We start from the raw sequence: 57671 nt of genomic DNA on the forward strand, positions 1-57671 counted from the left end.
TCTGGAGTTGTAACGGATAAAGAATCAGGATTACCACTTTCTGGAGCACGAGTAACATTGTCAGATGCTAATTACAAAAAACTACAAGAAGTAATCTCAGATAAAGACGGTAAGTTCGACTTTGGAAAAGTTGATTGTGGAACAAAATACTACATCAAAACAGAAAAACCAGAGTACAATACTGTAGAGACAGCAACCATTACAAAAGACGAATCTGGAAAATCATTTGTTCCAGTAGAACTTGAGAAAGCTGTAAAACCAGTTAAAGTTGGAGACAACTTAGCAGAAGCTTTCAAAATCAAAATCATCTACTTCGATTTAGACAAGTCATTCATCAGACCAGATGCAGCAGTAGAATTGGCTAAAATCTTAGATGTAATGGAACAAAATCCAACGATGGAGATTGATGTACGTTCACACACAGACTGTCGTCAAACAGCCAAATACAATATGGCTTTGTCTGACAGAAGAGCTAAATCAACTATTGCATGGTTAGTAGAAAAAGGCATCGCAAAATCAAGGCTGACAGGAAAAGGATATGGTGAGTCGCAACTAGTAAACGATTGTGGTTGTGAACCAACAAATCAATCAAACTGTACTGAAGACCAACACCAAGCCAACAGAAGATCTGAATTTATTATTACTAAATTGTAGATTATTTAATATACAATTGTTTAAACCCTGGGAACCGTTCAAGTAATTGAGCGGTTCTTTTTTATTTCTTATTTGCTGAAATAGAATATACCATTGGAATCTTATTGCCAAAATGTTTTATCCTAAATTTATTTGGCTCAAATTCTTCAGTTTCATTGAAGCAATTGTATGGTGAATAATCATATTCATTGAAACAATTAATTTCCAAACCATTATCAATTAATGAATTTAATAACTCAGAAGTTGGGTGATTCCAAGTCATCGTTTGTGTTGAAAGTTCAGCTTCTTTATCAGCATAAGTTCCAGATTCGGCTTCAATAATTGGCTCGACATTGAAATAGTTATAAAAAACCTCCTTAAAATCATTGTCAAACATCCAAACGACAGGATGAAAATCAGCCATTATAAATTTTCCATCAGGTTTTAAAAAATGTGTAATAACTTTAGCCCATTTATCTAAATCAGGAAGCCATCCAATAGTTCCATAACTTGTGAAAACAATATCGAATTTTTCATCAATAAACTTTGGAGCATCATAAATATCACAACATACAAAAGTAGTATCTAAATTCAATTTTGCAGCAAATTCTTTAGCTCTTTCAATGGCTTTATCAGACAAATCAACACCAGTTGCTTTTGCACCCATTCTCGAAAATGTCATCGTATCTTGACCAAAATGACATTGTAAATGTAAAATACGTTTTCCTGTTATATCTCCAAGTAATTCTAATTCAATAGAATTTAAAGTAGATTTTCCATCCAAAAAACCTTGCATATCATAAAATTCAGACGCAATATGAACATCAGTTTTATTGTTCCAAGTTTGTTTGTTTATGTTTATGTAATCCAATTTATTTTCCATTTCAAAATATTTTAAAATCAAATGTACTATTTAAATCGAAACAATTAAAATTTTGTAATTTTGCACTTCAAATAAAAATACAATAGAATGGAAAACGGAATATATGCTAAATTCAATACCTCTAAAGGTTCAATTTTAGTAAAACTTACACACGATTTAACACCAGGAACAGTTGGTAATTTTGTAGGATTGGCAGAAGGTCAATTAGAAAACACTGCAAAACCAATGGGAAAACCATATTATGATGGATTAAAATTTCATAGAGTAATTCCTGATTTTATGATTCAAGGTGGTTGTCCACAAGGAATTGGTTCTGGTGGTCCTGGATATAGCTTTGAAGATGAATTTCATCCTTCATTAAAACATGACAAACCTGGAGTTTTATCTATGGCAAATTCGGGCCCTGCAAGTAATGGTTCTCAATTTTTTATCACGCATGTTCCAACAAATTGGTTAGACAACAAACATACAGTTTTTGGTCATGTTGTAGACGGTCAAGATGTAGTTGATGCTGTAGCTCAAGGTGATTTAATAGAATCTTTAGAAATAGTTAGAGTAGGAGAAGAGGCTGAAAAATGGAATGCTATTGAAGCTTTCAGAACATTTGAAGGTTCAAGATTAAGAAAATTAGAAGAAGCTAAAAAGCAAGCCGAAGAAGCAATGGAAAAGTTAGCGGCTGGTTTTGATAAAACGGAGAGTGGTTTGAGATATAAAATCATCCAAAAAGGAAATGGTAAAAAAGCGGAAGCAGGAAAAACTGTTTCTGTTCATTACACAGGTCAATTAGAAAATGGTAAAACATTTGATTCCTCTTACCCAAGAAAAAAACCAATTGAGTTTCCTTTAGGAAAAGGTCACGTTATTGAAGGTTGGGATGAAGGAATTCAATTGTTAGAAGTTGGAGATAAAGCACGTTTTGTAATTCCATCATATTTAGGATATGGAGCAAGTGGTGCTGGAGGTGTAATTCCACCAAATGCAACTTTAGTTTTTGATGTTGAACTAATGGACGTTAAATAAGATATTGTAAATTATTGTAAATAAAATGTAAAAATATAATCCCGATAGATATTCTGTTGGGATTTTTTTTATATTTACTTTATCTAAACCAATAATTATGAAAACAAAAATTTTAGCAGTTGCTCTTTTTGCAATTGTACTTTATTCTTGTGGAGGTTCAAAATCTGTTCCACCTCCACCACCACCAACAACAACTAATAAAACTCCAACAGTTGAAGCCAAGCAAGCAGATAGTGCATCTGACTTGGCTGAAGGAAAAAGTTTATACGAAAATAATTGTGCAAAATGTCATGATCTTTTTAAACCAAAAGATTTTAATGCAGAACAATGGAAGCCAATTCTTTTAGACATGCAGAAAAAAGCTAAAATTTCAGATGAGCAAAGAGAAAAAATATATAGTTATTTAACTGCTAACTAAAAATCAATCCGTCTTTTGGCGGATTTTTTATTGGAATAGTTTTTGAGTTACTATCTTTGAACTTTATTTAATTTCAATGCGTTATTTAATTGTTTTTTTATTGGCAACTTTTTCAATTCATGCACAAGATTTAGGTCAGACGCAACATTGTGGCTATGACTTTACCTCTTATTTAGTTTTGGACGTTCATGAAGAAGGAGTGAAGCAAAATATTAAAGGTTTGAAATTGTCCTTAGTAGATTCAAATGGAAATGAATTGATTAATTTCAACAATAAATACAGTTGGAAAAACGAAAATAAACCTTTAATTTTTTCATTCAATTATAAAATTGACGAAGAAGTAAAATCTGAAGTTCCAGCAGATAATAAAAAAGAACGTTGGTTTTTTCCTTATGCTAAAGACAACTATTTTCTGTCAATAATCAATTCTTTCCCAGCTGATGAAGTAAAAGTGAAAATTGAAGATATAGATGGTAATGAAAACGGTGGTTTATATGAAACTCAAATCGTTGATTTAGGATTTTTTGATATGTTTGTTTTATGCACTAATCAAGCACAAGAATATGTAACTCAATTTGGCAGAAAAGCAAATAAACCGCTAGAAGTGATTCTTAAGAAAATACATAAATAGATATTTTATATCGTAAATCCGTTAGGTAATGTAACACCTTTTTTAATTACAATAATTCCATCCTTTATTGTGTACAAATCAGTGTTAGCATCTTTTAAATGTTTACCACCGTTAAGTTTTACATCATTTCCAATTTTACAATTTTTATCTACAATAGTGTTGTTTATAAAACAACGTTCACCAATTCCTATATTTGTTATATTGTTATATGTATTATGGCTAATTTCATCTAAATTTTGATAATAATCATTACCCATCAAATAGGAATTTGTTATAATTGAATCGCGATTAATTCGAGTTCGAATTCCAATAACCGAATGTTCAATTTTAGTACCGTTAATGATACAGCCTTCAGCAATAATTGACTTGTCAACGGTTGTTCCACCTGTGATTTTTGATGGAGGCAAAACTCTTGCACGAGTATAAATTTTACCAGAATTATCAAATAAATTAAACTTCGGAATGTCGTCTGTCAATCCTAAATTAGCTTCAAAAAACGAATCAATATTTCCAATATCGGTCCAGTATCCTTCATATTGATAACTCAATATTTTTTGTTTTCCTATAGCTTGTGGAATGATTTCTTTTCCAAAATCTTTGGTTTCTTGATTCGACATTAATTCAATCAATAAATTTCTATTGAATATGTAAATTCCCATTGAAGCCAAATAATGTTTTCCTTCCGCTTTAGATTCTTCGCTAACTTCCGATGTCCATTCAGGTAACAAATCGGCCTTTGGTTTTTCTATAAATGACGTAATAAAATTCTCAGAATCGGTTTTCAAAATTCCAAATTCAGGAGCTTCTTTTGCTGTTACTGGTAAGGTTGCAATGGAAATATCGGCACCGCTTTCTTGATGCGCTTTTATCATTTCGTTAAAATTCATTTGATATAATTGATCACCTGATAATATTAATGCATAATCAAAATCGTGATTCAAAAAATGATTCATACATTGACGCACAGCATCAGCAGTTCCTTGAAACCACGTTGGATTGTCAGGCGTTTGTTCAGCTGCTAAAATATCAACAAAAGCCGTGCTAAAATGACTAAAGTGATACGTGTTTTTGATGTGTTGATTTAAAGAAGCCGAATTAAACTGCGTTAAAACAAACATTCGTTTAATATCAGAATTAATACAATTTGAAATTGGAATGTCAACCAATCGATATTTTCCTGCAATTGGCACTGCTGGTTTTGAACGACTTTCAGTTAACGGCGATAATCTTGATCCTTGTCCGCCACCCAAAATGATGGCTAATGTACTTTTTCTCATCTTTAGTTATTGTTATGCTTTTTCTTTTTCAAATTTTGAAATCACTTCTTCGTAATAGTTGTAAGTAGTTTTTGCAATAGATTCCCAACTAAATTTTTCTAAAACTCTTTTTCTTCCAGCTTGTCCCATTGTTGTCGCCAAAGTTTCATTTTCAAGTAATAAATTTATTTTAGTAGCAAAATTACGCTGAAAATCTTCTGGGTTTTTCGGATTAAAATCGGTTCTAGATACACTTTCTAGCGGAATTAAGTAACCAGTTTCACCTTCGGTAATAATTTCTGGAATTCCACCAACAGCACTTCCTACAACAGGAGTTTCGCAAGACAACGCTTCAAGATTTATGATTCCAAATGGTTCGTACAATGATGGACAAGCAAAAACTCTTGCATGACTGTACAATACTTTGATTTTTTCTCTCGGAAGCATTTCAGAAATTAAGATAACTCCGTCTCTTTGTGATTTCAATTCTGCAATTAAATCTTCTGTTTCTTTTGCAATTTCTTCGGTATCAGGTGCGCCTGCACACAAAACAATTTGACAATTTTTATTAAAATATTTAGCTGCCGAAATCAACTGCGAAATACCTTTTTGACGCGTAATTCTTCCCACAAAAAGTACAAATGGAATTTCAGGATTTATACCATATTCTAACAATAAATTGTTGTCAAATGTTGGTTTGTAAAATTCAGGATCAATTCCGTTATGGATTACAGTAACTTTTTCAGGATTAATTCCATAAGCTTCTACAACATCAGTTTTCATTTGTTCACTCACAGCAATTACGCCATCTGCGGTATTGTAAGCGTGATTTTCAATCCAACGAGAAAGAAAATAACCATTTCCTAATTGTTCTACTTTCCAAGGTCTATGTGTTTCAAGACTATGTGTGGTTAATATCAATGGAACTTGCAATAATTCTCTCGAAAAAATTCCTGCTAAATGTGTATACCAAGTATGACAATGAATTACATCTGCAAGTAAAGTGTGTTGTGACATTTCAACATTTTTACTCAAATTATGAAACATTTTGATGTGCGGATTCGTTGCATCTTCCATTTTAGTCAACGAAGATTGAATTCCAATAATGTTCATGGCATCTTTTTCTTCAAGTTGATTTCCAAAACATCGTACTTCAACTTGACCGAGTTTTGCTAATTCTTGACTTAAAAAATCGATATGTACACCTGCGCCACCATAGATATTAGGCGGAAATTCATTGGAAAAAAGTGCTATTCTCATGTAGGATGAAAGGTCATAATTTGTGAATTATAAAGTTAGGGAATTTATTTAATCAATTCGTTTTTTAATAACATAAAAACTATACAATTTGTATTTTTGTAAATAAATGCAATTTTATGGAACCAATTACTTGGAATGATTTTGAAAAAGTAGAAATGAGAGTAGGAACAATAATTGAAGCCAATGATTTTCCTGAAGCTAGAAAACCTGCGTATCAATTAACGATTGACTTTGGTGCTGAAATCGGAATAAAAAAATCGTCTGCACAAATCACAAAGCGATATGCTAAAGTAGATTTGGTTGGAAAACAAATCATAGCAGTTGTGAACTTCCCAAAGAAACAAATTGGAAAATTCATGAGTGAATGTTTAGTTTTAGGTTCTGTAAATGAGGATGAAGTAGTTCTTTTATCATCCGATTTAAAAGTAGAAAACGGCTTGCGAATTGCTTAGTTTTGCTTTCTACGTTTAGTAGCCATATACATATTAAAAAAAGAAAGTAAAATAAATAATATTGGAATAATATAAAATTTATTTCTTTCATCACCAAAGTTTTCAGCTTCTATTTGACGGTAGTTTGAATAAATTATGTATAACCAAAATATGATACTTATAGTATTAAAAACCAAAGCATATCTGTTTAAAAAAGCTAGAATTTTTTGCATAGTGTGATTATTTTATATTTTATTTCCTTGTTTGTCAATGATAAAAGTTTTTCCGTTTAAAGTTACTGTAGTGGTGCCATTTTTAAAATTTTCGGCCATTTCATAGATAAAAGGAATTGCAATTTTTCCAGATTTGTCAGCAAAGCCAATTTTCCCATTTAACATTAAAAGACATAATCCATCCCTAAAAAAGTTGGCTCTTTCATAAATACAAGGAATTATTTCTTTAAAATTGGTATCAACATAACCCCATTTTTTATCGCGATAAACTCTTGCCACACCATTATCAAATCCATCAATTGTGTCATAAATTAGAGGAAGTAAAACTTTTCCGTTGACATCAATTATGCCACATTTGCCTGATTTTCTTACAATAGCGATACCGTTTTTAAATTGGTCAGCAATATCATAAATTAACGGAATGGCTACTTTGCCATCTGCATTACAATAACCATATTTTCCTTTATTTACAACAACTGCTCTTTCATCTTTAAAGTTTCCAACATAATCATATATAAGAGGAATGATTTCTTGTCCAGTTTTTGAAATCGAACCCATTTTATCACCCAATTTCACCCATATTTTATCTTCTGAAAATGCACCAATTTGGTCATAAATTGATGGAATAGTTTCTACTCCTGTACTATCAACTACACCAAATTTAGTGTTGTTGGTTGTCGTTTTATAACCGTTGCTGTTGTATTTATTTGCAACAACATTGTTTTGAGCAAACGCATTAAAACAAACCAACATAAAAAGGATTAAGTACTTCATAACTTTAAAAATTGGTAGAAATTAAAAACTCCAAAAATCTTTCAACTTTTGGAGTCTGTTTTTATTTTAAATATCATCAAAATCAATATCGGTAAAGCTAGTTGTCTTTGGTTCTTCTTCGCCTTCTGTTTTTTCGGTGAAATATTCTTTTTTGAAATCTTTTTGGTGTCTTTCAGAAATTACTTCTTCACCTTTATTGTTTAATACAAACGATGTCATTTCGTCTAAAATTTCTTTGAAAGCTGTAAAATCTTCCTTGTACAAATAAATTTTATGCTTTTTAAAGTGAAATGATCCATCTTCTTCGGTAAATTTTTTACTTTCAGTAATGGTAATGTAGTAATCTTCAGCTTTTGTAGCTCTTACATCAAAGAAATAAGTTCTTCTTCCTGCTCTCAATACTTTAGAAAAAATTTCATCTTTTTCTAACATGTCGTGTTCTCTCATATTCGTTCTGTCAATTAGTGTAGTTTTTCTTTTACGAAAATGATAAAAAAAATGTTACGATGCAAGAATTATTCTACTTCTTTTTCAGAAAGTTGTTTGTAATAAAGTTCTTTATAATAGCCTTCTTGGTTTACTAATTGATTATGAGAACCTTGTTGGATGATTTTTCCTTCCTCTAAAATTATAATTATATCAGCATTTTTTGCTGACGAAACTCTGTGACTAACAATTATTGTAGTTTTATCTTTAGAAATTTCCAATAAATTATTCAAAATTTGTTCTTCGGTTTCTGTATCCACTGCTGAAAGGCAATCGTCAAAAAGTAGAATTTCTGGATTTTTTATAATCGCTCTTGCTATAGAAACACGTTGTTTTTGTCCGCCAGAAAGTGTAATTCCTCTTTCACCAAGAATAGTTTCATATTGTTGGTTGAACTGAATGATATTATCATGAACTACCGATTTTCTTGCGGCTTCAAATACTTCTTCGTCAGTAGCATTTTCTTTTCCAAACTTAATATTATTCTTTATAGAATCTGAAAACAAAAAGGCATCTTGTGGAACAATTCCGATGCTGTTTCTTAAATCATATAGATTTAGTTCTGCCAAAGGAGTTCCGTCCATTAAAATTGTACCAACTTTCACATCGTGCATTCTAGTAATTAAAGTTAGAATACTAGATTTTCCTGAACCTGTTTTGCCTAAGATAGCAAGAGTTTGACCTTTTGCAACTTTAAAAGAAACGTTTTTCAAAGCTTCAATATTGGTATCATCGTATGTGAAACTCACATTTTTAAATTCAATTTCTCCTTTGATTATGGAATGATTTGGATTGGTGTTTTTAATTTCAGGTTCCACTTTCAAGAACTCATTCAATCTTTTTTGAGATGCTTCAGCTTCTTGAACTAACGATGAAACCCAACCAATTGTGGCAACAGGCCAAGTTAGCATGTTTACATATAAAATGAATTCTGCAATTTTTCCGATGCTATCAATTTCGCCATTGATGTACATCATTCCTCCAAAATAAATCACCACCAAGTTACTCACTCCAATCAAAGTCACCATCAATGGTCCAAAAAATGATTGAACGTTTGCCAAACTCATACTCTTTGATTTGCTTTCTTTTGCTAAATCAATAATGTTGTTTTGATGTTGTTTTTCTAAACCATAAGCTTTTATAACTCTAATTCCTGAAAAAACTTCTTGTGTGTAACTTGAAATTTTAGATAAATATTGCTGAAAAATAGTACTTCGTTTGTTGATTTCAACACTCAATTTGAAAATAATAAACGATAAAATAGGCAAGGGTAGAAGAGTGTATAATGTTAATCTTGGTGAAACATTATACATATAGATAATCACAATTGTAAAAGTAATCAAAGTATTTATGGTGTACATAACAGCAGGTCCAACATACATTCTTACTTTTCCAACATCTTCACTAATTCTACTCATTAAATCTCCAGTGCGATTTTGTTTGTAAAAATTCTGATCTAAAACTTCGTAATGCTTGAAGACTTCATTTTTCAAATCAAATTCTATATGACGCGACATTACAATTAAAGTTTGACGCATCAAGAAAGTTAAAACTCCAGCAATTATTGTAGTTCCAATTATAAGTAAAACATTTTCAATAAGTTGACTTTTAATGATGTCGTTACTTACATTAGTTTTATGGAAATCTTCAATAGCTTTGAATGATTTACTAATTAATTTTGGAGTAAACAATCTAAAGATTTGTGCTACAATAGTTATGACGATACCTAGTAAAAATCGGTATTTATATTTGACAAAATATTTATTTAAATATTGTAATTCTTTCATTTTAATTCTTTAATTATTTGCGGAAATACTTCTATAATTGTTAAAATGATAGAAATAATTCATTTTTAAAATATTCAGTAAAAATTAATTTTATTAACAATATGCTAATTAAAACTAAATTTCATGAATTATTTTGAATAAAAAGTTAAATTTGCGATGACTTATTGATAAAGTCGCAACCCAAATATATTTTTATGACTACAGAAATCACAACTCCAAAAGAGCTTCAAAAAATGGATCCAGTCTTCGGACAGCTATCATTTGATAATCATGAGCAAATTGTTTTTTGCAACGACAAAGATACAGGATTAAAAGCAATAATTGGTATTCACAATTCAGTTTTAGGGCCAGCTTTGGGTGGAACTAGAATGTGGAATTATGCAAACGAATGGGAAGCATTAAACGATGTTTTACGTCTTTCTCGTGGCATGACTTATAAATCTGCAATTACAGGTTTAGATCTTGGTGGAGGAAAAGCAGTTATTATAGGTGACGCTAAAACTCAAAAAACGCCAGAAATGATGCGTAAATTTGGTGAGTTTGTTCATTCCTTATCTGGAAGATATATTACTGCTGAAGATGTTGGTATGGTAACTGCCGATATGGATACGGTTCGTGATGTAACTCCATACGTAACAGGAATTTCAGAATCACGTGGTGGTTCGGGTAATCCTTCTCCAGTAACCGCTTATGGTGTTTACATGGGAATGAAAGCTGCTGCTAAATACCAATTTGGTTCAGATAATTTAGACGGTAAAAAAATATTAGTTCAAGGAATCGGTCACGTTGGTGAAACTTTAGTTGAGTATTTAACTAAAGAAGGAGCTTTGGTTCAAATTGCAGATATCAACGAAGGACGTCTTGAAGAAGTAAGTAAAAAATATGGTGCTTCAATTTATACAGGAAGCGATTTATATACTGCAGATGTTGATATTTATGCACCTTGCGCACTTGGAGCAACTATTAATGACGATACAGTTTACAAGATAAATGCTAAAGTTATTGCTGGAGCAGCTAACAATCAGTTGGCAAATGAAAACGTTCACGGACCAATTTTGCAAGAAAGAGGTATTGTTTATGCACCAGATTTCTTAATCAACGCAGGTGGAATTATCAATGTTTATGCAGAAATTGCTCATTATGACAAAGCTGAATCAATGCGTAGAACAGAAAACATCTATAATACAACTTTAGAAATTTTTGATTATGCTAAAGCAAACAATTTGACGCCTCAAAAAGCGGCAATGGCAATTGCAGAACTTAGAATCGAACAAAGAAAAAAAGAAAACGCTAAATAGTTAAGTGTTTAAAAAAAATAGTTTTATTTTTGCAAAGCGAAAGAGCATTTTCTTTCGCTTTGTTAATTTTTAAAAGTTCTTATCCGTGTTAAACAGAAGACATATCCGTATAAAAGTGATGCAAGCTATTTATGCTATGCACCAAAGTGGTTCTGACGATCTTGAAAAACAAGAAAAATTTTTGCAAGCTAGTCTAGAAAATATTTTAGATTTATATCTAATAATGTTGTCTTCTTTAGTCGAAATTCGAAAAAAGGAAATAGAATATATCGAAATTGCTCAGAAAAAGCATCTTGCTACACCTGAAGAGCGAAATCCAAATCAACGTTTTGTAAACAATCCTATTCTTGTTGCTTTAGAAGAAAGTAATTCATTGAGTATTGCTCTTGAAAAAAGAAAAATCAACAACTGGCAGGCAAATGATGATACCATTTTATTGCTTTTACAAGATGTAAAACAAAGTGATTTGTATCAGAATTACATGGCTAAAAAAGCGGTTACTTTTGAAGAAGAGCGTTTTTTTGTGGTAGATATGTTCTCTGAATTGATTGCTCCAAATGAAAAATTATATTCTTATTTAGAAGATTTTAAATTGACTTGGGTAGATGACATTCCTGTTGTAAATACTCAAATTCAAAAACAATTGCGTCATATGTCGGCAGATGCTGATTTGATAAAAGTTCCTGCAATTTATAAAGACGAAGAAGATAAAGATTTTGCATCAGCATTGTTTAGAAAAACGGTGTTAAACGAAAGCGAATTAGCAAAAGAATTTATTGATAAAACTCCAAATTGGGATGTGGAACGAATAGCCGAATTGGATACAATAATTTTGAAAATGGCTATTTGTGAATTTTTGAAATTCCCATCAATTCCTTTGAAAGTAACTATTAATGAATATTTAGAACTTGCTAAAGAATATTCAACACCAAAAAGTAGTCTTTTTATTAATGGAATTTTAGATAATCTTGTAAAAGATTTCCAAAAAAATAATAGAGTTAATAAAGCCGGAAGAGGTTTAATATAAATTTAAATAATAAAAAATATGGGACAGATAAGTCAGTTTTTACCGTTTATTCTAATGTTTGTTGTAATCTATTTGTTTATGATAGTACCACAACAAAAGAAAGCTAAAAAAGAGAAAGAGTTTGAAAGTAGTTTAAAAGTTGGTGATAAAATAGTCACTAAAAGTGGTTTTCATGGTAAAATTGCTGAATTAGCTGAAACTACTGTTGTTATCGAAACAATGTCAGGAAAATTAAAAATGGAAAAGTCTGCTATATCTCTTGATATGAGTGCTGCTTTGAATAAGAAAGCATAAGTTTAGATTCCAATATTAAAAAATCCCAAATTTCAAATGATGAAGTTTGGGATTTTTTTTGACTATTTTATCTGTATTTATCATTCAAACCTATATTATTTAGAATCATTGGTTTGATTTTTTCAAATCTTGCAAGTTTAGTTTTTTCTTGCTTTGCAGTTTCAATATATTCAAGAAACTCATTCTGTTTTGAAGATGTAAATTTTTCAAAAGCAATAGAAAGTTCTTTATCTGATTCTAATTCTGCATCTAAAAACGCACAAACAATTCTTGCTTTCTTGGTTGGTTTAATCGATTTTCCTTCTTTTTCATTTGCAATTGCTTCATTGATGTAAGCTAAAATTTGCTTTTCGTTGATTTCCTCTTTAGAAGTAAATCGCCACTGACGAAGTGCTTTGGTTACACCTTCATTGGCATTAACTAAAACATTTAATTCATCTTTTAGAAATACTCCGTTATAAAACCAAATGGTAAAAAAGTTTTTGAATCCACCAATTCCGATTACGTTTTTATTGTTTGCAACATAAACAATTCCGCCCCATTTTGTGGTTTCAATTAATTCGGTTTTGTTGATTATGGATTTTAGAATCTCTAGTTCTTCTTCCCATAAATCATTACTATTCCAACTTTTTTTTTCTTCCATTTTTTGATAATCTTATTTCAGAAATAAAAGAATTATTTATCTGAAAAATCTGTTGTGGCTGTTAACTCAGCAATTTTTACAATTACATCAACGGCTTTTTGCATACTTTCTACTGGAACATATTCATATTTTCCATGGAAATTATGACCACCAGCAAATATATTCGGACAAGGTAATCCCATATAAGATAATCTTGAGCCGTCTGTTCCTCCACGAATTGGTTTTATTAATGGTGTGATTCCTAATTGCTTCATAGCTTCTTCGGCTAAATCTACAATAAACATCATTGGTTCTACCTTTTCGCGCATGTTGTAGTATTGGTCTTTAACTTCTGCAATGCAAATATCTTCGCCAAATTGTTGAGCGAATTTTTTATTAATTCCTTCAGCAATTTCTAAAACTTTATTTTTTCTTTCTTGAAATAAATTGGCATCATGATCACGAATGATTAGTTCAACCACGCTTTCTTCAATACTTCCTGAAAGACCTACAACATGATAAAATCCTTCATAATCTATTGTTTCTTGAGGAATTTCATTCTTTGGTAATTGGTTTATAAAATCATTTGCTATAAGCATTGAGTTTATCATTTTACCTTTAGCATAACCAGGATGCACACTTTTCCCTTTGAATTTGATTTTTGCTCCAGCAGCATTAAAGTTTTCATACTCTAATTCACCAATTTGACTTCCGTCCATTGTGTAAGCCCATTTTGCATCAAATTTTTCTACGTCAAAAATATCGGCACCACGACCAATTTCTTCATCTGGAGTAAATCCAACTCTTATTTTTCCATGCTTAATTTCAGGATGTTGCACTAAATATTCCATAGCGGTAACAATTTCAGTTAAACCAGCTTTGTCGTCAGCTCCTAAAAGTGTTAATCCGTTTGTTGTAATTAAAGTTTGTCCTTTATACAATAATAAATCTTTAAAATAACTTGGAGAAAGAATGATATTTTGCTCTTTATTTAAAACAATATCGCCACCATCATAGTTTTCTATAATTTGTGGTTTTACATCTTTACCAGTAAAATCTGGAGATGTATCATAATGGGAAACAAATCCAATTGTTGGAACTTCATGGTCAACATTGCTAGGTAATGTTCCCATAACGTAGCCATTTTCATCAATGGTAACTTCGGTTAATCCAATAGTATTTAATTCTTTAACTAATAAATTGGCAAGATCTAATTGTTTTTTAGTACTTGGTGTCGTCGGAGAATTTGCATCCGATTCTGTATCGATAATGACATAGCTTATAAAGCGGTCGATGATGTTTTGCATGTTTTTTTTATAAAATATTTGTATTACTTAATCCTTTGAATAATCTAAATAAACCATAAATTATAGCTCCGTAGGTTATCAATCCAATTCCTGAAAATGTGATTGCGATTCCAACTACAAGCCAAATGGCTCCATATAGTATATCTTTGTTTGCTTCTGCTCTTTCCGAATCCATTAATTTGTCTTCGCCATCAGCAATTAGTTTTTTTGCTGCTTCTTCGTCGATTCCTTTTTCTAATAAAGCAGCAATAATTAGTCGTTTAGGTTGTTCAGCAATAAGGCTAGAAACAACATACTCTTGTATGCTTTTTGGGTTTTCTTGATCGGATAATGTTTTGTTTTCAAACATATAATTATTTTTTTCAAATATAAAAAAATCCTCAACTGCTTTCACAATTGAGGATTGTATTTTGAGCAAATTTACTTATTCGTTAACGATAACCCATTCACCACTTGCAATCATACTTTCAGCTTTTTTGTATTTCAAGCTTTCTGTTTTTCCACTCATAACGTGTTTGATAGTAATAGTATCGTTTCTGTTAATCTTAGGTTGATCACGAACGATAGTCTCTGTTACTTGACGTTGTTGCGTTTGTCCAGCTTCACGGTTTTGTTCCGCTAGGGTGTCGCTATTTGGGATTTCATCTTTAGATTCAATGTAATCTTGCTTACGTTTTACTTCTCTTGCTTCTTGTATATTATTGTTTTGCTGTGGTAAATCGCCTTTAAATAAGAACGAAATAACTTCTTTATTTACGCCATCTAACATGGTTCTAAATAAATTAAAAGCTTCTAATTTATAAATCAGTAATGGATCTTTTTGTTCGTGAACAGCAAGTTGAACTGATTGTTTCAACTCATCCATTTTACGTAAGTGCTTTTTCCAAGCTTCATCAACGATTGCTAGTGTGATATTCTTCTCAAAATCAGCAATTAATTGTGTCCCATGAGATTCATATGCTTTTTTCAAATCGGTAACAACATTTAATGATTTGATACCATCTGTAAAAGGAACTATAATTCTCTCAAATGTGTTTCCTTCTTTCTCATAAACATTAGCAATGATAGGGAATGCTTCTCTTGCACTTCTTTCTGTTTTTTCAGTGTAATATTGCATTGCAGCTTTATAAACTTTACCAGTCAATTCCATTTCTGATAATTTTGCAAAATCACCTTCTGATACTGGTGAAGTTATCGAGAAATAACGAATTAATTCGAATTCAAAGTTTTTAAAATCATTACTTGCTTTATTATCACCAACGATTACTTCGCAAGTATCATACATCATATTTGCAATATCTAGTTTCAAACGTTCTCCATGTAAAGCATGACGACGACGTTTGTAAACTACTTCTCTTTGTGCATTCATAACGTCATCATATTCTAACAAACGTTTACGAGTACCAAAGTTATTTTCTTCTACTTTTTTCTGAGCTCTTTCTATAGATTTAGTCATCATAGAATGTTGAATCACTTCACCTTCTTTCAATCCCATTCTATCCATTACTTTTGCAACTCTTTCTGAACCAAATAAACGCATTAAGTTATCTTCAAGAGAAACATAAAATTGTGAACTTCCTGGATCTCCTTGACGACCAGCACGACCTCTCAACTGACGGTCAACACGACGCGAATCGTGACGCTCAGTACCAATAATTGCTAAACCACCAGCAGCTTTCACTTCTGGAGTTAATTTAATATCGGTTCCACGACCAGCCATATTTGTTGCAATGGTTACTACTCCAGGTTTTCCAGCTTCAGCAACAATTTCTGCTTCACTTTTGTGCATTTTGGCATTCAATACGTTGTGAGCAACACCACGCATTTTCAACATTCTACTCAATAATTCTGAAATTTCAACCGATGTTGTTCCAATTAATACAGGTCTTCCTGATGCAGATAATTGAGTAACATCTTCAATAACAGCATTAAATTTTTCACGAACAGAACGATAGATTAAATCTTCTTTATCATTTCTAGAAATTCCTCTGTTGGTTGGAATTTCAACTACGTCTAATTTGTAAATTTCCCAAAGCTCACCAGCTTCTGTAACTGCAGTTCCTGTCATACCAGCTAATTTGCTGTACATACGGAAGTAGTTTTGAAGTGTAATTGTAGCAAAAGTTTGGGTTGCAGCTTCAATGGTTACTTGCTCTTTGGCTTCAATGGCTTGGTGTAATCCGTCTGAATAACGACGACCATCCATAATACGACCAGTTTGCTCATCAACAATAAGAATTTTGTTATCCATGATAACATATTCTACATCTTTTTCAAAAAGAGTGTAAGCTTTTAATAATTGTGTAAGCGTATGAATACGTTCCGATTTGATTCCGAAGTCTTGAAATAATTTTTCTTTTGCTTCAGCTTCTTTATCTTTTTCAAGATTTTGTTTTTCAATAGCTGCAATTTCAGTTCCAATATCTGGAAGTACGAAAAAGCTTTCATCAGTATCTTGTGATAGGAATTTGATTCCATTATCGGTCAATTCTACTTGATTGTTTTTTTCTTCAATTACAAAATATAATGCTTCGTCAACAATTGGCATTTTGCGGTTGTTATCTTGCATGTATTCATTTTCAGTTTTTTGTAAAAGTGCTTTTACACCTTCTTCACTCAAAAATTTAATAAGTGCTTTGTTTTTTGGAAGCGAACGATAAGCTCTCAACAACTGAAAACCACCATCTTTAGTATTTCCTTCTTTAATCAATTTTCTTGCTTCTGCTAAAAATCCATTAGCAAGTTGACGTTGCAAATTGAATAAATTTTCAATTTTCGGTTTCAATTCATTAAATTCATGACGATCACCATCAGGAACTGGACCAGAAATAATTAATGGAGTTCTAGCATCATCAATCAATACAGAGTCAACCTCGTCGACAATGGCATAATTGTGTTTTCTTTGAACCAAATCTTCTGGCGAATGTGCCATGTTATCTCTAAGGTAATCAAAACCAAATTCATTGTTTGTACCATAAGTAATATCAGCTTCATAAGCTTTTCTTCTTGCATCAGAATTTGGCGAATGGTTGTCAATACAATCAACTGTTATTCCATGGAATTCAAATAAAGGAGCTTTCCAAGTACTATCACGTTTTGCTAAGTAGTCATTTACAGTTACTAAATGAACTCCATTTCCAGTTAATGCATTTAAGTAAAGTGGAAGAGTAGCAACTAATGTTTTTCCTTCTCCTGTTTGCATTTCCGCAATTTTCCCTTGATGTAAAACGATACCACCAATTAACTGAACGTCATAGTGAATCATATCCCAAGTGATTTCTTTTCCTGCAGCATTCCATTGGTTTGCCCAATTTGTTTGATCGCCAACAAGAGTAATGTATGGTTTTGTAGCAGAAAGTTCTCTGTCTTTTTCTGTTGAAGTAACTGTAATTGTAGTGTTTTCTTTGAAACGTCTTGCAGTTTCTTTTACAACTGCAAAAGCTTCAGGAAGAATTTCCATTAATACTTTTTCTGAAATTTCGTAAGCTTCTTTTTCTAGAGCATCAATAGCATTATAGATATCTTCTCTTAAATCGATGTCTGATGTGTTTTCAGCATCTGCTTTTTTTGCAGCAATTTCAGCATCTTGTTTTGCACGAGCTAACTTAATTTTTTCTTTGAATTCGGCAGTTTTTGCTCTTAACTCATCGTGAGATAAAGCCATTAATGCTGGTTCAAGTGCTTTAATTTTAGCAATATAAGGTTGTGTAGCTTTTACATCTTTTTCAGATTTATCACCTACGAAAATTTTAAGTATATTATTAATGAAACTCATAATGGGTTTGTATTTATTTTTTTATTATCCCTAATTTGGGTGTGCAAATTTAAACAAAAAAAAAGCCCCAAAGGAGACTTTTTTCTGTTGTGTTAGTTTATTTTTTTTAATATTCGTCCTCGTTCCAAAGATAATCTTCGTCAGTTGGATAATCTGGCCAAATTTCTTCCATTGATTCATATATCTCGCCTTCATCTTCAATAGACTGAAGGTTTTCAACTACCTCAAGCGGAGCACCAGCTCTAATTGCGTAGTCTATAAGTTCATCTTTGGTTGCAGGCCACGGTGCATCACTTAAATAAGATGCTAATTCTAATGTCCAATACATCTGCTTTCGATTTTATAATTTATGCAAAAATAAATTTTTAACTGAAATAGTCAAGTAAAAATTGATTTATTTTATAATTAAAGTTAAGAACGTTTGTTTTTGTTGGTTTTAGAAAGCAAATTACTTTCTAGGTATCCACTGAACTTCGTCAGCTTTTATGTCAAATGACAACTTTCGTGCCAAGACAAAAAGATAGTCAGAAAGTCGGTTTAGGTATTTAATTACTAGTTCATCTGTTGGTTCTATGTCATTTAAATGTACAGCTAAACGTTCGGCACGACGGCATACACAGCGTGCTATATGACAATATGACACCGTTGTGTGACCACCAGGAAGTACAAAATGTGTCATTTGTGGTAAACTATCTTCCATTGCATCAATTTCTTTTTCTAAATAGTCAATGTCAGTTTCTAAAATCCCTAGATTTTGTAAACGTTTTTCGCCATTTTTAAGCGTTTCTTTTTCAGGTGGAGTTGCTAATATTGCTCCAACAGTAAAAAGTCGATCTTGAACTTCGATTAATACATCTTTGTAGTGTGAATTTATTTCTTGGTCGCGAATTAATCCAATATGTGAATTTAATTCGTCAACAGTTCCATAACTTTCAATTCTGATGTGGTGTTTTGGAACTCTAGTTCCGCCAAAAAGTGCTGTGGTTCCGGTGTCGCCAGTTTTTGTATATACTTTCATTTTAGACTTTTAGATTTTTAGATTTTTTGACTGTCAGATTTATGTCTTTGTCAAAAAAATCAAAATTGTTTTTCAAAGGTAACAAAAATTAATATGGATTGCCAACTAGCCCTGATGGGAATGGCGTCTCGTCTTTTGGACGAGACAGAATGGACAGCAGGAATAAGGATTATAGATAAAGCCCAAGCGATTCGCTCCTAAATCCATTAAAACTAAAAGATAAGGTTTATAAATGACCTTCGTTTAATTTATCACTTTCGATAATTCCGTCACGTAATCGGATGATTCTGTGAGCATATTTGGCAATGTCTTCTTCGTGAGTTACAAGAATTACAGTGTTTCCTGATGCGTGAATGTCTCCAAAAAGTTTCATGATTTCCACCGATGTTTTACTATCAAGGTTTCCTGTTGGTTCATCGGCAAGGATGATTGAAGGTTTGTTAACCAAAGCTCTTGCAACTGCTACACGCTGACGTTGACCTCCAGAAAGTTGATTGGGTTGGTGATCCATTCTATCGTCTAATCCGACTTGAGTAAGTACTTCTGTGGCTCTTTTATTTCTTTCGGATTTTGGATAACCTGCATAAATCATTGGTAAGGCAACATTATCTAAAGCAGTTGTTCTTGGCAAAAGATTAAAAGTTTGAAAAACAAAACCAATTTCTTTGTTACGAACTTCTGCCAAATCATCATCGTGCATTTGAGAAACATCTTTTCCGTTAAGAATGTAGGTTCCAGAGGTTGGTGTGTCTAAACATCCTAGAATATTCATCAAGGTTGATTTTCCTGAACCAGAAGGTCCCATTAAAGCAACATACTCACCTTTATTGATTTGCAAATCAATTCCTTTTAATACATAAATAGTTTCGTTTCCGAGGATGAAATCTCTTTTGATGTCTGAGATTTTTATAAGAGTGTTTGACATGATAATTTGGACTAATAAATGATTAGTAGTTTAAAACTGTATAAAGTTACAAATTCAAAACTAAAAAATGACATTTATATAAGTTTAACATTTAATTATATAACATTACAAATGGATGTTGGAAGTAGTTTTACATAAATATTAAAACTTATAAATTATGAAAAAAAGTATGTTAAAATTTGGAATCCTTTCGATGGTTCTAATAGGAATGGTTTCTTGTCAAAATAAGGAAAAAGAGGCTGCAGATAAAAGAATCAGTGAACTTGAAAGCTATGTAGATTCATTAAAAATGGCGGACACAGATGAAATGATGGCAAATTGGGATCAAATTGCTACTGATTTTGATAGAAAAAGTGCTGATGCAAATGAATCTTTAGTTGCACTTGATGAAGCTACAAAAACTGCATCTCAAGAAAAAATTAATGCAACTGTTGCAAAATATGATGAGTTGAAAGTTAGTATGGAAACAAAAAAAGCAGCAACAATTTCGGCTAAACCAAATCCAAGTCAGCTTTTAAGAGATAGACTTTTTGGTGCTGGAAAAATCGGCGACGATATGAGTTTTGCATGGGTTAATAAAGATAATATCTTGAAAACATATGAAACTTTTTTCCAATCTTACAAAGACAACAAAGAAGATTTTTCAAGAGAAGATTATGATGAAATTAAACTAATGTATGAAGCATTAGATAACAGAAAAAATACAGTTGAAAAAGAAGGATTAACATCTGACGATAATAGCTCAATAGCTTCAATAAAATTGAAATTTGGACCAATGTTTAAATTAAACAGAATGGGTGCAAAAAGTAGAGAAACATCAGAAGCTAAAGAATAGAGGTTTTTGTTTATTATTAATTCAGGAAAATGGCAATCAGTGATGGTTGCCATTTTTTTTATACTCTAATTACAAAATGTTCTTTCTCTTGTTCGGTTCTAAAAAATACAATTCCCCATTGAAAGGTGTCAATAGTTATGGTAACTTTTGGATGGTTTTTAATAATTTCCCATGCATCTTCCATGTCTTTACTCCAATGAATATCGTCGAAAATCCAAACAGAATCGTTGGTAATTGTAGGAAGTAAAAGTTCAAAATACTCTAAAGTAGCTTTTTTTGAGTGATTGCCATCGAAGTATATCAGTTGGCAGTGTTCAGTGTTCAGTTGACAGTTACTTAGATAGTCTTCAAATTTTGTGTTTATAAATTCAATGTTATTTAGATTTTGCAATTGACATTGATTTTTTGCAATTGACAATGTATTGGGACAACCTTCTAAAGTAATGACTTTGGCATTTATACTTCCTAAAGATAGGGCAGAAGTTGCTAATCCTAAAGAAGTTCCAATTTCAAGAATACTTTCTGGTTGAAAATAATTTACAATTCTAAATAAAAGTTCCGCTCTTTTTGGAGAAATTCCAGCGTTTTTTGCAATTTGGTTTATGGCTCGTGTATTGCTTTTAAAAACTCGTGAACCAGCACCAAAATCGGTGACTTCGATACTTGTTTTGCTGTTTAAGAGAAATTTTCGGTACTCATTTAAAGATTGATATTCAGGATAATTCTTCTTATCATAAAAACATTTGGTAACCAAATCAAATACAAATGGCGAATGCACTCCATGTTGATTTTTGGAGTTCCAAAGGAAGTTTAGATATGATTTTATAATTTGTAACATTATTTAGTGTTCAGTGTGCGGTGTTCAGTATTCAGTGCGTAACTGCCAACTGAACACTGAGCACTGAATACTTTTTATTATTCCATTTTTGAACTCAACACAAACCAACGTTCTTCTTTTTCTTCAAGCGTTTTAATTACTTTTTGTAGTTCGTTAGCTTTGGTTTCTATATCATTATCGGCTACTTTTCCGTCAGAGAATAGTTGCTCGATTTGTTTCTTTTGGTATTCTAAATCTTTAATTTCTTTTTCAATTTTATTGAATTCTTTTTGTTCGTTAAAATCTAAACCAGAAGAAATAGTTTTAGTTTTCCAATTATTCTTTTCCTTGTTATCGTCTTTATTTGTTGGCTCACTCGAATCTTCATAAGCTCTAAAATCAGAGTAATTTCCTGGGAAGTTTTCTACAATTCCGTCACCTCTAAAGACGAATAAATCATCAACAATCTTATCCATAAAATATCTGTCGTGCGAAACTACAAGCAAGCAACCCGGAAAGTCCAACAAGAAACTTTCCAATACATTTAAGGTTACGATATCTAAGTCATTCGTTGGCTCATCCAAAATTAAGAAATTCGGATTCTGAATCAAAACTGTACATAAATACAATCGTTTCAATTCGCCACCAGAAAGTTTTTCTACAAAATCATATTGTTTTTTGCTGTCAAATAAAAATCGCTCCAATAATTGACTTGCCGAAATCAATTTTCCTTTCATCAACGGAATATATTCTCCGTATTCCTTAATAATATCGATAACGCGTTGTCCTGGTTTTGGATTGATTCCGCTTTGCGTGTAATAGCCAATTTTAATCGTATCTCCAGTAATAACTTTCCCAGAATCGGTCGGAATGGTTTGTGTCAACAAGTTCAAAAACGTCGATTTTCCGGTTCCGTTTTTACCAATAATCCCAATTCGAGCACCACGTTGGAAATCAAAACTAAAATTCTCTAAAATCTTTTTATCGCCAAACTTTTTTGAAATTTTATGCAACTCAATAATCTTGCTTCCAAGACGTTCCATGTTGATTTCTAGTTCGATTTTATTTTCTTTTCGGCGACTTTCTGCCTTTTCTTTAATCACATAAAAGTCATCTTGACGCGATTTTGATTTGGTAGTTCTAGCTTTAGGTTGTCTTCGCATCCAAGCTAATTCTTTTACAAAAAGGTTTTGCGCCTTATCAATAGAAGCATTTTCTGAAGCTAATCGTTCTTCTTTTTTCTCTAAATAGTAAGAATAATTTCCTTTGTAACTATATAATTTTCCGTTGTCTAATTCTATAATTTCGTTACAAACGCGTTCCAAAAAGAAACGATCGTGCGTTACCATAAACAACGTAATGTTTTCTTTAGCAAAATAACTTTCCAACCATTCAATCATTTCCAAATCCAAGTGATTGGTTGGCTCATCCAAAATCAATAAATCGGGTTTGTTGATAAGAATAATTGCTAGCGAAAGACGTTTTTTCTGTCCACCTGACATGTTTTTTACTTTCAATTTGAAATCTTCCAACTTCAATTTGAATAAAATTTGCTTGAATTGGGTTTCAAAATCCCAAGCATTATGTCGGTCCATATCGTCAAAAGCTTTCTCATAAGCTTCGGTATCTTCTGGATTTTCTAACGCTTTTTCATAGCGTTCAATTACATGTAGAATTTCATTGTCAGACGCAAAAATACTTTCTTCAACCGTCAATTCATCTTGTAATTGCGGTACTTGAGACAGGAAAGCCATTTTGATTTCTTTTCTAATCACGACTTGCCCAGAATCTGGTTCGTCTTCGCCATTAATAATTTTCATAATGCACGTTTTGCCTGAACCATTTTTGGCAATAAAAGCAATTTTTTGGTCTTTATTTATTCCAAACGAAATGTCTTTGAACAAAGTGCGTTCTCCAAATGATTTCGAAATATTTTCTACAGAAAGGTAATTCACAGTTGTAATTTTTTTGCAAAAGTAGATTATATTTGTCAAATGCAACTATCGGTTATCATCCTAAATTATAATGTGCGCTTTTTTTTAGAGCAATGCGTTTTAAGTGTCCAAAAAGCACTTGAAAACATTGATGGCGAAATCATTGTAATCGATAACAATTCTTCTGATGATAGTTGTGCGATGATAAAAAAATTGTTTCCAAATATAAAACTCATTGAAAACAAAGAAAATTTAGGTTTCCCAAAAGGAAATAACATTGGTGTAGCTCAAGCCAAAGGCGACTATATTTGTATTTTAAATCCTGATACAGTTGTTGCGGAAGATACATTTGTAAAAATTCTAAATTTTGTCACACTGAGCGCAGTCGAAGTGGCAAACTCTGAAATTGGAATAATCGGATGCAAACTTATCGACGGAACAGGGAATTTTTTACCAGAATCTAAACGTGGAGTTCCAACTCCATGGGTTGCCTTCACAAAAATCTTCGGATTGTACAAAGTTTCAAATGTTTTTGGAAAATATTACGCCCAACATTTAACCGAAAATCAATCTGGAAAAGTTGATATTCTGGTTGGTGCTTTTATGGTTATGAAACGCGAATTATATAATGAAATTGGAGGTTTTGATGAAAATTGTTTTATGTATTCAGACGATATTGATTTGAGTTATATGGCTTTGAAAAAAGGTAAAACCAATTATTATTTTCATGAAACTACTGTAATTCATTATAAAGGAGAAAGTACAGTTCGTGATTCCAAATACATGAAACGCTTTCAAGAAGCTATGAATTTCTTTTATTCGAAGCATTTTAAAAAATCTTTTGTTTTTGACATTTTTATGAAAATTGGTGTTTTTGTTTTTTCGTTTATTAAGAAAAATCAATCTAAAGAAATAAAAAGAACGATTGATGAATATATAATTTTTTCTAAAGATTCATTACAATTGGATTTGAACAAAAAAGAAACAATTTTAAATGATTTTTCAGAATTCAAAAACAATGTAAATTTGAATACTGAAATCATTTTTGATACAAAATCATTTAGTTATAAGGAAATTATAGATTTTATGAATTCAAATAAAAGTAAGAATTTAACATTTAAGAATTATATTTCTAATTCTAATTACCTTATTGGAAGCAATAATTCAATTGATAGAGGAGAAATCATAACATTAAAAAATTAGTGTATTCTTTACAAAATGAAGATAAAATTACTAATTTTGCAATCATTATAAAAAAACACAACTTTAGTTTAAAGATATGGCAAAGTTTGAATTGAAATTACCTAAAATGGGTGAAAGCGTTGCTGAAGCAACAATTACCAATTGGTTAAAAAACGTTGGAGATACCATCGCAATGGACGAAGCAGTTCTTGAAATTGCTACCGATAAAGTAGATAGTGAAGTACCAAGTGAAGTTTCAGGTGTTTTAGTAGAACAACTTTTTGGGAAAGATGATGTGGTAAAAGTGGGTCAAACTATTGCAATTATTGAAACAGAAGGCGGAAGCGTAGAGGCACCCAAAACTGCTGAAGTTGCTGCTCCAATTGTTGCTGAAGTTGCTAAAACAGTTGAAGTAGCTAAAGAAAATGTTGCACCAGCTGATTTTAGTGGTTCTGATAAATTCTTTTCGCCATTAGTAAAAAACATTGCTAAAGAAGAAGGTGTTTCAGTTGCTGAATTGGAAAGTATTTCAGGTTCAGGAAAAGATGGTCGTGTTACTAAAGAAGATATATTAAATTTTGTAAAGAATAGAACAAGTCAGCCAGTTGTAACACAAACCGTTGCTCCAGTTGCACAACCTATAACACAACCTGTTCAATCTACAACAACTTCTGCTGTTCCAGTTTCTGTAAATGGTGGTGATGAAATTGTAGAAATGGACAGAATGCGTAAATTGATTTCAGGCTACATGGTTGCTTCGGTTCAAACGTCTGCTCACGTACAATCGTTTATTGAAGTTGACGTAACTAATATTGTAAAATGGAGAGATAAAGTAAAAGGTGCTTTCGAAAAACGCGAAGGTGAGAAATTGACTTTCACTCCAATTATGATGGAAGCAGTTGCTAAAGCTTTAAAAGATTTTCCTGGAATGAATATTTCTGTTGATGGTGATTATATCATTAAAAAGAAAAACATAAATTTAGGAATGGCTGCAGCTTTGCCGAACGGAAATCTTATCGTTCCAGTAATTAAAAATGCTGATCAATTGAATTTGGTTGGAATGGCAAAAGCTGTAAACGATTTAGGAAATAGAGCTAAAGCAGGAAAATTAAAACCAGACGATACTCAAGGCGGAACATATACAGTTACAAACGTAGGAACTTTTGGTTCTGTATTCGGAACACCTATTATTAATCAACCACAAGTTGGAATTCTTGCTCTTGGTGCTATTAGAAAAGTGCCAGCAGTTATTGAAACTCCAGAAGGTGATTTCATCGGAATTCGTCAGAAAATGTTCTTATCACATTCTTATGACCACAGAGTTGTAGATGGTGCACTTGGTGGAAGTTTTGTAAAACGAGTGGCCGAATATCTTGAAGCATTTGATGTAAATAGAGAATATTAACAGTATAGATAATTGTAAATCAACCCTTTCCAAATCGTGAAAGGGTTTTTTATTTAAAAAAGGAATAAATTATAAATAATCGATAAACGGTAACAACATTATTTTATATTTGTCGGCTAACATTTTTAAAAAATGGAATTAAAATTAAACAGACCAATTTGCTTTTTCGACCTTGAAACTACAGGAATTGATGTTGCTAAGGATAGAATTGTAGAAATCTCAATCTTCAAAGTATATCCTAACGGAAATAAAGAAAGCAAGACATGGTTAGTAAACCCAACAATTCCAATTCCACCTCAAACAACAGCTGTTCATGGTATTACTAATGAAAAAGTAGCTAATGAGCCAACTTTTAAAGAACTAGCATCACAAGTTCATAATATGATTAAGGATTCTGATTTGGCTGGATTTAATTCAGATAGATTTGATATTCCACTTTTAGCGGAAGAATTACTTCGTGCTGAAGTAGATTTTGATATGAAAAACAGGGTTTCGGTAGATGTTCAAACTATTTTTCACAAAAAAGAAGAGCGAACTTTAAGTGCAGCTTTGAAATTTTATTGTGGTACCAATTTAGAGAACGCCCATTCTGCTGAAGCAGATACTATGGCAACTTATGAAATTCTAAAAGCACAATTAGACAGATATGACGATTTAGATAACGATATGAAATGGTTGTCTGAATTTACTACTCGTAAAAAATCAGTTGATTTTGCTGGTTTTATTGCTTTGAATAATGAAGGAAAAGAAATTTTTACTTTCGGAAAAAACAAAGGTCAATTAGTAGAGGAAGTGCTTGAAAAAGAACCAGGATACTATGGTTGGATTCAAGGTGCTGATTTTCCTCTTTACACTAAAAAAGTATTGACAGGAATTAAATTAAGAAAACTTAATAATAAACTAAGTTAAAAGTAGGGTTTTTATCTTACAAATTGTTACTACTACTTATGAAAATAATTTGCATCGGAAGAAATTACGTTAAACACATCGAGGAACTTCAAAATGAACGTCCTGATGAGCCTGTAGTTTTCTTAAAACCGGATTCTGCAATTTTGTTAAAACAACATCCTTTTGTAATTCCTGAGTTTAGTGATGATGTGCACCATGAAGTTGAAGTTTTGGTTAAAATAAATAAAGTTGGAAAATATATAGATACAAAATTTGCTCACAATTATTACGATGAAATCGGATTAGGAATAGATTTTACAGCAAGAGATTTGCAAGCTAAGCTTAAAGAAAAAGGTTTGCCTTGGGAAAAATCTAAAGCTTTTGACGGTTCAGCGGTAATTGGTGAATTTTATCCGAAAAATGAGTTTATTTCATTAGAAAATATTAACTTTGAGTTACATAGCAATGGAAATGTAGTTCAAAAAGGGAATTCGAGTCACATGATTTGGAGAATTGATGAACTTATTTCACATGTTTCTCAATTTTTTACATTAAAAAAAGGAGATATTATATTTACAGGAACTCCAGAAGGAGTAAGTGCTGTAAAACCAAACGATATATTAGAAGGATTCATAGAAAATAAAAAATCATTTAGAATACAAGTTAAATAATGGCAATAAATTATAACCTCTCAAAAGTTTACGCTCTTTCGGATAATGATCCGGAATTTGTAATGCAAATTATCTCACTTTTTGTAACCGAAGTGCCTCAAGATTTGAAGCAAATAGAGCAAGGTATTAAAGATAAAGATCACAAGCAAGCTTATGCTTATGCACACAAGATTAAGCCAACTCTAGACTTATTAGGGATGACAATGGCTTATGAAGAGATACTTCAAGTTGAAGCTTGGACAAGAGCAGAAGGCAAGAGAAAAGAAATTGAAGCTACTTTTGATAGCATTCAAGATCAAGTTGATAAAGCAATAAAAGAAATCAAAAAAGATTTCGAAATATAATAGTAAGAAGCGAATGGCTTGGGATTTATCTGCAAGCCATATTCCAGCTTTCCGCAGTATCTTTTATTTTGTTGCCTTCGAGAGCCTCAGGCAACAAAATAAAAGGATACTTACTCCAATCTGGGCTAAAAAAGTAATTCATTTTTTTATTTGTACTATCTTTGCTAATCAAATCAATAATCGAAATCAATATTTTTTTGATATGATTGAAGTAACTGCATTAGACAGTTGAAAAACAAATACTAAACTTCAAATGAAAGCAGCCATAGTTACCATAGGTGACGAAATCCTAATAGGACAAATCATTGATACCAATTCCGGATACATCGCAAAAGCATTAGATAAAATTGGAGTTCAAACCCATGAACTACTATCAATAAGTGATGATAAGCAACACATTTTAGACACTTTTAAGTCGCTACAAAACAAAGTAGATTTTGTTGTTATAACTGGAGGATTAGGTCCAACTAAAGATGATATTACAAAACATACATTCTGCGAATACTTCAACGATAAATTATTAGTAAATAAAGAAGTTGAATCGCATGTTATCGAATTGATTGAATCGGTAATGAAACGTCCAGCCTCTCAGATGAATAAAGATCAAGCACTGGTTCCATCAAAATGCGAGGTTCTTTTCAATAAAGTCGGAACTGCACCTGGTATGTGGATGAAAAAAGAAAATACAGTCTTTATTTCGCTTCCAGGCGTTCCTTACGAAATGAAATATATTGTCGAAAACGAAATCATTCCTAAAATAGTAAAAGAGTACAAACGACCTTACATTTTACACAAAACAATAATGACCTATGGACAAGGCGAAAGTCTTGTAGCTGAGCGAATTGAAAACTGGGAAAATAATTTGCCAGAATTTGTAAAATTAGCTTATTTACCTGCTCCTGGAAGAGTTCGTTTGCGCTTAACAGCTCGCGGAACTGATAAAGGAATTCTCGAAAAAGCAATAGATAATAATGTAACATCGTTGGCTAAAATAATTGGAGATATCATCGTCGGATTTGATGAAGACGATACTATTGAAGTCGTTTTAGGACGATTGTTAACGCAACAAAAGAAAACAATAGCAACAGCCGAAAGTTGTACTGGAGGAAAAATTGCACAAGTTTTTACATCAGTTTCAGGTGCTTCAAATTATTTTAGAGGAAGCGTAGTTTCTTATGCAACAGATACAAAAGTTTCAGTTTTAGGAGTTTCTGAGGAAACAATAAATAAATATACAGTTGTTAGTGCTCAAGTTGCAAAAGAAATGGCGCTTGGAATTCAAAAATTAATGAAAACAGATTACGCAATTGCTACAACTGGCAATGCTGGACCATTAAAAGGTGATGCTGATGCAGAGGTTGGAACCGTTTTTTTAGCTTTAGCTACACCAAGCGAAGTAATAGTAGAAGAATTTAATTTTGGTCAACCACGTGAGAAAGTGATAGATAGAGCAGTAAATAAAGCATTTGAAATGTTGCAAAAAGAAATTTTAAAAAATCTGTAATATTTTTTTGTGTATAAGGTTTCTTTTTTGTTTCTTTGCACCCTCGATTTGAATAACGATAAAAGATAAGCATAATGTCAAGAGTTTGTGACCTTACAGGTAAAAGAGCGATGGTAGGAAATAATGTTTCTCACGCAATGAACAAAACTAAGAGAAAATTTTCTGTAAACTTAGTTAAAAAACGTTTCTATCTTGCTGAAGAAGACAGATGGGTTACTTTAAGAGTAGCTGCTTCTACAATTAAAACAATCAATAAAAATGGATTAGCTGCTGTGTTAAAAACAGCTAAAGCTAATGGTTTTATTAAATAATTCCTTATCCAATAAAAATAAAGCAAGATGGCAAAGAAAGGTAATAGAATCCAAGTAATTTTAGAGTGTACTGAGCACAAAGGAACAGGTCTTCCTGGAACTTCACGTTACATTACAAACAAAAACAAAAAAAATACTCCAGACAGATTAGAGATTAAGAAATTTAATCCAATCTTAAAGAGAATGACTGTTCATAAAGAAATTAAATAATTAGAAATTTCACATTTGTTGAATTTCAAATACACATTTTAATCATGGCAAAGAAAACCGTTGCAACGTTACAAACAGCTTCTAAGAGATTAACAAAAGCTATCAAAATGGTAAAATCTCCTAAAACAGGTGCTTATACTTTTGTTGAAAGCATTATGACTCCAGAAGAAGTGGATGCTTTCTTATCAAAGAAATAATTCCTAATTAAATATATATCAAAGCTACTTTCGTATGGAAGTAGCTTTTTTATTTTTATATTTGTCTCTAATTTTATTGATAAGGACTAAAATCTTTTCTAGCATCCTTATTTTTAATACATAAATTGAAGAAATGAGTTTTTTTAAAAGAATATTTTCATCCGAAAAAAAAGAAACACTAGATAAAGGTTTGGAAAAAACTAAAACAACGTTTTTTTCTAAATTAACGAAAGCTATTGCTGGTAAATCTAAAGTTGATGATGAGGTTTTAGATAACCTTGAAGAGATTTTGGTTTCATCAGATGTAGGTGTTGAAACAACATTAAAAATCATTAAAAGAATTGAAACAAGAGTTTCAAATGATAAATATCTAGGAACAGAAGAGTTAAATCAAATCCTTCGTGAAGAAATAGCTTCTTTATTGTCTGAAACTAAATCTGGAGAAGAATCAGAATTTAAAATTCCAGCTAATAAAAAACCATACGTAATTATGGTTGTAGGAGTTAATGGAGTAGGAAAAACCACAACTATAGGTAAGTTGGCTTTTCAGTTTAAAAAAGCAGGTTATAAAGTTGTTCTTGGTGCAGCAGATACCTTTCGTGCCGCAGCGATTGACCAATTGCAAATTTGGGCCGATAGAGTAGGTGTGCCAATCGTTAAACAACAAATGGGAAGTGATCCTGCTTCAGTAGCTTTTGATACTTTACAAAGTGCTGTAGCTCAAAATGCCGATGTAGTAATTATTGATACTGCTGGGCGCTTGCATAACAAAGTTGGTTTAATGAATGAACTTTCTAAAGTTAAAAAAGTAATGCAGAAAGTGGTTGAAGATACACCAAACGATGTACTCTTAGTTTTAGATGGTTCTACTGGGCAAAATGCATTTGAACAAGCCAAACAATTTACTGCTGCAACTGAAGTTTCTTGTTTAGCTGTAACAAAACTAGACGGAACTGCAAAAGGTGGTGTAGTGATTGGTATTTCTGATCAATTTCAAATTCCTGTAAAATATATTGGTGTCGGTGAAGGAATTGAAGACTTACAAGTATTTAATAAATATGAATTTGTAGATAGCTTTTTTAAATAATTGCTTAAAAATCAAATTTTGCAAATATGAATAAAATTGTATCTTTTTTTAAAACATCCTCTCCGATAATTTTGATTTTAATTTGTTTCGGATTAGGAGTTTTAGCAAAACTTATAGAAAAGAAATTCTCAGATGTAGCAATGGGCTTGCAGCTTATAACTTTTATATTATTTGTGTATGCTTTGAAAAGAGTATTTGATAAAATATTTAAATAAAAAATAAGCGCTTTATTGATATAAAGCGCTTATTTTTTGCCAAAGAACATCATCAAAATCAGACAATGCCATATTTACTGTGTCTGCAGCATCTCCCATTCGAATGATTACCATTTTTTTACTTGGTATAACATAAATTTTTTGATCATCTTTGCCCAAGGCACAATACATATCACTTGGAGCACTTGGAATTATACTTCCGTTGAATTGAAATTGTGTTTGTGGCAAACGATAAGAAGACTTTCCATTTAGCCACCACATATATCCATAGGATTGATTTATGTTTTGTGATGTAGTTGTTGCGTCATTAAAGAAAGCTTCATTAACTACTTGGTTACCATTCCATTTTCCTTTGTTTAAAGCCATTAGTCCAAAACGTGCCATATTTCTAGTTGTACTTCTGTAAACACTTAATCCATCGCCACTATTCAACCAACTACCACCAGTCATGCCAAGTTTATCTCTAAGTTTTGTGTTGAAGTAGTTGGTCCAAGTTTGTCCACTTTCTTGAGCAATAACATCTTGAAGTTTTACATAAACATTATGGTAAGCCCAACGTGTACCTGCATCTGCAACATACTGAAGATTTGCTGGAGATACATCGTCACCCAAAGTTTCATTCAAACCTGAATTCATAGACAAAAGATTCTTACATGTTATTAAGTTTTCTTTTGCTAATGGAGCGCTTGTCCAACCAGTTCCTAAATAATCAGATACTTTGTTGTTGATGTTGATTAATCCCTCTTGTTCGGCAATTCCTGTGACAGTTGTTGTTAATGTTTTACCTGCACTTGCCCAATACCATGGTGTTGTTGCAGAATGTCCGTTAAAATAATTTTCTAAAACTATTCTTCCATTTACCAATATTATAAATGATTTGGAATGCTTTAATTGTAAATAATCTAATAAAGGTTGAACCGCACTTTGATTCCAACCTAAAGAAGAAATTGACTTTGTTTCCCAAGTATTACTTCCATCATTTGGAGGAAAATACATTGTTTCTTCTGCAGTATTAGAGCTATTTGTATCATCATCGGAACTACAACCGAAAGTTAGTAGTGAAAGCGCTAAAAGTGTAATATATTTTCTCATAATTGGTAGGTTTTCAATTAAGACAATAGATTATCAAAAAGGTTTAATCAAAAATACTTTTTTATTATTTAAAATATGTTGTAATTTTAGGTTTTATTAAAATTATGAAAAATACAATTACACTTTTTCTATCGTTATTGCTTTTAGTTTCTTGTAATCAGTCTATTACAGATAAAGATATTGCTAAATTAAATGGTTATTGGGAAATTAAAAAGGTTGTTTTAAAAGACGGTGAGAAGAAAGATTACAAAATCAATGAAACAATTGATTATTTCCAACTTCGACAAGCTCAGTCTGACAAAAAATGGAATGGTTTTCGTCAAAAAGTAATGCCACAACTTGATGGGACTTATAAAACCAATAATTTGAAAGAAGAGATTTCAATATCTAATGAAAACGGTAGTTATTTTGTTAATTATACAACGAGTTATGGTAAATGGAAAGAGGAAATAATTGAAATTCAAGATTCTGTTTTAGTTCTTAAAAATAAAGATGATTTAGAATATAACTATAAAAGATATAAACCTTTTTCTTTAAAGTAATTTTAAAATGGCAAAAAGAACAAGCAACGAAAGTTCTATTTCAGAGGTTTTGCAACAGTTTATTCAAGCTAATAAACTAGAAGCTGGTATGGATAAAATTGATGTGGAACAAGCTTGGAAATCACTTATGGGAAATGGTGTAAATAGTTATACACAGGAAGTAATTTTAAAAGGAAGCACTCTATATGTAAAACTAACTTCGGCTGTTTTAAGAGAAGAATTGAGTTATGGCAAACAGAAAATTATTGTGATGCTCAACGAAGAACTTCGAAAAGAAATAGTAAAGGATTTAGTTTTAAGATAAAAAAAATCCCGATTCAGTTAAGATTCGGGATTTTGTATTTTGTACAATTTACATTACTGCCAACTGCGACTGAACACTGAATACTAGAATTGCTCTCTTCCAGAAAAATGGAAAGCACCTTCGATAGCAGCATTTTCATCAGAATCTGAACCGTGAACTGCATTTTCTCCGATTGAAGTAGCATATTTTTTACGGATAGTTCCTTCAGCAGCATCAGCTGGGTTAGTAGCACCAATTAAAGTTCTGAAATCTTCTACAGCATTTTCTTTTTCTAAAATTGCAGCAACGATTGGACCTCTTGTCATGAATTCAACTAACTCACCAAAGAATGGTCTTGCAGCGTGAACAGCATAAAATGCTTGAGCATCAGCAATAGTTAATTGAGTTAATTTCAAAGAAACGATTTTGAAACCACCTTCAGTAATCATGTTTAAAATCCCACCGATGTGTCCGTTTTCAACAGCATCAGGCTTAATCATTGTAAATGTTCTATTTGTAGCCATTTTTATTTTAATTTATTTGTTTTTTGTTTCAATTCGGGTGCAAAAGTAGTGTTTCTATATTGAAAAAAAAAATCCACAAGTAATTGATTGAGGATTTATTAAGGCAAATTTAATAATTCTAATTTTTTATAAGTTTTATAGTCTGAATTGAATTTCCTAACGAGATTTTTGCAAAGTAAATTCCACTATTGAATTGTGTTGTGTCAATAGTTATATTTTCAGATTTAATATTTGAATTAAAAATAATTTTTCCTAAAATATCCAAAATTTCAATTGATTCAATTATTTCTTTTGAAGAAAAATTCCAGTCTTTATTGGTTGGATTTGGATAAATAGTTAAATTATTTAAGTTGAAATTAGTATTGGATAACATTTGCATAAATGTATAATTCCCTGTTGATTTATCGAAAGTTATAGAATATGTTCCTGCAGTTACTGGAATATTTAATCCGTTTTGAGTCCCAGTTCCAGAGGGAAATGCTGCTGAACCCCAATTTGATGTCCAAAGATTATCTTTTCTAAATTTTACTTCTCCATTATTTAGAACTAAATCAGAGATGCTATAGTTAAAACCATCAGTTGTCATTAAGTCGGTATCTGCAACATTAAATCCATTTAAAGCAGTTCCAAGAATTCCAATACTCGGATAAGTAAAACTATAATTTCCATTTAATCTATTAAATGTAACAAACCATTCACCTCCAGAAATGAAAAGTGAAGGACCATTTGCAACTGCTGTTCCTGAAGGAAATATAGTACTGCCCCAAGTCAATGCAGAATCATTATCTTGTCTAAAGTAGGCATTACCGCTTGAAAAGTAAAAGCCTGATAAAGTGTAATTAATTCCATCAGTTGTATTCATATCAACATCTGGCGCTGTATATCCTAATTGAGAGTTAACCGCCGGACCCCAAATTCCAATACTTGGGAATGTAGTTCCTATGAAGGTATAAGTTGCATTTGTTCTATTAAATGTGATTGTATAAATACCAGCTTGAATAGGAATATTATTAGTTCCATTTAAAATTCCAGTACCAGAAGGAAAATTTGTTCCTCCCCAATTTGTGGCCCAATCATAATCTTGACGAAATTTTAATTCACCATTTGATAAAGTGTAATCTGTTAAGGTATAGGTTATTCCATCAGTTGTTGTCATGTCTATATCAGTTCCCCAACCCGAACTTGCTGTTCCTATAATGCTAATTGTTGGAAAAGTTGTTGCTGTTTTAGAAATTCCTACTGAATTTGAATAGTTTGCGTGAGAAATTCCAAAAAACAATATAAATAGAAGTAGAGTTTTTTTCATTTTAATTATGTTTTTATAATTCTAATATGGTAAATTTTGTTTCAAGAGGTTTTAAATTATCTATTATTTCAGAAATTAAATCTTTTCCAAATTCTAAGTAAAATTCTGAAAAATTAGCTTTTCGTTCCTGCAAACTTTGATTTGGAAACAGTTCGTTTTGTAGTGAAATAATTCTCTCAAGTTTTTTTGAATGAACTCTTTTTTCGGCTTTTAAAAGGCGTTTTTCAAGATTCTCCAAACCTTTTAATTGTTTGGTTTCTTGTGCTTTTACTGCTCCAATAAAGGATTTATCAGTTTGATTTGAAATTGTGTATAGACTTTCAAATTGTTTTTTCAAATGTTCTTTTTGCTCTGTAAAATCAATTACAAATTCTGAAAACTCTTTAGTTTTTGAATCTAATAATACTCTTTGATTAGAAAATAAATCATTCCAAGATAGTTCTAATTTATCTGCTTTTTCAGCTTGCTTTTGTGTTGCTAAAAGAACCGAATTTCTTAGCAACAGCATAGGAAAAGTGATGTTGTTTTCTTCAAAACTAGATTTTAATTCTAGCCAATAAGCTATTTCACCACCACCACCGATATAGCATAAATTTGGCAAAATTACTTCTTGGTATAAAGGTCGTGTAATTACGTTTGGACTAAACTTTTCAGGATGATTTTCTAATTCGGTTAGAATTTCACTTTCAGAAAATTGAATAGTTGTGTTATTGACTTTATAAATGTCGTTTTCAAAAATAATTCGTTCACGTAAATTATCTTCTATGTAAAATAAATTGATTTCACGCGGATTTACTTGTATGAAATACTCTTTCAAAAGTTCGTTGGTTTCTGTAACTTTTTTGAATGAGGTTTGTTCTAAAAGCTCTTTTTTTACAAACGGAATAAATAGTTTCTTTAATTCAATTGAATCGCCATCAATAATTACTAAACCTTCATTTTGGAACAATTCGTTAGCCAAATATCGAGTAGCATCGGCTAAATTGGAATGTTTTAAATAAGCATTTTCAAATAGTTTTTTTAAAAAATTGGCATTGTTTGAAGTTCCAATCTCTTTAGAAAATAAATCGAAAACTTTATCTAAACCTTCTGTAGATAATCTTCCTACAGGTCCAGAACTCTCACAATTCCATCTAAAAACTTTACCTTGGTAATTAAAATAATTGATTTCATCGAAATCGTGATCTTCTGTAGCCATCCAATAAATGGGTACGAAATTATTTTCAGGATATTCTTTTTTTAATTGTTTGCAAAGATTGATCGTAGAAACAATTTTGTATAAAAAATATAGTGGTCCAGTGAATAAATTCAGTTGATGGCCAGTTGTAATTGTGAAAGTGTTAGTATTGTTTAAAAGTTTAATGTTGTTTAAAGTTGTTTTGGAAACTTCAAAATTTTGATATTGTTTTTCAAGTTCAGAAACTAAAATTTCTCTTTTGCCATTGCTATTGAAGTTGCTACTTTTTTCTTCTATCTGACTTTTGAAATTCTCAATTTTTGGAAAATGATTGTAAAACGTATTCAACTCTGACGTTTCATCTAAATAATCTATCATCAATTTAGTGAAATATCCTGAATTTTGGTACGTTATACAATCGCTAGGCATGTTTGAATTTTTTTGTAAAAATACTTAAAATAGAATTAATAGAAATGTCTTTAACTTTCAATTAAGGTTTTATCTTTTTAATGAAAAATGAGCTCTATGTTCTCTTCCATCTTGTCTTTTTACAACAAACCAATAATCATCAGAAATCATTTTAGCACCATTATAAGTTCCGTCCCATCCAACAGAATTAGGTTGCATTTCTTTTATGATTTTACTATATCTATCAAAAATTACAATAGATAAATTTGGCTCAAATTGTGAAAAATTAATTTTCCAATAGTCGTTTATTCCATCATCATTTGGAGTGAAGTATCTTGGATAGTTTAGTAATACAACATCTTTTTTGACAATTCCACATTCATCTTTTACATATACTGTGTAAAAGCCACTCATCAAACCACTAAAGGTATTACTTGTTTGATAATTTACACCATCCAATGAATAAAGATAGTTGTCATTAATTGCAGTTGAGACAATAATAACATTATCTGAATCTGTCCAATCTTCGATTTCTACTGATGTAATTGAAGCAATTTCTGATTCAACTACATTAAATGTTTTTGTTGATGAGCAAACTAATGTTCCGTAATTTTTAGTTACTGTTACAAAATAGGTTCCTGGAATTGAAATTGTAATAGATTCCGTAGTTGCACCAGTTGACCAGGAATAACTGTTAAAACCAGAACCTGCATTAACAACAATATTGCTTGAAATACAGATTGGCATCACATCATTAATTAATATTATTGGTTTTTGAAATAACGTTAATTCTAATTTCACAATTTGATGACAACCATTTGTTGAATCTAGTCGAACATAGATAGTATGTGAACCAAGATTTAAGGTGTAATTTGGGTTTAATTGATTACTTGAAACCTGATTTTCAGCACTAATTAGTGATGTGTAATATGTAAATGTAGTATTTGCAGTCGAACTAATTAGATTGCTATTGTAATCAGAAAGCAATACATTTTCTGAACCATCATTTAAGTCATCACAAAAAGATTGTGAGTAATCATTTGCATTTAATGAATTAATTAAACTTACTGTAACAGAAAATCTATTTACACTTTCACAACCATTGATTGTTTGAGTAGCAAAGTATGTAACTCCATCAACTAATGAAGTTGAATTTGGTAAAATGGTTGTATTTGAGCTGTTTGCGTACCAATTTATTGCTGTTCCTGATAAAATTATATTATTTAAAGTTGGATTTGCTGTTGAACAAAATATTTGATTTGCATCACCATTCGGAGCAATTGTATTTTGAATTGAAATTGTTACAGGAACTCTCAAACTTTCACAACCACCAATGGTTTGCGAAGCAAAATAAGTTGTTCCGTCTACTAAAATTGTTGAGCTAGCTAATAAATTTCCAGCTGTTGATGCGTTATACCATTTGATATTTGAACCAGAAATTATTACATCATTTAAAGTTGCATTTTGTTGAATACAAAATGTTTGTGGTGATGTAAGTATAGGTGCGTTTGGAAAGTTAGTAAACGCTACAATAACTGCATCGCTAAAAGGAGAATAGCAACCTAAAGCATTTTTAATTCTTAATTTATAAGTAGCAGGTGTTAAATTAGCCAAATTTGGATTAGTTGTCCAAGTTACTCCGTTATCAAAACTATATTCTGTAGCTGATGTCACTATAGAAATTGAACCATTACTATTGTTACAATCAGGTTGAACAATCGTAAATAGTGGCGCTATAGGATAATCAGATGGAGCATTAATTACTGCAGTAACTGAGCTAGATTCACAATTGGAACTATTTTTTACTTTTATTTCATAAGTTCCAACTGCCAATGGTAATGAATTTGGATTGTTTGAATAGGTTAATCCATTATCAAAGCTATATTCAAAAGCAGAACTAGTAATACTAATGCTTCCAAATGGGTTTACACATGATGCAGGTTGTGTTATAACTATAGTTGGTGTTGCAGGAGCATTAGGTGGAGCATTAATTATAGCAGTTGTGGCTGCAGAAGGACATCCTGTAGGTGTTTCTTTTATTAAAACTTGATATGTACCCGAATTAAGCGGAATGGAAAAGTTGTTATTACTCCAAGTTATTCCGTTGTCAAAACTATAAAGTGATGCACTACTTGTAACTGTAATTGTTCCGGTAGACGTTGTACAATTTAACGGATGAACTATAGATATTGTAGGTGCATTTGGTGTTGTAGGCTGACTATTAATAGTTACAGAACTTGCGTCTGATAAACATCCTGTAGCATCTTTTATTTTGATTAAATAATTTCCTGTTGTTAATCCACTTTGAGTATTTGAAGATGAAAAAGTTACACCATTATCAAAACTGTATAGACTTGATGTTGTATTAACTACAATAGATCCTGTAGAAGTGGAGCAATCTGGTTGAGTAACTGTAACAGATGGGGCAGAAATATTAATTGAATTTACTATTGTTGCTGAACTAGCAGTAGAAATGCATCCAGCAGCATCTTTTATTTTTAATTGGTAAGTGCCTGGTGCTAAATTAGTTTTAGTATTAGAACTCACAAAAGTAAATCCGTTATCAAAACTATAATATGATGCAGAAGTTGTAATTGTTATAGATCCATTCAAATTATTACAACCCGGATTTGAAACTGTAAATGTTGGTGATGCTATTGCAGCTCCAGAATTAAGATTAACAATTAAAGTTGCAGATTCACATTGAAATGTGTTATTTCTAGTCTTAATATTGTAGGTTCCTGCTGCTAAATTAATTTTTGTAGGATTAGTAGTCCATGTAACGCCATTATTAAAACTATACTCATTTGCAGTTGTAGTTACCGTTATACTTCCATCTGTTGTTCCACAACTTGAGGGTTGAGTTACATTTGCAGTAGGTGCAGAAGGAATAAAAGGAACACTCTGTATATAAACATAACTACTACTAGATTCACATCCCAAAGAATTTTTAATTTTAATGTTATAACTTCCTGATGGAAGATTTGATAAAATAGAATTTGAAGTCCAAGTAACACCATTATCAAAACTATATTGATCTGCTGGAGTATTTACTTTGATACTTCCAGTTGGAACAGAACAAGTTGGTTGTGTAACTATTGTATTTGGAGAGGGTAAATAGAATGAGTTAACATTAGCATATTGCGAATTTGAGGTACAGCCAAGATTATTTTTTATTTTAACATTGTAATATCCAGGCGCAGGATTATTGAAAACAGGATTTGTTGTCCAAGTTGTCCCATTATCAAAACTGTAAAAATCTGCAGTGGTTAATACTGTAATATTTCCACCATTCCCACATGATGGCTGATCTATTGTGAAAAATGGCGATGGTAAATAATACGGATTAATATTTACATAAACGGAACTAGGATTTGAGGTACATCCCTGACTATTTTTTATGGCAATATAATAATATCCTGAAGTTAAGTTAGTTAAAACAGGATTGGTAACCCAAGTATTTCCTCCATCAAAACTATATTGAGATGATGTAGTAGCAATAGTAATACTACCATTACTTCCACAACTTGGTTGCACAACAGTAAAATTTGGATTGGGTAAGTGATAAATATTCATGTATATACTTACACCTTGTGAAATACAATTTAAACTATTTTTAATAACAACTGAATAATATCCTGGGGTTAAATTTGAAAATATAGGGTTTGTTTGCCAAGTAACTCCATTATCAATACTATACTGTGATGCTACTGTACTGATATTAATAGTTCCACCAACTCCGCAAGTTGGTTGAGTTGTAATAATATTAGGATTTGAGATATAAGGTTGAAATAAACTAACATAGTTAGTATATGATACACACCCAGTTGAATTTTTTATTTTTACATAATAAGTACCTGGTACCAAATTAGAGAACACAGGATTTGTCACCCAAGTACTACCTCCATCAATACTATAAAATGCTGCTGAAGTGTTTATTGAAATACTGCCATTTACACCACAAGAGGGTTGTGTTGTTGTAACTATTGGATTATCTAAAGAATAGCTTAAATAATATGATAAGTAATCTGAAGTGCAACCTGCACTATTTTTAATTTTTATATAGTAAGTTCCACCTGAAAGATTAGAAAAAACAGAATTAGATGACCACGTAGAACCATTATCTATACTGTATTGAAAGGCTGGAGTTGTAATTGTAATAGTTCCAGTATTAGTGGTGCAAGAAAAATCAGATGTAAAATTTGGGTTACTTAATGAATAAGAATTAAGATAAGCGTAACTTTGATTTGAAACACATCCAGCACTATTTTTTACTACTAAATTGTAATAATTAGAAGTTAAATTACTAAAGACAGGATTTGATGACCAAGTAACTCCATTGTCAATACTATAAAACGCTGCTGATGAAGTAAATGTAATACTACCTACATTTCCGCAATATGGGTTAGTATAAGTAAATGTAGGCAAAGGCAAATAGGTAGTATCTAAATTAATATTAAGATAATCAGAAATACATCCTTGAGTATTTTTTATTCTAATATCATAATATCCGCCAGTTAAATTGTTAAAAACGGAATTAGTTACCCATGTAGTTCCACTATCAATACTGTAAAAAGCTGCTACTGTATTAATCGTTATACTTCCAGTGTTTGCGCAAGTTGGTTGAACAACAGTATAGAATGGTGCTGGCAATACAGGTGTGTATAAGTAAGCATAACTGGTGTATGAGGTGCATCCTAGATTGTTTTTAATCATAATTGGATAATTGCCTTCAGGTAAACTCATGACATTGTTTGTTACCCATGTTGTTCCTCCATCAAAACTATAAAAATCTGAAAGCGTATTTATTGTAATTGTTCCATTTATTCCACATTGTGGTTGTACTAAATCAATAATTGGATAGTCTAGAGTTGGTGGGTATAAATAAACACTATTTGATAGTGAAACACAACCATTTGAATTTTTTACTTTAATAATATATTGACCAGGTGGAAGGTTTGTTGCAATGTTATTGGTTACCCATGTAACACCATCATCAAAACTGTATAGATTAGAAAATGTGGTTATTGCTATGCTACCTCCAGATCCACAAATGGGTTGAATTACACTAATTTCAGGATAAGTATCTTGTAAATCATTAATATAAGCATAAGTATATTGAGAGGTGCAACCTAAATTATTTTTTATTGCCAATGAATAACTTCCAGAAGTTAAATTTGTTAAAACATTGCTAGTTACCCATGTTGTTCCTCCATCAAATGAGTAAAAATCTGATAATGTATTTATAGTTAGACTACCATTTACACCGCAAGCTGGATTAATAACTGTAAAAGTTGGAGTTTCTAATGTTAAACTACTTATTATTACTGTATTGAAATTTGAGATACAGCCTTGAGCATCTTTTGTTCTAATTTTATAAGTACCATTTGGTAAATTGATAGCAATAGGATTTGTTACCCAAGTTATTCCATCATCAAAACTATAGTATGGTGCAGATGTTGTTATTGTTATACTTCCAAAATCTCCACAAAATGCTGGGTTTGTGAAATTAAAATTAGGATAAGAGGTGAGAGCTGCGTTTATAGTTACTGCTAATGGGAATGAAATACAATTATTTACAGTTTTTATTTTTACATTATAAGTATTTGGATATAAATTAGTCAATATTGGATTTGTAACCCAAGTAACACCATTGTCAAAACTATATTCTGCTGCAGTCGAGGTTATTTGAATACTACCAGTTGTTGAAGAACAATTTGGTTGAGTAACAGTTACGTTTGGAGTTGTTGCAATCTGTGAAGCTTCTATAGTTACAGAGGCATTATTGCTACAACCACTCGCATCTGTAACAGTTACAGAATATGTTCCAATAGAAGTAACAGTTATGTTTTGAGTCGTAGCTCCTGTACTCCATAAATAATTAGTGCCTGGAGATGCTGTTAGCACGGTACTTCCTGAACAAACATTTAATATACCACTTATGTTAACATTAGGATTTCTTACTTCTAATGTTATTGCAATAATCTTAAAGCAAGTGGCATTTTGGGTGACTCTTACATATATTATTTTACTGGCGCTGCTGTATGAAGTGCTATTAGAGATAGCATTTGTGTTGGCATTTGCATCATTAAAAGAACTAAAATAACTAAAAGTAAGTCCAGTTGTTGATGCAACAATATTTGAATTTGCATTATTTAAATTAAAATTTTCTAAACCATCATGGTTTGCGTCACATAAAGATAGTTTTGTTGTGTTTACTTCAAAGTTACATGTTGATGAACAATTTTGAAATGAAATATCCCATCCTGGATTAGCATCTGGATCATTTGCCGAATTAAGCACCGTACTTCCACATGCAGCATTTCCTGTTAAATTATAAGTGGCTGTAACTCCTATATTATAATTTCCATTTATAATATTTGGAAAATTAGCCGGATTTAAAGTAAAACAAAATTGTTTATTTACTGTATCTAAACTTGAAGTAGTAGTGGTGTTAAATATAGATGTTCCTGTACTATTGTAGATATTTAAAGTAATTGTTCCTAAAGTTGCTGTAATACCACCAGAATTTGGAACTGTATAACTACCACAAACATTAATTGGTAAAGTAGGACATACTTTATTTAAAGGATTTAATTCTATAGTTCCTTGAAAATTTTCATTTGAATGCAATAGACAAATATCATCTACATACATATAACCAAAATGACCTCCAAAACCACAACGTGATGCCATGAATTCTACAGTGAACTCCTCATTGTTTGGTATAGATGAAATGTCTAACAATCCTGATTGCCAATTCGCTGTATATAATATTGGAGAACTTGAATCAGGGATTACGGTAAAAATACAGTTGTCTTCGTCTCCAACTAAACAAAATTCATTTACTACTGTTCCTGCTGAATTAAGAATTCTTGCTTTTACAAATGGCTGATTATCTGTATGGCCAGAATCATAAACAGTCATTAATACTGCTTTGTAATTAAATTTTAAATAGTTTTCATTATTAGTTTTATATCTTTTTCCTTGAACTATTGAACCATAAGTACTTGAATTCGCATAATTTATTTTTAAAGCATATTGATTGAAGGCATTAATATTTCCTATATAAGGATCTATTATATTGGCAGGCACTGTGGTTGCCATTACACTTGTATTATTAGGATTGTAAATATCAATATGTGCATTGGCACTATTTGTTAATGATCGACATTCTGTTGGGCCAGGAGGATCTCCTATAGTATGCAAAAAATTCTTTAGTTTAAGCGAACCACTTACAGATTCATGCTGTTCAAAACCACCATTTGTACACATTTCAACTGCTGTTTGATTCACGTTAGCAATTGAAAGTTTATTTATTTCGTTTTCTTTATTTTGTTTAGATTTTGATAAAAAGATTTTTTTCTCTTCTTCGCTAGATATAACTTTTCCTTTTTCATCTTCAATAAAATTATTATTGCTCGACTGGTTCTGAGAATAACTATTTAAAATAACAGAAAGTAAAATAATGATGAAAGCTTTATTTCCCATGATTGGATAAAATATAGTGTAAGGTTGTAAAATTAATCAAATCTGTAAATATAAACTTTTTATTAATTCATAATTTCAATTAAACTTTAAATTTTTATCCTAAAAAGGTTAATTTTAATATCATTATTTAATTGCTAATTTGACTAAAATTATTGTTATCTAAATTTTATCAATTTTTTTGAATTTCTCAACTTGTCTTAAATTTCCATTACTTTTGCAAAAACATTTTCATTGAAAGACCTTCTTCTAATTACGCCACCTTTTACTCAACTGAATACACCTTATCCAGCAACGGCTTATATTAAAGGTTTTCTGAATACTAAAGGAATTTCTGCTTTCCAAATGGATTTGGGAATTGAAGTGATTTTAGAGCTATTTTCAAAAAATGGTTTACAAGAAATGTTTCAGGTTGCGAGTTTTGAGTTGAAAGTTACTGAAAACTCAAATCGCATTTATTCTTTACAAAACGATTACATCAAAACCATCGATGCTGTAATTGCATTTCTTCAAGGTAAAAATCCTTCCCTAGCTCGTCAAATTTGTAGTGGAAATTTTCTTCCAGAAGCTTCTCGATTTTCTCAATTAGACGATATGGAATGGGCTTTTGGGACTATGGGAATGCAAGACAAAGCCAAACATTTAGCCACATTATATTTAGAGGATTTATCCGATTTTATTGTGGAATGTGTCGATGAAAATTTTGGTTTCAGTCGCTATGCCGAACGTTTAGGAAGAAGCGCTAATTCGTTTGATGAATTGTATAATCATCTTAAAAGTGAACCAACTTACATCGATAAAATTACACTCAAAATTCTAAAAGATAGAGTAGCAGAAGTACAACCAAAACTAGTTTGCTTTTCAGTTCCTTTTCCAGGAAATTTATACAGTGCTTTTAGATGTGCGCAATTTATTAAAACCCATTTTCCAAAGATTAAAATCGCAATGGGCGGTGGTTTTCCTAATACGGAACTTCGCGAACTTAAAGACCAACGTGTTTTTGAGTTCTTCGATTTTATAACTTTAGATGATGGCGAACTTCCAATTGAATTACTATATAATTACGAATTAGAAATTACGAATTACGAATTTAAAAGAACCTTTATATTAGAAAATAACGAAGTAACTTACATTAATAATTCCACACGTCAAGATTATAAACAAAGCGAAGTCGGAACTCCAGATTATTCTGATTTGCAACTTCAAAATTATATTTCGGTTATAGAAATTGCCAATCCAATGCACAGTTTGTGGAGCGATGGTCGTTGGAATAAACTCACTATGGCACACGGATGTTATTGGGGAAAATGTACGTTTTGTGATATTTCATTAGATTACATCAAATTATACGAGCCAATCGCTGCTAAAATTTTGGTAGATAGAATGGAGGAATTAATTGCGCAAACTGGTGAAAATGGATTCCATTTTGTTGACGAAGCTGCGCCACCTGCATTGATGCGTGAAGTTGCACTAGAAATTATCAAAAGAAGATTAGTAGTTTCATGGTGGACCAATATTCGATTTGAGAAAAGTTTTTCTGCCGATTTATGTGTTTTACTTAAAGCATCTGGTTGTATTGCGGTTTCAGGTGGTTTGGAAGTGGCTTCGGATAGACTTTTAGAATTAATCAAAAAAGGCGTAACCGTCGAACAAGTAGCGCAAGTAACAAGAAATTTCACAGAAAGCGGAATCATGGTTCATGCATATTTGATGTATGGTTATCCAACGCAAACGGTTCAAGAAACGGTGGATAGTTTGGAAATGGTGCGTCAACTTTTTGAATTAGGAATTTTGCAATCTGGTTTTTGGCATCAATTTGCTATGACGGCACATTCGCCTGTTGGAATGTTTCCTGAGGAATTTGGTGTAATTCCTGAGCAAAACGAAATCACTTTTGCCAATAATGACATCAATTTTAAAGATAAAACAGGGATCAATCACGACAAATTTAGTTTCGGATTAAAAAAGTCATTGTTTAATTATATGCACGGAATTTGCTTCGATTACGACTTACAAGATTGGTTTGATTTTAAAATTCCAACTACAAAAATCCCTTCTGATTATATTGTTTCTTGTCTTGAAAAAGAAACGGATTTCAACATAAAACCTTCAGCAAAAATTGTTTGGATAGGAGGAAAGCCAACTTCAGAAACTTTCACAAAATCCAAAAAAGGAAACTCGTGGGAAATGACCAAATTGACTTTTCATGATAAAACGGAAACGTTTGATATTTCTTTAGAAAAAGACAAAGCCGAGTGGTTGATAAATACTTTAGATAAAATCTCAGTTTATGGTGAATCTAAATCTACATTCGCACAATTAAAATCAGATTTCGAAACATATTTTGAAGATTTCGAATTGTTCTGGTATTCCAAATCGATTGCTACTTTGAGAGGTTTTGGACTTTTGGTTTTGTAAATTCTTTTATTATTCAAATTATACTTTGAATAGTTTTTTGTATTCTATTTCAATTAATTAATCAATTTGTAAATACAAATTCTAATTTATATCGTATATATAATCATCAAGAGTTGAAAAATTCTATTTCATAAACATTTATTTACACTCAAACAATGATATATATCATAAAATTAATAAATTTGTATAAAAAAAGATAAATTGCAAAAAATTCTGTTAATTTTGTTTATATCGATAAATGCTGTTTTTGCTCAAGATATTAATTGTTTTGATGTAGCAAGAAAGGGCAGTTTATCTGATATTAAATCACTTTTTGAAAAAGATAAAACCATTATTAACGCCATTGATGATAAAGGTTCAAGTATGCTTATATTAGCTTGTTATAGAGGTAATGATGCAGTGGCGAACTTTTTAATTGACAACAAAGCAGAAGTAAATTATGTTTCAAAAAATGGAACTGCATTAATGGCTTGCGTTGTAAAAGGTGAATTTGAATTGGTAGATAAATTACTTCTTAATGGAGCAAATATAGATTTAAAAGATCAAAACGGAATGACAGCATTGATGTTGGCTGTTCAATTTAATAATCCAGAAATGGTTAAAAAATTATTACAAGAAAAGGCTAATAAAGAACTAAAATGCAATCAAAATAAAACGGCTTTTGAATATGCCGTAGAATTTAATTACGAAGAAATTATAAACTTGCTAAAATAAATAACTATGAAAAAAATTACTATTTTATTATTTGCTCTTGTATTTGGGGTTAAGGGATTTTCACAATCAAAATCAACACCAATTATCAATTTAACTTCAAACATGACTGCTCAATTTACATTAAACAACTCAACTTCCAAAGTCACTTTGGTTTTAACAGGCCCATCAGATAGATGGTTTGCTCTTGGTTTAGGTGTTACATCTGGGTTTTCAATGTCAGATGGTGATGTCGTTGTATATTCAACTTCGTTAACCGATAGAAATTACGTTGGTTTTTCAGCTCCAGCAACAGACGCTAGTCAAGATTGGACTACAGTTTCTAATAATGTTGCGTCTGGTGTGAGAACATTGACTCTTGAAAGAGCACTTACAAATGCAGATGCTAATGACTTACAGTTGCCATATGCTTCTACAAGTTCAATTGATTTAGCCTGGGCACGTTCTGCATCAGCTACTACAACTCTTGCTAGTCATGGGACTGGTAATAGAGGCTTTGCAACTGGTTCATTTACAATTCTTGGAAAAGAAGATTTTTCTTTAAATGCTACTTCAATTTTTCCAAATCCTTCTTCTGGAGAATTTTCTATCAAAACTAAAACCAATCTATCTAAAGTTAACGTATATAGTCAAACAGGAGCTTTAGTTAAAACAATTGAAGTTACAGATGAATCTAACGAAGTTGAACTAAAAGTTAGTGGACTTCAATCTGGAGTTTACTTTTTAGAATTACAAAATGATTCTGAAAAATCTTGGAAAAAGGTTATTGTTAACTAAATATAAGTAAAATCTATAAACAATAGAGTTTGCTTAATTGTGAACTCTATATTTTTTTAAAAACATGAGTAAAAAAGTAAAGTTATTAATTGGACTAATTGTGATTGTAGCTGCAGGTTATTTTGGATACAATTATATAATGACTGGTGGAGCTAGAGATATACAAACTGAAAAATCCGAATTCACTACATCAGCAACTGATGTTTTTAGTGAGTTTTCAAATAACTCAGAAACAGCAACTGCCAAATATTTAAACAAAACAGTTGAAATTTCAGGAAAAGTTACCAATGTTGGTGAAAATGTAATCACTTTAGATGAGAAGGTTTCTTGTCAATTACAAGTTGCTGAAAAAGTTGCTATTGGAAGTCAAGTTAACATTAAAGGACGTGTAACTGGTTATGACGACCTTTTAGAAGAATTAAAATTAGATCAATGTTTAATCGTAAAATAAGAACAAGAAAAATGAAATTATCTAAAATTGCTTTTTCAGTATTTTTTCTATTTGTATTCGGATTTTCCAATGCACAAGATGATTTATTGAATGAATTAGATTCTGAGAATAAAGGAAAAAAAGAGATTGAAATTGCTGCATTCAAAGGTTTGCAAGTATGTTCAATGCAATCAACAAAATTGGCAGCTAAAGGAGAATGGTATTTTTTAGTTTCACATAGATTTGGAGATTTAACAGATGGTTTAGACAACTTTTTTGGTTTAGACAATGCCTTAACTAAAATTGGAGGTTTGTATGGTGCAACCGATTGGCTAACTCTCGGTCTTTCTCGTCATACATTAAATAAAAACTATGAGTTCACTGCAAAATATAAATTTGCAGATCAAGAAGTTAATGGATTTCCAGTAACAATTGTTGGTTACAATACCATGGACATCAATTCTAAATTAAGCAAAGATGAATTTCCTGAATTAAAATCATCAAGCAGATTTGCTTTTAGTACGCAATTACCAATATCAAGAAAATTTTCTAATAGTTTTTCGATGGAACTAAATCCGATTTACATTCACAAAAACTTGTATGAGCCATTATTTGAAGAGAAAGATAATTTTCTTTTAGCACTTGGCGGAAGATATAAATTGTCTAAAAGAATCAGTATGAATATGGAATATGCAGCTCGATTGAATGCAAGAGAAACAAGTTTTTATCATAATCCTCTATCGATTGGTATGGATATTGAAACAGGTGGACATGTATTCCAATTGGTTTTCTCTAACAGTCAAGCCATGAATGATGTTAGTTATTTTACCAATGCTAACGGAGTTACAGAAGGAAAAGGAATTTATTTTGGGTTTAACATGTATAGAGTATTCTAAATTATGAGAGCATTAAAAATTATAATAGTATTGATGATTGCCTGTTTTATTGGGTTTTCATGTGAGTCACAAACCTACACAGAAATTTCTGGAGAGGTAGCTAATCCAACATACACAGACAATGTAAAACCCATTATTGTAAACAATTGTTTGTCATGTCATAGCGTTGCAGGAGGCGAATTACCAACAATGGAAACCTACGCACAAGTAAGAGATGCAGCAGAAAACGGAAACATGATTTGTAGAATCGACGATCAATCTTGTGGTGCAGTGATGCCACAATCAGGAAGAATGCCGCAAACAAGAATTAATACAATAAAAAAATGGGCAGCTAACGGATTTCCAAACTAAAAAAAAATCGCTATGAAATCGCCATTAACTACAAGTTTGCGTAAGCAAACACCTATAAATAAAAAGGCGATACCATATATGACTGCTAACAAATCAAATTTTACATATATGAAAAAGATACTATTATTTACTGGATTATTGTTTTCGACTTGCTTGTTTTCACAAAAGATGATGACACGTTCAGGAGAGATTAAATTTGAAGCATCAATGCCTGCTTTTGAAGAAGTAGCAGCTAAAAATAACACTGTTTCTTGTATTTTTGATAAATCTACAGGTGATATTGCTGTTTTGGCGTTGGTGAAAGCATTTCGATTTAAAGTGCCATTAATGGAAGAACACTTTAATGAAAATTATATTGAAAGTGATAAATTCCCAAAAGCTACCTTTAAAGGAAAAGTTACCAATTTTGATGCTGCAAAAGTAGCTTCTGGTAAAGCAACTTTCGATGTTGAAGGTGATTTAACTTTACATGGTGTTACCAAAAAAGTAAAGACCAAAATTACATTTGTGCAATCTGGTGAAAAGCTGGTGGCAACTTGTAGTTTTAAAGTTAAACCTGCAGATTATAATATCAAAATTCCTTCTGTAGTTAAAAGTAAAATTGCAGAATCAGTAGAAATTGATTTAAAATTTGACTTAGAAAAGAAAGTGTAATTTTAAATTCAAAACGATAAAAAAAGACTCCAGCTTATAAGTTGGAGTCTTTTTTTATATTAAAGCTATATTAAATTTCCAATTTTCTGATAATTATCAGTTCTGAAAACGTTTTCTTTTTCTAAATTTACTACCAATAAAAACCAATCAATATGAGCAATAATTATAAGCTTTCTGTTAATCATGCTACTTCGTTTGATTTATCAGAAAGTGACCTCAAAAATCTTGATGCCGTTAGTGTGGAAAAAGACAAATTCCACGTTTTGAAAAATCACAAACCTTATAAAGCCGAAATTGTTTCTTCCGATTTTTTAGCAAAAAAATACACTGTTAAAGTAAATAACAATACGTATGAAGTTGCTATTGAAGATGCTTTAGATATCCAAATCAAAAGTATGGGAATTGAACGAGGCAGAACTAAAGTGGTTAATGCTATCAAAGCTCCAATGCCAGGATTAATTCTAGAAATCAATGTAGAAGTTGGACAAACAGTTAAAGAAAATGATTCTTTATTAATTCTTGAAGCCATGAAAATGGAAAATAGTTTTCTTTCACCTCGTGATGGAGTAATTAAATCTATTGCTGTAGAAAAAGGTCACGCTGTAGACAAAGGACAATTGTTAATTGAATTTGAATAATAGGACACGGAATTAGCCACGAAGACACAAAGACACAAAAATATAATTAGAGTCTTGAAATAAAAAATAACTTAGCGTCTTAGTGTCTTTGCGGCAAAAAAAAATCAATATATGAAAAAAATAACCAAAATATTAGTTGCCAATCGTGGTGAAATTGCCATAAGGGTAATGAAAACGGCAAAGAAAATGGGCATCAAAACTGTAGCTGTATTTTCAACTGCCGATAGAAATGCACTTCACGTAAAATATGCTGATGAAGCAGTTTGCATTGGAGAAGCAGCTTCAAGTCAATCGTACTTGCGTGGAGATAAAATTATTGAAGTTTGTAAAGAACTTGGTGTTGATGCAGTTCATCCTGGATACGGATTTTTAAGTGAAAATTCCGCTTTCGCTGAAGAATGTGAAAAAAACAACATCATTTTCATCGGACCAAAATCGAAAGCCATCGAAATGATGGGAAGTAAATTAGCCGCAAAAGAAGCGGTGATGAAATATGATATTCCAATGGTTCCTGGAGTTGATCATGCTATTATTGATGTGGAAGAAGCTAAAAGAACAGCGCAGGAAGTTGGTTTTCCCATTTTGATTAAAGCCTCTGCTGGTGGTGGTGGAAAAGGAATGCGTATTGTAGAGAAAGAAGAAGATTTTGAATCTCAAATGGAACGTGCTATTTCTGAAGCAACCAATGCTTTTGGTGATGGTTCGGTTTTTATTGAAAAATATGTAACCAAACCGCGTCATATCGAAATTCAAATTATGGCTGATAGTCATGGAAATGTTTTGTATGTATTTGAAAGAGAATGTAGTATTCAACGTCGTCATCAAAAAGTAGTTGAAGAAGCGCCATCATCTATTTTAACTCCAGAAATGCGTAAAAAAATGGGAGAAGCTGCTGTAAAAGTAGCTCGTGCTTGTGATTATCTTGGAGCTGGAACTGTTGAGTTTTTATTAGACGATAAACACAATTTCTATTTCCTCGAGATGAATACGCGTTTGCAAGTAGAGCATCCAGTTACTGAAATGGTTTCTGGTTTAGACTTGGTTGAATTGCAAATAAAAGTAGCTCGTGGAGAAGCTTTAGAAATCAAACAAGAAGATTTAGTAATTCACGGTCATGCTATGGAACTTCGTGTATATGCCGAAGATCCAATGAATGATTTCTTACCAAATGTTGGAAATTTAAGTACTTATAAGTTACCAGAAGGCGAAGGAATTCGTGTAGATAATGGTATCGAAGAAGGTATGGATGTTCCAATTTACTATGATCCAATGCTTTCCAAATTGGTAACTTACGGAAAAACTCGTGAAGAATCTATCGAGTTAATGATTAAAGCTATCGATAACTATCATGTTGAAGGTGTTGCAACAACTTTACCATTCGGAAAATTTGTAATGGAACACGAAGCCTTCCGTTCAGGTGATTTTGATACTGGTTTCGTAAAAGCGTATTACAGTCCTGAAAAACTGAAAGCAAATCTAGATATAGAAGCTGAAATTGCGGCGATGGTTGCTTTAAAACAATATGTTGCTGATAAAAAAATCTTAAGATTACCTATAATAAGTGAATAGTGAAAAGTGATTAGTAAAAAGTAATTATCTAATTTTCACATTAACTCATTGACACATAAAATAAAATGGAAGATAAAATTAAAATATTAAACGATAAAATTGCTTTAGCCAAATTAGGTGGAGGCGAAAAAAGAATTGCATCGCATCATGCCAAAAAGAAATTAACGGCTCGTGAGCGTGTCGAATATCTTATGGATGAAGGTTCTTTTGAAGAAATCGGAATGTTGGTAACGCACAGAACGACTGACTTTGGAATGGAAAAAGAAATCGTTTATGGCGATGGTGTTGTAACTGGTTACGGAACAATTAATGGTAGAGTAGTGTATGTTTTTGCACAAGATTTTACTGTTTTTGGAGGTTCATTATCAGAAACTCATGCTGAGAAAATCTGTAAAGTTATGGACATGGCTCTAAAAAGTGGTGCGCCAATGATTGGATTAAACGACTCTGGTGGAGCAAGAATTCAAGAAGGTGTTCGTTCGCTTGGTGGTTATGCCGATATTTTTTACAGAAATGTACAATCAAGTGGTGTAATTCCGCAGATTTCTGCCATTATGGGACCTTGTGCTGGTGGAGCAGTTTATTCACCTGCTATGACCGATTTCACTATGATGGTTGAAGGAAACAGTTATATGTTTGTAACTGGTCCAAATGTTGTAAAAACAGTTACTAATGAAGAAGTTACTTCAGAAGAATTAGGTGGAGCAAGTACGCATTCAACTAAATCTGGTGTAGCACATATTACTTCTCCTAACGGTGTTGAATGTTTGGAAGATATCAAAAAATTATTGAGTTATTTGCCACAAAACAACAGAGAAACTACGCCAAAATTACCTTATGTAACCAATGAAGAAGTTCGTGAGAAATTGGATACTATCGTTCCTGATAATGCTAACAAGCCTTATGATATGCATGATTTAATTGACAACATCATCGACGAAGATTCTTTCTTTGAAATTCATAAAGATTTTGCTGAAAATATTATTGTAGGTTTTGCTCGTTTAGGAGGAAGAAGCATAGGAATTGTGGCAAACAATCCTAAATTTTTAGCAGGTTGTTTGGATGTGAATTCTTCAATTAAAGCGGCTCGATTTGTACGTTTCTGCGATTGTTTCAACATTCCATTGTTAGTGTTAGAAGACGTTCCCGGATTCTTACCTGGAACCGACCAAGAGTGGAATGGTATCATCGTTCATGGAGCCAAATTATTATATGCTTTCAGTGAAGCAACCGTTCCGAGAGTTACTGTAATTACTCGAAAAGCTTATGGTGGTGCGTATGACGTAATGAACTCTAAACACATTGGTGCCGATATGAACTTTGCTTGGCCAAGTGCAGAAATTGCTGTAATGGGAGCAAAAGGAGCTTCAGAAATTATCTTCAAAAAAGAAATTAGCGAAGCAGCCGATCCAGCAGCTAAATTATTAGAAAAAGAAGCAGAATATGCTGAGTTGTTTGCTAATCCTTACACAGCAGCGCAACGTGGTTTTATTGATGAGGTTATCTTACCAAAAGATACTCGAAGAAAACTATTAAAAGCTTTCAGTATGCTAGAAAACAAAGTGGTAGACACGCCAAAACGCAAACACGGAAACATTCCGTTATAATTATTTTTTTTCATAAGTTAAAAACCCGTTTTGTATTGCAAAACGGGTTTTTTGTGAATTTTTACACTTGACCTTTTCTTGGAAATTCAGGTTTTTTTGGAATTATATTGACTTCTTTTTCTAATTGAAATATAGTTTTACTTGAGCTTATTTTTAAAAAAACTTTATAATTTCTAGGACTAGAAAAGGTAGTGTCCAATTTGATAGCAAAATCTCCATTTAGGGCTTTTTCATTTGAAGATAAGACGATTTTAAACGAGTCATCAGGGTTCTTTTTTATTTCATAATTTACTGAAACATCTTCATTCATTCCGGGAATTAAAATACTATTTGACCAATTATTAATAATTAATGGCTGTTCAAATTTTAGATATTTATCTACTTCAGTAGGATAGATTTGTTTTCCATCGAGCACTATTCTTTGTATGTCCCAGTTGCCTTCAATACTGATTTTGTTGGGTTTGTAAAAGGCAAAATACAATATAAAAGCTACTAAAAGACTAATTAATACGATCTCAATTCTTTTCATTTTGGGAATGTTATATTTTTTGAGAATGGTCTAAACAAAATTCCTATTAATTACCTAAAAATGGCGAGTAGCCATAAACAGCTTTTTCTGCTAACGTTCCCACGCTTTGCGAGGTTGCGAGCTTCGTAACTGAGTATTTTCCATTATTACTAAAGTTCTTGCGAAAGATAAACGTAAATTTACCACATAATTCGCAATCTCGCAAAACGTGTGTTGGCAGTAGTACTTATTCATTCGCTTTTCACTTTCTGTCTTTTTTTTAATTCATTTTTCTCTACAAAATTAAAGCCCAAATCATAGGTTACAGAACTTTTATTTTTAGAGAATATTTTAAAAAACCTTCCATCAGTTTCAATTCTGCTTACATCATAATCATTATCATAATTAGATACAAATTCTGCTTTAAACGATTTATTCGTAGTTATAGATTTATTCAATAAATTCGACAAAAAGAAGATTTCAGAACTTGTCAAGTTTATGATTTTATTACCTTTTTCAAATCGAAGATTTATGTACTGAAAATCTTTTACTGTTTTGTCCTCTTCTAATTTTATTTTTTGATACAAATAGGTTAGTGGTTCAATATTTATTCGGAAACTTTTCGGAGACTGGCTTCCATAATCAGTTATGGATTTCAAAATTTTGTTGTCTTTAATGAATGTAACACTAACTTCTTGGTCGTCAGTCCAATTTGCTGTATAATTATCTTTTAAGTTGAAGAAATTCACTTTTTTCAAACCATTTTTGATTTCATTGAATTCAGAAACTTTTATTCTTGATTTGAAGTAACCATTTTTAGAATTGTAATGAGCTCCATAATAATAAATTTCACCGTTTTTATTTATTTCTATATCATTTATTGGACAAGAACCAAAACAAGGCGATTTTGAAATAATTATTTTGTCAAAATTCTCCTTTTCATTGATTTTATAATTTAGTTTTGAAAGTTCCAAAATCACATTTTTATCAAACTTTAGTTTTAATTTTTTAGAATTAACACTGACAATTTTAGAAGCATCCCATTTTTTAGAAATAAGATTTAAAATATATAAACTATCATCTACAATTTTATATTTCGTTTTTGTTCCGAAAAAAGTAGTTTTTCTTTCTTCTTTTTCTGTTTTATCTTTTGTTTCAAAATATCCTGGTTTACTTTCGCAGTTTCCATTTTTGTCAAAAGAATATCCAAAATCAGTGTAAAAATGATTTTCAATTTTAGGATTTTCTTTTTCAAAAATCCAATCGCCAACAATTATATTTTCATAGTGTTTTGTTGTTTTCTTTTCACAAGAAATCAATGTCAATAGAAGCAAAAATATGTATTGATAATTTTTCGTCATAGTATTACTGCCAACGTTTTGCAGCTTGGCGATGTGGCGGATTAAGGAAGCCTAAACTTTTGATTAAACACTGACTTTGCAAGTACAAAACTAACATCAAATTAAGCCAAAACCCGCCATATTGCCAAACTGCTGTTATGTGATGTTCTTTATCTTGATAAATATGAGTGTTCAATATTATCGATTTTTGTAACAACTTTCAATTCGTTTTCATATACGTAAATATTAGGAACATCAATTCCTTTATAGTTTTCTGATAAGAATAATTTACATTGAAGTATTGAAACTGATAAAAAATTTAATAGGTTGTGTTCTTTTGGATTATGTATTTCATTTCCATCACTTTCAACTATTACTATGTTAAATTTGTCCATTTTTAAATTTTATTGTTTTATAATTTTTGTTGTTTTAATTACTTCTTCATTTTTAAGTTTTAACAAGTAAGTTCCAGATTGTAATAAACTCATATCTATTTCTTGATTTTCGGATATTTTACTTGATAAAACTTTTTGCCCCAAAACATCGAAGATTTCAACTTCGTCAAATTTATTGTCAGATTTGATATTTACTCTTGAATTTGTAGGATTTGGGTAAACTGAAAAATAATTATTAGAAATAAAATCTTCATTGCTCAAAGTAGTAGAAGTTAGTCCAAAAGCATAAGGTATTTGATAACTATTTGCACTTGGGGTTCCATAGATTTCTAAATAGTATTGACCAACTGATAGGTTTTGAGTTAAAATTTGATTTCCGCTATTTATAGTAAGAGTCGCTCCAACTTGTGAAAATGCTGAATTTACAATTCTTGCGTATATTGGAAAAGGTAATGCGTTATTTACAACTAAATTAATTTGGCTATTGCTTGTAACATTAAATTTATAGTCATCATAATCAACTGTTGGATATGGACTCTGTGGATTTTGTTCTGTGATAAAGCCAACATATGGAATATCAAAATTGATTCCATATGCAATATTAAATTCATTTGGTTCGTCCAAACCTTTCATGTTAGGATATAATTGGTCTGGTAAAAAATTATGTAGGACAGCAGTTGTAAATATATTTGTGGTGAGATTAGGATATATATTGTTAAGATTTGCACTGTCTGTTGTAACTGCAATATCTCCAAGACCGAGCGCACCTGTACCAATAATACAGGCAAAATCTAAATTTGTATACATTGGCTTATAGTTTAAGCCTGTTACAAAATCTCCATTACTTATACCATCACAATTTACATCTACATTATAATA

57 protein-coding genes (1 of these 57 cut by a window edge) are annotated in these 57671 nt (G+C 31.4%); 32 read left to right on the forward strand and 25 right to left on the reverse strand.

What is annotated here, in order from left to right; all coding sequences use genetic code 11:
- On the forward strand, positions 1-654 hold a 654-nt coding region (locus ACYU7A_RS13495; RefSeq protein ID WP_460577359.1), incomplete at its 5' end, for an OmpA family protein.
- 61 nt (positions 655-715) lie between these two features.
- Here the strand turns inward: ACYU7A_RS13495 and ACYU7A_RS13500 are convergent.
- Complete coding sequence (locus ACYU7A_RS13500) at positions 716-1516, reverse strand: class I SAM-dependent methyltransferase (RefSeq protein WP_460577361.1); 801 nt, start codon at positions 1514-1516, stop codon at positions 716-718.
- 87 nt (positions 1517-1603) lie between these two features.
- Between ACYU7A_RS13500 and ACYU7A_RS13505 the strand changes: the two genes are divergently transcribed.
- From ACYU7A_RS13505 to ACYU7A_RS13515, 3 genes are all read left to right on the forward strand, one after another.
- On the forward strand, positions 1604-2536 hold the full coding sequence (locus tag ACYU7A_RS13505) for a peptidylprolyl isomerase (RefSeq protein WP_396146566.1): 933 nt from the start codon (positions 1604-1606) through the stop codon (positions 2534-2536).
- A 97-nt stretch (positions 2537-2633) separates the two neighbouring features.
- Positions 2634-2954, forward strand: coding sequence for a c-type cytochrome (locus tag ACYU7A_RS13510; RefSeq protein ID WP_460577363.1), 321 nt, complete (start codon positions 2634-2636; stop codon positions 2952-2954).
- Between the two features lie 76 nt (positions 2955-3030).
- Positions 3031-3585, forward strand: a complete 555-nt coding sequence (locus ACYU7A_RS13515; protein ID WP_460577365.1) for a hypothetical protein — start codon at positions 3031-3033, stop codon at positions 3583-3585.
- Positions 3586-3590: 5 nt separating this feature from the next.
- Here the strand turns inward: ACYU7A_RS13515 and ACYU7A_RS13520 are convergent, their stop codons facing one another.
- Together ACYU7A_RS13520 and glgA are read right to left on the reverse strand one after the other, a co-directional pair.
- Complete coding sequence (locus ACYU7A_RS13520; protein ID WP_460577367.1) at positions 3591-4862, reverse strand: glucose-1-phosphate adenylyltransferase; 1272 nt, start codon at positions 4860-4862, stop codon at positions 3591-3593.
- Between the two features lie 12 nt (positions 4863-4874).
- Positions 4875-6101, reverse strand: a complete 1227-nt coding sequence (glgA, locus tag ACYU7A_RS13525) for a glycogen synthase (RefSeq protein WP_460577369.1) — start codon at positions 6099-6101, stop codon at positions 4875-4877.
- 116 nt (positions 6102-6217) lie between these two features.
- On the opposite strand from glgA, the gene ACYU7A_RS13530 reads away from it, so the two are divergent.
- Complete coding sequence (locus ACYU7A_RS13530) at positions 6218-6553, forward strand: tRNA-binding protein (RefSeq protein ID WP_460577371.1); 336 nt, start codon at positions 6218-6220, stop codon at positions 6551-6553.
- On the opposite strand, the gene ACYU7A_RS13535 is transcribed toward ACYU7A_RS13530, so the two are convergent.
- The 4 genes from ACYU7A_RS13535 to ACYU7A_RS13550 all read right to left on the reverse strand — a co-directional run bounded on the left by ACYU7A_RS13535 (position 6550) and on the right by ACYU7A_RS13550 (position 9812).
- On the reverse strand, positions 6550-6765 hold the full coding sequence (locus tag ACYU7A_RS13535; RefSeq protein WP_460577373.1) for a hypothetical protein: 216 nt from the start codon (positions 6763-6765) through the stop codon (positions 6550-6552). The two genes, ACYU7A_RS13530 and ACYU7A_RS13535, sit on opposite strands and share 4 nt — an antisense overlap.
- A gap of 12 nt (positions 6766-6777) precedes the next feature.
- Positions 6778-7539 (reverse strand): WG repeat-containing protein, encoded by a 762-nt coding sequence (locus ACYU7A_RS13540; protein WP_460577375.1) that lies wholly within the window; start codon positions 7537-7539, stop codon positions 6778-6780.
- A 66-nt stretch (positions 7540-7605) separates the two neighbouring features.
- Positions 7606-7986 carry a PUR family DNA/RNA-binding protein gene (locus tag ACYU7A_RS13545; protein WP_298302381.1) on the reverse strand — a complete coding sequence of 127 codons (381 nt, stop codon included), beginning with the start codon at positions 7984-7986 and terminating at the stop codon, positions 7606-7608.
- A 68-nt stretch (positions 7987-8054) separates the two neighbouring features.
- Positions 8055-9812: an ABC transporter ATP-binding protein gene (locus ACYU7A_RS13550; protein WP_460577377.1), complete on the reverse strand. Its 1758-nt coding sequence runs from the start codon at positions 9810-9812 to the stop codon at positions 8055-8057.
- A gap of 194 nt (positions 9813-10006) precedes the next feature.
- On the opposite strand from ACYU7A_RS13550, the gene ACYU7A_RS13555 reads away from it, so the two are divergent.
- The 3 genes from ACYU7A_RS13555 (at position 10007) to yajC (ending at position 12431) form a co-directional block, all read left to right on the forward strand.
- The gene (locus ACYU7A_RS13555) at positions 10007-11110 is read left to right on the forward strand and encodes a Glu/Leu/Phe/Val family dehydrogenase (RefSeq protein WP_298303278.1); all 1104 of its coding nucleotides are present in this window, start codon (positions 10007-10009) and stop codon (positions 11108-11110) included.
- A 118-nt stretch (positions 11111-11228) separates the two neighbouring features.
- A complete protein-coding gene (nusB, locus tag ACYU7A_RS13560) occupies positions 11229-12137 on the forward strand; it encodes a transcription antitermination factor NusB (RefSeq protein ID WP_460577780.1) in 909 nt (302 codons plus the stop codon).
- Between the two features lie 18 nt (positions 12138-12155).
- Positions 12156-12431 (forward strand): preprotein translocase subunit YajC, encoded by a 276-nt coding sequence (gene yajC, locus ACYU7A_RS13565; protein ID WP_460577379.1) that lies wholly within the window; start codon positions 12156-12158, stop codon positions 12429-12431.
- A 67-nt stretch (positions 12432-12498) separates the two neighbouring features.
- Here yajC and ACYU7A_RS13570 read toward each other — a convergent pair whose 3' ends face one another.
- From ACYU7A_RS13570 to ACYU7A_RS13600, 7 genes are all read right to left on the reverse strand, one after another.
- Positions 12499-13074, reverse strand: coding sequence for a YdeI/OmpD-associated family protein (locus ACYU7A_RS13570; RefSeq protein ID WP_460577381.1), 576 nt, complete (start codon positions 13072-13074; stop codon positions 12499-12501).
- 32 nt (positions 13075-13106) lie between these two features.
- Positions 13107-14360 (reverse strand): peptidase T, encoded by a 1254-nt coding sequence (gene pepT, locus ACYU7A_RS13575; RefSeq protein WP_460577383.1) that lies wholly within the window; start codon positions 14358-14360, stop codon positions 13107-13109.
- A 7-nt stretch (positions 14361-14367) separates the two neighbouring features.
- Positions 14368-14709: a hypothetical protein gene (locus tag ACYU7A_RS13580; RefSeq protein WP_460577385.1), complete on the reverse strand. Its 342-nt coding sequence runs from the start codon at positions 14707-14709 to the stop codon at positions 14368-14370.
- A gap of 75 nt (positions 14710-14784) precedes the next feature.
- Positions 14785-18135: a preprotein translocase subunit SecA gene (gene secA, locus ACYU7A_RS13585; protein ID WP_460577387.1), complete on the reverse strand. Its 3351-nt coding sequence runs from the start codon at positions 18133-18135 to the stop codon at positions 14785-14787.
- A 106-nt stretch (positions 18136-18241) separates the two neighbouring features.
- On the reverse strand, positions 18242-18463 hold the full coding sequence (locus tag ACYU7A_RS13590) for a DUF2795 domain-containing protein (RefSeq protein WP_022828503.1): 222 nt from the start codon (positions 18461-18463) through the stop codon (positions 18242-18244).
- Between the two features lie 120 nt (positions 18464-18583).
- Entirely contained in the window at positions 18584-19153 is a 570-nt protein-coding gene (locus ACYU7A_RS13595; protein WP_460577390.1) for a cob(I)yrinic acid a,c-diamide adenosyltransferase, read from the reverse strand.
- 226 nt (positions 19154-19379) lie between these two features.
- Entirely contained in the window at positions 19380-20078 is a 699-nt protein-coding gene (locus ACYU7A_RS13600) for an ABC transporter ATP-binding protein (RefSeq protein ID WP_396146539.1), read from the reverse strand.
- Positions 20079-20235: 157 nt separating this feature from the next.
- On the opposite strand from ACYU7A_RS13600, the gene ACYU7A_RS13605 reads away from it, so the two are divergent.
- Positions 20236-20913, forward strand: a complete 678-nt coding sequence (locus tag ACYU7A_RS13605; protein WP_345093774.1) for a hypothetical protein — start codon at positions 20236-20238, stop codon at positions 20911-20913.
- Between the two features lie 58 nt (positions 20914-20971).
- Here ACYU7A_RS13605 and ACYU7A_RS13610 read toward each other — a convergent pair whose 3' ends face one another.
- Positions 20972-21751 (reverse strand): O-methyltransferase, encoded by a 780-nt coding sequence (locus ACYU7A_RS13610; protein WP_460577393.1) that lies wholly within the window; start codon positions 21749-21751, stop codon positions 20972-20974.
- A 77-nt stretch (positions 21752-21828) separates the two neighbouring features.
- Positions 21829-23685, reverse strand: a complete 1857-nt coding sequence (locus ACYU7A_RS13615; protein WP_460577395.1) for an ABC-F family ATP-binding cassette domain-containing protein — start codon at positions 23683-23685, stop codon at positions 21829-21831.
- A gap of 39 nt (positions 23686-23724) precedes the next feature.
- Between ACYU7A_RS13615 and ACYU7A_RS13620 the strand changes: the two genes are divergently transcribed.
- The 11 genes from ACYU7A_RS13620 to ACYU7A_RS13670 all read left to right on the forward strand — a co-directional run bounded on the left by ACYU7A_RS13620 (position 23725) and on the right by ACYU7A_RS13670 (position 31678).
- Positions 23725-24867, forward strand: a complete 1143-nt coding sequence (locus ACYU7A_RS13620; RefSeq protein WP_460577397.1) for a glycosyltransferase family 2 protein — start codon at positions 23725-23727, stop codon at positions 24865-24867.
- Between the two features lie 76 nt (positions 24868-24943).
- Positions 24944-26251: a dihydrolipoamide acetyltransferase family protein gene (locus tag ACYU7A_RS13625; protein ID WP_460577399.1), complete on the forward strand. Its 1308-nt coding sequence runs from the start codon at positions 24944-24946 to the stop codon at positions 26249-26251.
- Between the two features lie 132 nt (positions 26252-26383).
- Positions 26384-27160, forward strand: coding sequence for an exonuclease domain-containing protein (locus ACYU7A_RS13630; RefSeq protein ID WP_396146528.1), 777 nt, complete (start codon positions 26384-26386; stop codon positions 27158-27160).
- A 38-nt stretch (positions 27161-27198) separates the two neighbouring features.
- On the forward strand, positions 27199-27810 hold the full coding sequence (locus ACYU7A_RS13635) for a fumarylacetoacetate hydrolase family protein (RefSeq protein WP_460577402.1): 612 nt from the start codon (positions 27199-27201) through the stop codon (positions 27808-27810).
- A complete protein-coding gene (locus ACYU7A_RS13640) occupies positions 27810-28154 on the forward strand; it encodes an Hpt domain-containing protein (protein ID WP_396146524.1) in 345 nt (114 codons plus the stop codon). Before ACYU7A_RS13635 ends, ACYU7A_RS13640 begins: the two co-directional genes overlap by 1 nt.
- Positions 28155-28407: 253 nt before the next feature.
- Positions 28408-29658: a CinA family nicotinamide mononucleotide deamidase-related protein gene (locus ACYU7A_RS13645; protein WP_460577404.1), complete on the forward strand. Its 1251-nt coding sequence runs from the start codon at positions 28408-28410 to the stop codon at positions 29656-29658.
- Between the two features lie 74 nt (positions 29659-29732).
- The gene (rpmB, locus tag ACYU7A_RS13650) at positions 29733-29969 is read left to right on the forward strand and encodes a 50S ribosomal protein L28 (protein ID WP_035126302.1); all 237 of its coding nucleotides are present in this window, start codon (positions 29733-29735) and stop codon (positions 29967-29969) included.
- Between the two features lie 27 nt (positions 29970-29996).
- Positions 29997-30179 (forward strand): 50S ribosomal protein L33, encoded by a 183-nt coding sequence (gene rpmG / locus ACYU7A_RS13655; protein ID WP_035126304.1) that lies wholly within the window; start codon positions 29997-29999, stop codon positions 30177-30179.
- Positions 30180-30223: 44 nt separating this feature from the next.
- Positions 30224-30376, forward strand: a complete 153-nt coding sequence (locus tag ACYU7A_RS13660) for a DUF4295 domain-containing protein (RefSeq protein ID WP_298303242.1) — start codon at positions 30224-30226, stop codon at positions 30374-30376.
- 133 nt (positions 30377-30509) lie between these two features.
- Entirely contained in the window at positions 30510-31463 is a 954-nt protein-coding gene (gene ftsY, locus ACYU7A_RS13665; protein WP_298303240.1) for a signal recognition particle-docking protein FtsY, read from the forward strand.
- 26 nt (positions 31464-31489) lie between these two features.
- Complete coding sequence (locus ACYU7A_RS13670) at positions 31490-31678, forward strand: hypothetical protein (protein WP_460577407.1); 189 nt, start codon at positions 31490-31492, stop codon at positions 31676-31678.
- Positions 31679-31690: 12 nt separating this feature from the next.
- On the opposite strand, the gene ACYU7A_RS13675 is transcribed toward ACYU7A_RS13670, so the two are convergent.
- Positions 31691-32770, reverse strand: coding sequence for a serine hydrolase domain-containing protein (locus tag ACYU7A_RS13675; RefSeq protein ID WP_460577409.1), 1080 nt, complete (start codon positions 32768-32770; stop codon positions 31691-31693).
- Positions 32771-32874: 104 nt separating this feature from the next.
- On the opposite strand from ACYU7A_RS13675, the gene ACYU7A_RS13680 reads away from it, so the two are divergent.
- Together ACYU7A_RS13680 and ACYU7A_RS13685 are read left to right on the forward strand one after the other, a co-directional pair.
- The gene (locus ACYU7A_RS13680; protein WP_344816213.1) at positions 32875-33312 is read left to right on the forward strand and encodes a hypothetical protein; all 438 of its coding nucleotides are present in this window, start codon (positions 32875-32877) and stop codon (positions 33310-33312) included.
- 7 nt (positions 33313-33319) lie between these two features.
- Positions 33320-33616, forward strand: a complete 297-nt coding sequence (locus ACYU7A_RS13685; RefSeq protein WP_460577411.1) for a DciA family protein — start codon at positions 33320-33322, stop codon at positions 33614-33616.
- Between the two features lie 83 nt (positions 33617-33699).
- On the opposite strand, the gene ACYU7A_RS13690 is transcribed toward ACYU7A_RS13685, so the two are convergent.
- The 4 genes from ACYU7A_RS13690 to ACYU7A_RS13705 all read right to left on the reverse strand — a co-directional run bounded on the left by ACYU7A_RS13690 (position 33700) and on the right by ACYU7A_RS13705 (position 44501).
- Positions 33700-34119, reverse strand: coding sequence for a nucleoside-diphosphate kinase (locus tag ACYU7A_RS13690; protein ID WP_008253880.1), 420 nt, complete (start codon positions 34117-34119; stop codon positions 33700-33702).
- 118 nt (positions 34120-34237) lie between these two features.
- On the reverse strand, positions 34238-35425 hold the full coding sequence (locus ACYU7A_RS13695) for a T9SS type A sorting domain-containing protein (RefSeq protein ID WP_460577413.1): 1188 nt from the start codon (positions 35423-35425) through the stop codon (positions 34238-34240).
- 13 nt (positions 35426-35438) lie between these two features.
- Entirely contained in the window at positions 35439-37031 is a 1593-nt protein-coding gene (bshC, locus tag ACYU7A_RS13700; protein ID WP_460577415.1) for a bacillithiol biosynthesis cysteine-adding enzyme BshC, read from the reverse strand.
- Between the two features lie 69 nt (positions 37032-37100).
- Positions 37101-44501: a T9SS type B sorting domain-containing protein gene (locus tag ACYU7A_RS13705; RefSeq protein ID WP_460577417.1), complete on the reverse strand. Its 7401-nt coding sequence runs from the start codon at positions 44499-44501 to the stop codon at positions 37101-37103.
- 231 nt (positions 44502-44732) lie between these two features.
- Between ACYU7A_RS13705 and ACYU7A_RS13710 the strand changes: the two genes are divergently transcribed.
- From ACYU7A_RS13710 to ACYU7A_RS13755, 10 genes are all read left to right on the forward strand, one after another.
- Positions 44733-46916, forward strand: a complete 2184-nt coding sequence (locus tag ACYU7A_RS13710; RefSeq protein ID WP_460577419.1) for a B12-binding domain-containing radical SAM protein — start codon at positions 44733-44735, stop codon at positions 46914-46916.
- A 201-nt stretch (positions 46917-47117) separates the two neighbouring features.
- Positions 47118-47630, forward strand: a complete 513-nt coding sequence (locus tag ACYU7A_RS13715; protein ID WP_460577421.1) for an ankyrin repeat domain-containing protein — start codon at positions 47118-47120, stop codon at positions 47628-47630.
- Between the two features lie 6 nt (positions 47631-47636).
- Entirely contained in the window at positions 47637-48404 is a 768-nt protein-coding gene (locus tag ACYU7A_RS13720; RefSeq protein WP_460577423.1) for a T9SS type A sorting domain-containing protein, read from the forward strand.
- A gap of 64 nt (positions 48405-48468) precedes the next feature.
- A complete protein-coding gene (locus tag ACYU7A_RS13725; RefSeq protein ID WP_344816206.1) occupies positions 48469-48855 on the forward strand; it encodes an OB-fold protein in 387 nt (128 codons plus the stop codon).
- Between the two features lie 11 nt (positions 48856-48866).
- Entirely contained in the window at positions 48867-49730 is an 864-nt protein-coding gene (locus tag ACYU7A_RS13730) for a DUF5777 family beta-barrel protein (RefSeq protein WP_460577425.1), read from the forward strand.
- A 3-nt stretch (positions 49731-49733) separates the two neighbouring features.
- Positions 49734-50081, forward strand: coding sequence for a hypothetical protein (locus tag ACYU7A_RS13735; RefSeq protein ID WP_460577427.1), 348 nt, complete (start codon positions 49734-49736; stop codon positions 50079-50081).
- Between the two features lie 12 nt (positions 50082-50093).
- The gene (locus ACYU7A_RS13740) at positions 50094-50735 is read left to right on the forward strand and encodes a YceI family protein (RefSeq protein ID WP_460577429.1); all 642 of its coding nucleotides are present in this window, start codon (positions 50094-50096) and stop codon (positions 50733-50735) included.
- A gap of 152 nt (positions 50736-50887) precedes the next feature.
- On the forward strand, positions 50888-51373 hold the full coding sequence (locus ACYU7A_RS13745; RefSeq protein ID WP_460577431.1) for an acyl-CoA carboxylase biotin carboxyl carrier protein subunit: 486 nt from the start codon (positions 50888-50890) through the stop codon (positions 51371-51373).
- A gap of 111 nt (positions 51374-51484) precedes the next feature.
- Positions 51485-52942: an acetyl-CoA carboxylase biotin carboxylase subunit gene (gene accC / locus ACYU7A_RS13750; RefSeq protein ID WP_460577433.1), complete on the forward strand. Its 1458-nt coding sequence runs from the start codon at positions 51485-51487 to the stop codon at positions 52940-52942.
- Positions 52943-53007: 65 nt separating this feature from the next.
- The gene (locus ACYU7A_RS13755) at positions 53008-54549 is read left to right on the forward strand and encodes an acyl-CoA carboxylase subunit beta (RefSeq protein ID WP_460577435.1); all 1542 of its coding nucleotides are present in this window, start codon (positions 53008-53010) and stop codon (positions 54547-54549) included.
- A 61-nt stretch (positions 54550-54610) separates the two neighbouring features.
- Here ACYU7A_RS13755 and ACYU7A_RS13760 read toward each other — a convergent pair whose 3' ends face one another.
- From ACYU7A_RS13760 to ACYU7A_RS13775, 4 genes are all read right to left on the reverse strand, one after another.
- Entirely contained in the window at positions 54611-55078 is a 468-nt protein-coding gene (locus ACYU7A_RS13760; protein WP_460577437.1) for a hypothetical protein, read from the reverse strand.
- A 230-nt stretch (positions 55079-55308) separates the two neighbouring features.
- Positions 55309-56418: a DUF6438 domain-containing protein gene (locus tag ACYU7A_RS13765; RefSeq protein ID WP_460577439.1), complete on the reverse strand. Its 1110-nt coding sequence runs from the start codon at positions 56416-56418 to the stop codon at positions 55309-55311.
- Between the two features lie 149 nt (positions 56419-56567).
- Positions 56568-56792 carry a hypothetical protein gene (locus ACYU7A_RS13770; RefSeq protein WP_460577441.1) on the reverse strand — a complete coding sequence of 75 codons (225 nt, stop codon included), beginning with the start codon at positions 56790-56792 and terminating at the stop codon, positions 56568-56570.
- 9 nt (positions 56793-56801) lie between these two features.
- Positions 56802-57671, reverse strand: partial view of an alpha/beta fold hydrolase gene (locus ACYU7A_RS13775; protein ID WP_460577443.1) — the 3' portion only. 705 nt of this gene lie beyond the right edge of the window; 870 of the gene's 1575 nt are visible here — the last part of the coding sequence; its start codon lies off the right edge, out of view; it ends in the stop codon at positions 56802-56804.

This window comes from Flavobacterium koreense (genome assembly GCF_054776075.1).

Excerpts from the sequence above, each read along its gene's own strand:
- ACYU7A_RS13605 (WP_345093774.1), top strand. The coding sequence starts at position 20,236 with ATGAAAAAAAGTATGTTAAAATTTGGAATCCTTTCGATGGTTCTAATA.
- ACYU7A_RS13610 (WP_460577393.1), bottom strand. The coding sequence starts at position 21,751 with ATGTTACAAATTATAAAATCATATCTAAACTTCCTTTGGAACTCCAAA.
- ACYU7A_RS13625 (WP_460577399.1), top strand. The coding sequence starts at position 24,944 with ATGGCAAAGTTTGAATTGAAATTACCTAAAATGGGTGAAAGCGTTGCT.
- ACYU7A_RS13755 (WP_460577435.1), top strand. The coding sequence starts at position 53,008 with ATGGAAGATAAAATTAAAATATTAAACGATAAAATTGCTTTAGCCAAA.
- glgA (WP_460577369.1), bottom strand. The coding sequence starts at position 6,101 with ATGAGAATAGCACTTTTTTCCAATGAATTTCCGCCTAATATCTATGGT.
- ACYU7A_RS13545 (WP_298302381.1), bottom strand. The coding sequence starts at position 7,986 with ATGAGAGAACACGACATGTTAGAAAAAGATGAAATTTTTTCTAAAGTA.
- secA (WP_460577387.1), bottom strand. The coding sequence starts at position 18,135 with ATGAGTTTCATTAATAATATACTTAAAATTTTCGTAGGTGATAAATCT.
- ACYU7A_RS13720 (WP_460577423.1), top strand. The coding sequence starts at position 47,637 with ATGAAAAAAATTACTATTTTATTATTTGCTCTTGTATTTGGGGTTAAG.
- ACYU7A_RS13530 (WP_460577371.1), top strand. The coding sequence starts at position 6,218 with ATGGAACCAATTACTTGGAATGATTTTGAAAAAGTAGAAATGAGAGTA.
- ACYU7A_RS13640 (WP_396146524.1), top strand. The coding sequence starts at position 27,810 with ATGGCAATAAATTATAACCTCTCAAAAGTTTACGCTCTTTCGGATAAT.
- ACYU7A_RS13765 (WP_460577439.1), bottom strand. The coding sequence starts at position 56,418 with ATGACGAAAAATTATCAATACATATTTTTGCTTCTATTGACATTGATT.
- ACYU7A_RS13730 (WP_460577425.1), top strand. The coding sequence starts at position 48,867 with ATGAAATTATCTAAAATTGCTTTTTCAGTATTTTTTCTATTTGTATTC.
- rpmB (WP_035126302.1), top strand. The coding sequence starts at position 29,733 with ATGTCAAGAGTTTGTGACCTTACAGGTAAAAGAGCGATGGTAGGAAAT.
- ACYU7A_RS13660 (WP_298303242.1), top strand. The coding sequence starts at position 30,224 with ATGGCAAAGAAAACCGTTGCAACGTTACAAACAGCTTCTAAGAGATTA.
- ACYU7A_RS13645 (WP_460577404.1), top strand. The coding sequence starts at position 28,408 with ATGAAAGCAGCCATAGTTACCATAGGTGACGAAATCCTAATAGGACAA.
- ACYU7A_RS13695 (WP_460577413.1), bottom strand. The coding sequence starts at position 35,425 with ATGAAAAAAACTCTACTTCTATTTATATTGTTTTTTGGAATTTCTCAC.
- ACYU7A_RS13670 (WP_460577407.1), top strand. The coding sequence starts at position 31,490 with ATGAATAAAATTGTATCTTTTTTTAAAACATCCTCTCCGATAATTTTG.
- ACYU7A_RS13745 (WP_460577431.1), top strand. The coding sequence starts at position 50,888 with ATGAGCAATAATTATAAGCTTTCTGTTAATCATGCTACTTCGTTTGAT.
- ACYU7A_RS13505 (WP_396146566.1), top strand. The coding sequence starts at position 1,604 with ATGGAAAACGGAATATATGCTAAATTCAATACCTCTAAAGGTTCAATT.
- ACYU7A_RS13600 (WP_396146539.1), bottom strand. The coding sequence starts at position 20,078 with ATGTCAAACACTCTTATAAAAATCTCAGACATCAAAAGAGATTTCATC.
- ACYU7A_RS13770 (WP_460577441.1), bottom strand. The coding sequence starts at position 56,792 with ATGGACAAATTTAACATAGTAATAGTTGAAAGTGATGGAAATGAAATA.
- ACYU7A_RS13735 (WP_460577427.1), top strand. The coding sequence starts at position 49,734 with ATGAGAGCATTAAAAATTATAATAGTATTGATGATTGCCTGTTTTATT.
- ACYU7A_RS13635 (WP_460577402.1), top strand. The coding sequence starts at position 27,199 with ATGAAAATAATTTGCATCGGAAGAAATTACGTTAAACACATCGAGGAA.
- ACYU7A_RS13570 (WP_460577381.1), bottom strand. The coding sequence starts at position 13,074 with ATGGAAGAAAAAAAAAGTTGGAATAGTAATGATTTATGGGAAGAAGAA.
- ACYU7A_RS13535 (WP_460577373.1), bottom strand. The coding sequence starts at position 6,765 with ATGCAAAAAATTCTAGCTTTTTTAAACAGATATGCTTTGGTTTTTAAT.
- ACYU7A_RS13595 (WP_460577390.1), bottom strand. The coding sequence starts at position 19,153 with ATGAAAGTATATACAAAAACTGGCGACACCGGAACCACAGCACTTTTT.
- pepT (WP_460577383.1), bottom strand. The coding sequence starts at position 14,360 with ATGCAAAACATCATCGACCGCTTTATAAGCTATGTCATTATCGATACA.
- ACYU7A_RS13590 (WP_022828503.1), bottom strand. The coding sequence starts at position 18,463 with ATGTATTGGACATTAGAATTAGCATCTTATTTAAGTGATGCACCGTGG.
- ACYU7A_RS13580 (WP_460577385.1), bottom strand. The coding sequence starts at position 14,709 with ATGTTTGAAAACAAAACATTATCCGATCAAGAAAACCCAAAAAGCATA.
- ACYU7A_RS13515 (WP_460577365.1), top strand. The coding sequence starts at position 3,031 with ATGCGTTATTTAATTGTTTTTTTATTGGCAACTTTTTCAATTCATGCA.
- yajC (WP_460577379.1), top strand. The coding sequence starts at position 12,156 with ATGGGACAGATAAGTCAGTTTTTACCGTTTATTCTAATGTTTGTTGTA.
- ACYU7A_RS13510 (WP_460577363.1), top strand. The coding sequence starts at position 2,634 with ATGAAAACAAAAATTTTAGCAGTTGCTCTTTTTGCAATTGTACTTTAT.
- ACYU7A_RS13685 (WP_460577411.1), top strand. The coding sequence starts at position 33,320 with ATGGCAAAAAGAACAAGCAACGAAAGTTCTATTTCAGAGGTTTTGCAA.
- rpmG (WP_035126304.1), top strand. The coding sequence starts at position 29,997 with ATGGCAAAGAAAGGTAATAGAATCCAAGTAATTTTAGAGTGTACTGAG.
- bshC (WP_460577415.1), bottom strand. The coding sequence starts at position 37,031 with ATGCCTAGCGATTGTATAACGTACCAAAATTCAGGATATTTCACTAAA.
- ACYU7A_RS13690 (WP_008253880.1), bottom strand. The coding sequence starts at position 34,119 with ATGGCTACAAATAGAACATTTACAATGATTAAGCCTGATGCTGTTGAA.
- ACYU7A_RS13740 (WP_460577429.1), top strand. The coding sequence starts at position 50,094 with ATGAAATCGCCATTAACTACAAGTTTGCGTAAGCAAACACCTATAAAT.
- ACYU7A_RS13520 (WP_460577367.1), bottom strand. The coding sequence starts at position 4,862 with ATGAGAAAAAGTACATTAGCCATCATTTTGGGTGGCGGACAAGGATCA.
- ACYU7A_RS13725 (WP_344816206.1), top strand. The coding sequence starts at position 48,469 with ATGAGTAAAAAAGTAAAGTTATTAATTGGACTAATTGTGATTGTAGCT.
- accC (WP_460577433.1), top strand. The coding sequence starts at position 51,485 with ATGAAAAAAATAACCAAAATATTAGTTGCCAATCGTGGTGAAATTGCC.
- ACYU7A_RS13630 (WP_396146528.1), top strand. The coding sequence starts at position 26,384 with ATGGAATTAAAATTAAACAGACCAATTTGCTTTTTCGACCTTGAAACT.
- ACYU7A_RS13620 (WP_460577397.1), top strand. The coding sequence starts at position 23,725 with ATGCAACTATCGGTTATCATCCTAAATTATAATGTGCGCTTTTTTTTA.
- ftsY (WP_298303240.1), top strand. The coding sequence starts at position 30,510 with ATGAGTTTTTTTAAAAGAATATTTTCATCCGAAAAAAAAGAAACACTA.
- nusB (WP_460577780.1), top strand. The coding sequence starts at position 11,229 with ATGCAAGCTATTTATGCTATGCACCAAAGTGGTTCTGACGATCTTGAA.
- ACYU7A_RS13675 (WP_460577409.1), bottom strand. The coding sequence starts at position 32,770 with ATGAGAAAATATATTACACTTTTAGCGCTTTCACTACTAACTTTCGGT.
- ACYU7A_RS13760 (WP_460577437.1), bottom strand. The coding sequence starts at position 55,078 with ATGAAAAGAATTGAGATCGTATTAATTAGTCTTTTAGTAGCTTTTATA.
- ACYU7A_RS13550 (WP_460577377.1), bottom strand. The coding sequence starts at position 9,812 with ATGAAAGAATTACAATATTTAAATAAATATTTTGTCAAATATAAATAC.
- ACYU7A_RS13500 (WP_460577361.1), bottom strand. The coding sequence starts at position 1,516 with ATGGAAAATAAATTGGATTACATAAACATAAACAAACAAACTTGGAAC.
- ACYU7A_RS13555 (WP_298303278.1), top strand. The coding sequence starts at position 10,007 with ATGACTACAGAAATCACAACTCCAAAAGAGCTTCAAAAAATGGATCCA.
- ACYU7A_RS13540 (WP_460577375.1), bottom strand. The coding sequence starts at position 7,539 with ATGAAGTACTTAATCCTTTTTATGTTGGTTTGTTTTAATGCGTTTGCT.
- ACYU7A_RS13705 (WP_460577417.1), bottom strand. The coding sequence starts at position 44,501 with ATGGGAAATAAAGCTTTCATCATTATTTTACTTTCTGTTATTTTAAAT.
- ACYU7A_RS13680 (WP_344816213.1), top strand. The coding sequence starts at position 32,875 with ATGAAAAATACAATTACACTTTTTCTATCGTTATTGCTTTTAGTTTCT.